45 protein-coding genes and 2 pseudogenes are annotated in these 50525 nt (G+C 60.0%); 14 read left to right on the forward strand and 33 right to left on the reverse strand.

Annotated elements, in window-relative coordinates:
• Positions 1-680 precede the first annotated feature (680 nt).
• Positions 681-995: a DUF6124 family protein gene (locus AC3ZVB_RS26845; RefSeq protein WP_490148226.1), complete on the forward strand. Its 315-nt coding sequence runs from the start codon at positions 681-683 to the stop codon at positions 993-995.
• Positions 996-1146: 151 nt separating this feature from the next.
• On the opposite strand, the gene AC3ZVB_RS26850 is transcribed toward AC3ZVB_RS26845, so the two are convergent.
• The 8 genes from AC3ZVB_RS26850 to cpaB form a co-directional block, all read right to left on the reverse strand.
• The gene (locus AC3ZVB_RS26850; protein ID WP_162440641.1) at positions 1147-1407 is read right to left on the reverse strand and encodes a DUF3613 domain-containing protein; all 261 of its coding nucleotides are present in this window, start codon (positions 1405-1407) and stop codon (positions 1147-1149) included.
• Positions 1408-1423: 16 nt separating this feature from the next.
• Positions 1424-2131 carry a tetratricopeptide repeat protein gene (locus tag AC3ZVB_RS26855; RefSeq protein ID WP_162440642.1) on the reverse strand — a complete coding sequence of 236 codons (708 nt, stop codon included), beginning with the start codon at positions 2129-2131 and terminating at the stop codon, positions 1424-1426.
• Positions 2132-2142: 11 nt separating this feature from the next.
• A complete protein-coding gene (locus AC3ZVB_RS26860) occupies positions 2143-3033 on the reverse strand; it encodes a type II secretion system F family protein (protein ID WP_162440643.1) in 891 nt (296 codons plus the stop codon).
• A gap of 1 nt (position 3034) precedes the next feature.
• Positions 3035-3919 carry a type II secretion system F family protein gene (locus tag AC3ZVB_RS26865; RefSeq protein ID WP_490148227.1) on the reverse strand — a complete coding sequence of 295 codons (885 nt, stop codon included), beginning with the start codon at positions 3917-3919 and terminating at the stop codon, positions 3035-3037.
• A 17-nt stretch (positions 3920-3936) separates the two neighbouring features.
• Positions 3937-5211 (reverse strand): TadA family conjugal transfer-associated ATPase, encoded by a 1275-nt coding sequence (locus tag AC3ZVB_RS26870; RefSeq protein ID WP_490148228.1) that lies wholly within the window; start codon positions 5209-5211, stop codon positions 3937-3939.
• On the reverse strand, positions 5208-6398 hold the full coding sequence (locus AC3ZVB_RS26875) for a CpaE/TadZ family protein (protein ID WP_490148229.1): 1191 nt from the start codon (positions 6396-6398) through the stop codon (positions 5208-5210). Before AC3ZVB_RS26875 ends, AC3ZVB_RS26870 begins: the two co-directional genes overlap by 4 nt.
• Positions 6395-7567: a type II and III secretion system protein family protein gene (locus tag AC3ZVB_RS26880; RefSeq protein ID WP_490148250.1), complete on the reverse strand. Its 1173-nt coding sequence runs from the start codon at positions 7565-7567 to the stop codon at positions 6395-6397. The genes AC3ZVB_RS26875 and AC3ZVB_RS26880 overlap by 4 nt, the downstream gene beginning before the upstream one ends.
• A gap of 66 nt (positions 7568-7633) precedes the next feature.
• A complete protein-coding gene (gene cpaB / locus AC3ZVB_RS26885; protein WP_490148230.1) occupies positions 7634-8578 on the reverse strand; it encodes a Flp pilus assembly protein CpaB in 945 nt (314 codons plus the stop codon).
• A gap of 329 nt (positions 8579-8907) precedes the next feature.
• On the opposite strand from cpaB, the gene AC3ZVB_RS26890 reads away from it, so the two are divergent.
• Together AC3ZVB_RS26890 and AC3ZVB_RS26895 are read left to right on the forward strand one after the other, a co-directional pair.
• Positions 8908-9111, forward strand: a complete 204-nt coding sequence (locus AC3ZVB_RS26890) for a Flp family type IVb pilin (RefSeq protein WP_490148231.1) — start codon at positions 8908-8910, stop codon at positions 9109-9111.
• A gap of 64 nt (positions 9112-9175) precedes the next feature.
• Positions 9176-9589, forward strand: coding sequence for a response regulator (locus AC3ZVB_RS26895; RefSeq protein WP_490148232.1), 414 nt, complete (start codon positions 9176-9178; stop codon positions 9587-9589).
• A gap of 112 nt (positions 9590-9701) precedes the next feature.
• Here the strand turns inward: AC3ZVB_RS26895 and AC3ZVB_RS26900 are convergent, their stop codons facing one another.
• From AC3ZVB_RS26900 to AC3ZVB_RS26915, 4 genes are all read right to left on the reverse strand, one after another.
• Complete coding sequence (locus AC3ZVB_RS26900; RefSeq protein ID WP_490148233.1) at positions 9702-11372, reverse strand: ShlB/FhaC/HecB family hemolysin secretion/activation protein; 1671 nt, start codon at positions 11370-11372, stop codon at positions 9702-9704.
• Between the two features lie 138 nt (positions 11373-11510).
• On the reverse strand, positions 11511-13112 hold the full coding sequence (locus AC3ZVB_RS26905) for a collagen-like triple helix repeat-containing protein (RefSeq protein WP_490148234.1): 1602 nt from the start codon (positions 13110-13112) through the stop codon (positions 11511-11513).
• 956 nt (positions 13113-14068) lie between these two features.
• Positions 14069-14923 (reverse strand): MaoC family dehydratase, encoded by an 855-nt coding sequence (locus AC3ZVB_RS26910; protein WP_490148235.1) that lies wholly within the window; start codon positions 14921-14923, stop codon positions 14069-14071.
• Between the two features lie 2 nt (positions 14924-14925).
• On the reverse strand, positions 14926-16278 hold the full coding sequence (locus AC3ZVB_RS26915; protein ID WP_162440088.1) for a 3-oxoacyl-ACP reductase: 1353 nt from the start codon (positions 16276-16278) through the stop codon (positions 14926-14928).
• Between the two features lie 353 nt (positions 16279-16631).
• Between AC3ZVB_RS26915 and AC3ZVB_RS26920 the strand changes: the two genes are divergently transcribed.
• Positions 16632-17909 carry an acetyl-CoA C-acetyltransferase gene (locus tag AC3ZVB_RS26920; protein WP_162440089.1) on the forward strand — a complete coding sequence of 426 codons (1278 nt, stop codon included), beginning with the start codon at positions 16632-16634 and terminating at the stop codon, positions 17907-17909.
• Positions 17910-18029: 120 nt separating this feature from the next.
• On the opposite strand, the gene AC3ZVB_RS26925 is transcribed toward AC3ZVB_RS26920, so the two are convergent.
• Together AC3ZVB_RS26925 and AC3ZVB_RS26930 are read right to left on the reverse strand one after the other, a co-directional pair.
• Positions 18030-18797, reverse strand: a complete 768-nt coding sequence (locus AC3ZVB_RS26925) for a methyl-accepting chemotaxis protein (RefSeq protein ID WP_490148251.1) — start codon at positions 18795-18797, stop codon at positions 18030-18032.
• Between the two features lie 90 nt (positions 18798-18887).
• Positions 18888-19976, reverse strand: a pseudogene (locus AC3ZVB_RS26930) (cache domain-containing protein); the annotation flags it as partial.
• A gap of 370 nt (positions 19977-20346) precedes the next feature.
• Between AC3ZVB_RS26930 and AC3ZVB_RS26935 the strand changes: the two are divergent.
• Together AC3ZVB_RS26935 and AC3ZVB_RS26940 are read left to right on the forward strand one after the other, a co-directional pair.
• Entirely contained in the window at positions 20347-21240 is an 894-nt protein-coding gene (locus AC3ZVB_RS26935) for a PA4780 family RIO1-like protein kinase (protein WP_162440091.1), read from the forward strand.
• A 142-nt stretch (positions 21241-21382) separates the two neighbouring features.
• A complete protein-coding gene (locus AC3ZVB_RS26940) occupies positions 21383-22600 on the forward strand; it encodes an MFS transporter (RefSeq protein WP_490148236.1) in 1218 nt (405 codons plus the stop codon).
• Here the strand turns inward: AC3ZVB_RS26940 and cueR are convergent.
• The 3 genes from cueR to AC3ZVB_RS26955 all read right to left on the reverse strand — a co-directional run bounded on the left by cueR (position 22554) and on the right by AC3ZVB_RS26955 (position 25932).
• On the reverse strand, positions 22554-22967 hold the full coding sequence (gene cueR, locus AC3ZVB_RS26945) for a Cu(I)-responsive transcriptional regulator (protein WP_490148237.1): 414 nt from the start codon (positions 22965-22967) through the stop codon (positions 22554-22556). The two genes, AC3ZVB_RS26940 and cueR, sit on opposite strands and share 47 nt — an antisense overlap.
• Complete coding sequence (locus tag AC3ZVB_RS26950) at positions 22967-25357, reverse strand: heavy metal translocating P-type ATPase (RefSeq protein WP_490148238.1); 2391 nt, start codon at positions 25355-25357, stop codon at positions 22967-22969. The genes cueR and AC3ZVB_RS26950 overlap by 1 nt, the downstream gene beginning before the upstream one ends.
• A 191-nt stretch (positions 25358-25548) precedes the next feature.
• Positions 25549-25932 carry a hypothetical protein gene (locus AC3ZVB_RS26955; RefSeq protein WP_162440095.1) on the reverse strand — a complete coding sequence of 128 codons (384 nt, stop codon included), beginning with the start codon at positions 25930-25932 and terminating at the stop codon, positions 25549-25551.
• Positions 25933-26082: 150 nt separating this feature from the next.
• Here AC3ZVB_RS26955 and AC3ZVB_RS26960 point away from each other — a divergent pair, with 150 nt between their 5' ends.
• Positions 26083-26280: a heavy-metal-associated domain-containing protein gene (locus AC3ZVB_RS26960; protein ID WP_194691500.1), complete on the forward strand. Its 198-nt coding sequence runs from the start codon at positions 26083-26085 to the stop codon at positions 26278-26280.
• Positions 26281-26375: 95 nt separating this feature from the next.
• Positions 26376-27572 (forward strand): multidrug effflux MFS transporter, encoded by a 1197-nt coding sequence (locus AC3ZVB_RS26965; protein WP_162440097.1) that lies wholly within the window; start codon positions 26376-26378, stop codon positions 27570-27572.
• 22 nt (positions 27573-27594) lie between these two features.
• Here AC3ZVB_RS26965 and AC3ZVB_RS26970 read toward each other — a convergent pair whose 3' ends face one another.
• The 3 genes from AC3ZVB_RS26970 to AC3ZVB_RS26980 all read right to left on the reverse strand — a co-directional run bounded on the left by AC3ZVB_RS26970 (position 27595) and on the right by AC3ZVB_RS26980 (position 29278).
• Positions 27595-27768 carry a hypothetical protein gene (locus AC3ZVB_RS26970; RefSeq protein WP_194691499.1) on the reverse strand — a complete coding sequence of 58 codons (174 nt, stop codon included), beginning with the start codon at positions 27766-27768 and terminating at the stop codon, positions 27595-27597.
• A 168-nt stretch (positions 27769-27936) separates the two neighbouring features.
• Positions 27937-28950 (reverse strand): zinc-binding alcohol dehydrogenase family protein, encoded by a 1014-nt coding sequence (locus AC3ZVB_RS26975; RefSeq protein ID WP_490148239.1) that lies wholly within the window; start codon positions 28948-28950, stop codon positions 27937-27939.
• 34 nt (positions 28951-28984) lie between these two features.
• A complete protein-coding gene (locus AC3ZVB_RS26980) occupies positions 28985-29278 on the reverse strand; it encodes a putative quinol monooxygenase (RefSeq protein ID WP_490148240.1) in 294 nt (97 codons plus the stop codon).
• 116 nt (positions 29279-29394) lie between these two features.
• Between AC3ZVB_RS26980 and AC3ZVB_RS26985 the strand changes: the two genes are divergently transcribed.
• Entirely contained in the window at positions 29395-30324 is a 930-nt protein-coding gene (locus AC3ZVB_RS26985) for a LysR family transcriptional regulator (RefSeq protein WP_490148241.1), read from the forward strand.
• A 233-nt stretch (positions 30325-30557) separates the two neighbouring features.
• A pseudogene (locus AC3ZVB_RS26990) lies at positions 30558-31292 on the forward strand (ArsR/SmtB family transcription factor).
• A gap of 228 nt (positions 31293-31520) precedes the next feature.
• Here the strand turns inward: AC3ZVB_RS26990 and AC3ZVB_RS26995 are convergent.
• The 3 genes from AC3ZVB_RS26995 to AC3ZVB_RS27005 all read right to left on the reverse strand — a co-directional run bounded on the left by AC3ZVB_RS26995 (position 31521) and on the right by AC3ZVB_RS27005 (position 34732).
• Positions 31521-32474, reverse strand: coding sequence for an adenosine deaminase (locus AC3ZVB_RS26995; protein WP_162440102.1), 954 nt, complete (start codon positions 32472-32474; stop codon positions 31521-31523).
• Between the two features lie 82 nt (positions 32475-32556).
• A complete protein-coding gene (locus AC3ZVB_RS27000; protein ID WP_490148242.1) occupies positions 32557-33522 on the reverse strand; it encodes a 2-oxoglutarate and iron-dependent oxygenase domain-containing protein in 966 nt (321 codons plus the stop codon).
• A gap of 127 nt (positions 33523-33649) precedes the next feature.
• Complete coding sequence (locus tag AC3ZVB_RS27005) at positions 33650-34732, reverse strand: BMP family ABC transporter substrate-binding protein (RefSeq protein ID WP_194691494.1); 1083 nt, start codon at positions 34730-34732, stop codon at positions 33650-33652.
• Positions 34733-35018: 286 nt separating this feature from the next.
• Here AC3ZVB_RS27005 and AC3ZVB_RS27010 point away from each other — a divergent pair, with 286 nt between their 5' ends.
• Positions 35019-36110, forward strand: a complete 1092-nt coding sequence (locus tag AC3ZVB_RS27010; RefSeq protein WP_162440105.1) for a calcium:cation antiporter — start codon at positions 35019-35021, stop codon at positions 36108-36110.
• Positions 36111-36207: 97 nt separating this feature from the next.
• Here the strand turns inward: AC3ZVB_RS27010 and AC3ZVB_RS27015 are convergent, their stop codons facing one another.
• From AC3ZVB_RS27015 to AC3ZVB_RS27025, 3 genes are all read right to left on the reverse strand, one after another.
• Positions 36208-37566: an 8-oxoguanine deaminase gene (locus AC3ZVB_RS27015; RefSeq protein ID WP_162440106.1), complete on the reverse strand. Its 1359-nt coding sequence runs from the start codon at positions 37564-37566 to the stop codon at positions 36208-36210.
• Between the two features lie 262 nt (positions 37567-37828).
• Positions 37829-38515: an SDR family oxidoreductase gene (locus AC3ZVB_RS27020; RefSeq protein ID WP_490148243.1), complete on the reverse strand. Its 687-nt coding sequence runs from the start codon at positions 38513-38515 to the stop codon at positions 37829-37831.
• Positions 38516-38537: 22 nt separating this feature from the next.
• Positions 38538-38903: a MerR family transcriptional regulator gene (locus AC3ZVB_RS27025; protein WP_490148252.1), complete on the reverse strand. Its 366-nt coding sequence runs from the start codon at positions 38901-38903 to the stop codon at positions 38538-38540.
• A gap of 83 nt (positions 38904-38986) precedes the next feature.
• Between AC3ZVB_RS27025 and AC3ZVB_RS27030 the strand changes: the two genes are divergently transcribed.
• Positions 38987-39403: a hypothetical protein gene (locus AC3ZVB_RS27030; RefSeq protein WP_490148244.1), complete on the forward strand. Its 417-nt coding sequence runs from the start codon at positions 38987-38989 to the stop codon at positions 39401-39403.
• Here the strand turns inward: AC3ZVB_RS27030 and AC3ZVB_RS27035 are convergent.
• The 7 genes from AC3ZVB_RS27035 to AC3ZVB_RS27065 all read right to left on the reverse strand — a co-directional run bounded on the left by AC3ZVB_RS27035 (position 39400) and on the right by AC3ZVB_RS27065 (position 47329).
• The gene (locus tag AC3ZVB_RS27035) at positions 39400-40326 is read right to left on the reverse strand and encodes an ABC transporter permease (RefSeq protein ID WP_162440109.1); all 927 of its coding nucleotides are present in this window, start codon (positions 40324-40326) and stop codon (positions 39400-39402) included. The genes AC3ZVB_RS27030 and AC3ZVB_RS27035 overlap by 4 nt on opposite strands.
• Positions 40326-41432 (reverse strand): ABC transporter permease, encoded by a 1107-nt coding sequence (locus AC3ZVB_RS27040; protein ID WP_490148245.1) that lies wholly within the window; start codon positions 41430-41432, stop codon positions 40326-40328. Before AC3ZVB_RS27040 ends, AC3ZVB_RS27035 begins: the two co-directional genes overlap by 1 nt.
• 11 nt (positions 41433-41443) lie before the next feature.
• The gene (locus AC3ZVB_RS27045) at positions 41444-43009 is read right to left on the reverse strand and encodes an ABC transporter ATP-binding protein (protein ID WP_490148246.1); all 1566 of its coding nucleotides are present in this window, start codon (positions 43007-43009) and stop codon (positions 41444-41446) included.
• 553 nt (positions 43010-43562) lie between these two features.
• Complete coding sequence (locus AC3ZVB_RS27050; RefSeq protein WP_490148247.1) at positions 43563-44144, reverse strand: IMPACT family protein; 582 nt, start codon at positions 44142-44144, stop codon at positions 43563-43565.
• 7 nt (positions 44145-44151) lie between these two features.
• Positions 44152-44802 (reverse strand): TetR/AcrR family transcriptional regulator, encoded by a 651-nt coding sequence (locus AC3ZVB_RS27055; protein WP_162440113.1) that lies wholly within the window; start codon positions 44800-44802, stop codon positions 44152-44154.
• Positions 44803-44889: 87 nt separating this feature from the next.
• The gene (locus AC3ZVB_RS27060; RefSeq protein ID WP_490148248.1) at positions 44890-46284 is read right to left on the reverse strand and encodes a uracil-xanthine permease family protein; all 1395 of its coding nucleotides are present in this window, start codon (positions 46282-46284) and stop codon (positions 44890-44892) included.
• Between the two features lie 124 nt (positions 46285-46408).
• Complete coding sequence (locus tag AC3ZVB_RS27065; RefSeq protein WP_162440115.1) at positions 46409-47329, reverse strand: LysR family transcriptional regulator; 921 nt, start codon at positions 47327-47329, stop codon at positions 46409-46411.
• A 141-nt stretch (positions 47330-47470) separates the two neighbouring features.
• Between AC3ZVB_RS27065 and aptA the strand changes: the two genes are divergently transcribed.
• Positions 47471-48820 carry an omega-aminotransferase AptA gene (gene aptA, locus AC3ZVB_RS27070; protein ID WP_162440116.1) on the forward strand — a complete coding sequence of 450 codons (1350 nt, stop codon included), beginning with the start codon at positions 47471-47473 and terminating at the stop codon, positions 48818-48820.
• A 70-nt stretch (positions 48821-48890) separates the two neighbouring features.
• Entirely contained in the window at positions 48891-50384 is a 1494-nt protein-coding gene (locus tag AC3ZVB_RS27075; RefSeq protein ID WP_490148249.1) for a CoA-acylating methylmalonate-semialdehyde dehydrogenase, read from the forward strand.
• Positions 50385-50525 lie beyond the last annotated feature (141 nt).

The raw sequence follows: 50525 nt of genomic DNA on the forward strand, positions 1-50525 counted from the left end.
GGGAGCTGGCCTGCCGGCGATGGCGGCCTGACAGCCGACCTGATTCATGCAGATGTACTCGATCTATTGTAGGAGTGAGCCTGCTCGCGATAGCGGCCGATTGACCGACCAGATTCATGCGGATGTACCCGATCCCTGTGGGAGCTGGCCTGCCGGCGATGGCGGCCTGACAGCCGACCTGATTCATGCAGATGCACTCGATCCATTGTAGGAGTGAGCCTGCTTGCGATGGCGTCATGAAAACCAGCCAATTACTTTAGATAAAACACCGGTAGGAGCTGCCGCAGGCTGCGATCTTTTGATCTTTCTGCATCGCGCCACTAAAAGATCAAAAGATCGCAGCCTGCGGCAGCTCCTACACAAAGCGCCTACGAGTGTTTCGTTTTTCGCGGTTTTTCCCACAGGTGTTTAAGCTTGGCCTTCGGAAGCTCCATGTCTAGTCTCTGGCCGTCGCTGCTTATTCAGCGGTCAGGACTGGAAACCCTGATGTGTAAACGAAATAGCCTCTTATGACGTATGCTTGCGCACTTCTAAAGTGTGCACTGCGTGTTATGGCGGCTGTGCGCGGGAGACTTCGAGTCTGTCGGGTTACCGTTTGCCCGGGTTTCCAGCCTGCGTACAGCTGCCACCCTTCGTATGGAAACCGAAAGGAGCAGCTTCACCCTAGACGGAGAACTGCCATGCCAAAACCAACCCCCAATCCCCCTGAATCAACCACTACCACCGCATCCCACCGCGACCTCAAAGCCGCCATTCTGAAAAACTCAAAACCCCATAGCCCCAGCAAAATGTACGCAATCGTCGCGGACATGGACACCGAAAGCCTGCTGGCAAATGCCTGCGAATCCCTGGCATCGGCAAGCATCATGGCCAGTGATTTCGCGACCTTTCTGGATGGGCCGCAACGCAGCATGCTGTTGGGTTTTCAACAGGTGGTGATGCTGGCCGATCTGGCGGTGAATCAGGCTCTGGACAACCTTGATCCCCGAGACTGAACGATGAGTTTTTGTGGTGAGGAGGATTGTCGAATCGTCGCACCGTCCCGCTGGAGTGCGCAGCAGTCGCTATCATTTTGGGGCGGCTTCGCCACCCAGCGCGAGCGAGCTCCCTCGCCACAGGAATTGGGGTGGCCAGCAACTGCGCGCATCAATTCCCCTCCACCGTCCCCGCCGTGTCCTGTCCATAAAAATCCGGTATCTCGTGCTCGAAGCTTTTCAGGAACCGCGCCATGGCTTTTTCCCGTTCGGCCGCCGAGGCGGTTTGTGGCGTGTGGGAGGCGGCCTGGTTTCGGCTTTGCAGTGTCAGCCAGCCTTCGGTTTCCTGTTGTTGAGGTGATGAGGGGCCGGGGTCGAGGGCATGGGCTGGGAGGCTTAGCAGGCCCAGGCTGCACAGAAGGATCAGCTTCATTTTGTTCTCCTGGCCACTACTTCGTGACGTCGGTAACGATCGCCACCTGGCCGCTGCTGGACGGACGCGGGGTGGTGGGGGTTTTGAGTTTTTCGGCGCGGGCCTGGGCGTCGCTGAACTGTTCGGGGCTCAGGCCGGCACGGCTGACCACTTCGCCGGCTTGCTGCCAGTTGTCCTGGTAAATCAGCAACGCCACCAGATTGACGGCCGCCAGTTGATCGCTCTGTTTAAGCTCGATGGCGGTGAGGAATTCGAAGCGGGCGTCGTCCAGGCGTAGCTGGTTGAGATAGACCACGCCCAGGTCGTTGCGGATTTTTTCGTCGGTCGGCGACAGTCGCGCCGCTCGCTGCAGATGTGCCTGGGCCAGGCCGTTGTCGCCACGTGCTGCCGCCAGTTGCCCCAAGCCGTGCTCGGCTTCGGCAGCACGGCAACTGCCGAGCAGGCTGCGGTACAACGGCTCCGCTTCGCTGCGTCCCAGCAAGCGGTAGACCCGGGCTTTGCGCAGTCGCACATCGGCCAGGTTGTCCGGCAGGTTTTGCAGGTTGGCGAGGCTGGCGTGCAGCTTGCCGTCCTTGGCCATGTCATCGGCCAGGTTCAGTGCCAGCTCCTGATCGGCGCTGGGTTTAGCGCAGCTCGAGGTGGTCAGGGCCGACCAGGGCGCTTGGCCGTTGGTGGCGCACCCGCTCAGCATCAGCAGGCTCAGGGCAGCGAACAGTATTTTCATCAAGAACCTCTTCAGGACGCGAACGCGCGGGCGATGGCGGTAAATCCCGGGCCTGCCAGCACAATCAACAAAGCGGGGAACAGGAATATCATCATCACCACCGACATCTTGGCCGACATTTTCGAGATGTATTCCTGCAGGTTGGTCAGGCGTCGATCGTCGAGCAACTGCTTGAGCGAGAGCAGGGATTTCATCGCACCGCCGCCTTGCTGGATCAGTTGCTGAAGGATGATGCAGGTGTCGGTGAATTCATCGATGGCCAACACATTGGCTGCCTTGTTCAATTCCTGCCCGAGCTCCAGACCCGAGTCCACCCGGGCCAGAATCAGGCTCAGTTCCTGAGTCACCTGCGGCAACAGTTTCCGGGCTTCGGTGCTCAAGACGCGCAGGGCCTGCTCCACGGCCATCCCCGATTCGAACAAGATCCGTAGCAGTGGAATGAGTGTGGAAATCTCCACGGCGATCTGTTTCTGGCGTCGTTTGGCCGCATAGGCCAGCAAGCGTTTTGGCAGCAGGTAACCGATGCCCAGCCCGAAGAATGGCGCGATCCAGTGCGTCTTCACCTGGGGATAAAACAACTCTTGCGCCAGGAAGACCAGCCCGGCCACCAACAGCGGCGTGCCGACCTGCAAGGCCGCAAAGATCGAGCGCTGCCGGGCGCGGCGCCATCCAACGCGGTTGAGCAGCACTTGGGTTTCATTGTCGAGGCTGACGCTGCGCTGTCCCAGCTTGCTGTCGCCGAGCACGCGTAGCCAACTGCCTAAGCGATTGTCGCGCACCATCTGGCCATGCAAGCGCTGGTTGATCTGGCGTTCCCGACGGTGACGCGCAAACAGATCGCCCACAACCAGCAGCATGGCGGCGAGCAGTAGCAGCGAACTGATGATCAGTGCCGTGGCCATATCAAATGCTCCTTAACATACGCCAGAGCACCAGGCAGCCCATGATTTGCAGGCTGGCGGCGATCATGAGCATTTGCCGGCCCCCTGCGTCGTTCCACATGCCAAGCATGTAGCCAGGATTGACCAGCATGAAGTAGCTCACCAGGATTACCGGTAACGACCCCAGCACCCAGGCCGTCATGCGGGTTTCGCCGGTGAGTGCGCGCAGTTGCCGGGCGCCCTGTTCGCGTTCGCGGATCAGTTTGATGAGGTTTTCCAGCAGCTCACTCGCGTTGCCACCGTAGCGGTGATTGACCTTCAGCCCGAGGGCGAACATGCGCAGTTCGTCCTGCTCATACAATTCGGCAAAATCGCTCACCGCTTCCGGCAGGCTCACGCCCAGTTGCACGTTGCGCTGGACCCGTCCCATGGCAGCTTTCAGTGGATCTTCGCTGACGTCGATGGCGCCCATGACCGCATCTGCGAGGGTGCGACCGGATTTGAGACTGCGCACGGTGTGGTCCAGAAGCTGTGGCAGTTGTTCTACGATTCGGCGAATTCGCCGGCGATAGCACCAGGAGACGTACACCCGTAAAGCCAATGGCGGCAGTACCAGCAAGAGGAAGAATCCGCTCCAGCTCGCCACCGCAAAACCCAGCAACATCGACATGGCCCACAGCGCCAGCCAGAGGCCCAGTTTCTCTGTCGGGCGGCCAAGCCCCGCACGCAAAAAGGCCCGCTCCAGCCCGGTCCAGGATCTTTTGGCCGGCTCCAGTTCCGGCTGACCCTGAGCCAGCCGATTGAGTACCCGTTCTGTGCCTGTCTTGCGCAGGCCCTGGTAAAACAGGCGAATCGAAAACGTCAGCAGCAACACGCACATCAGGCACAGCATCAGAGGGCCGATCATGGGCAGGCGCCTCGCGGTCAGTTGTGCGGCAAGGCCGACTCGCGGCGCAGCTTGTCGCCAGCGGGATTGACCGCCTCGCGCAGGAAGCCGAAACCGGTGCGTCGATCAAGCCGGAAAAGGGTGTTGGTGACGTACACGTCTTCGCGAATACCCACCACTTCGACGACTTCGCTGGCGCAGCGGCGACCATCGGGCATGCGCGTCAGCTGGATCACCACGTCCAGTGCTGCGCAGATCATTTGCCGCAGCGTGCGTTCGGCAATCGTGCGCCCGGTCAGGCCCACCAGCGTCTCCAGGCGCAACAGTGCATCTTGTGCGTTGTTGGCGTGCACGGTGCTCATGGAACCGTCGTGGCCGGTGTTCATGGCGGTGAGGACGTCGACCACTTCGACGCCCCGAATCTCGCCGAGGATGATCCGGTCCGGGCGCATCCGCAGTGCGTTGCGGATCAAATCGCTGGCTTTCACTTCACCGTGTCCTTCGGCGTTTGGCGGTCGCGTTTCGAGGCGCACAACGTGTGGATGGCCCAGCTGCAATTCGGCAACGTCTTCGATGGTGACCAGACGCTCGTGAGGGTTGATCAGTTGGCTGAGAATGTTCAGCAGCGTGGTCTTGCCGGTACCGGTGCCGCCGCTGATCAAAATATTGCAGCGCCTGCCCACGGCTTCCTGGATGAAATCGAAGATCGCCTGATCGATGGTTTGCATCGCCATCAGGTCCGAGCTTTTGAGCATGTCTTTGCGGAATTTCCGAATCGACAAACACGGACCGTCGAGGGCAATCGGCGGAATGATCGCATTGACCCGACTGCCGTCAGGCAGCCGTGCATCGACCATGGGCGAGGACTCGTCGAGGCGTCGACCGAGGGGCGCGAGGATGCGTTGCATGACGCGCTCGACGTGATGTGCATCGATAAACCGCAGATCGCTCTGGTGCAACACGCCGTCGCGTTCAATGAACACCCGGTGCGGGCCGTTGACCAGAATCTCGGTCACCGCCGGATCGCGCAGCAGCACTTCGAGCGGGCCGAAGCCGGTGAGTTCGTCGACGATTTCTTCGGCCAGACGCTCCATCTCATAACGGGAAATCGCCAGGTGCAGTCGGGCAATGTATTCAGCGATCTTGTCGATCACGAACTGCGACAGCACCTGACGGGAACCTTCCAGCAGGTTTTTGCCGGACTCTTCGATGGCATCGATGATGTACCGGTGCAGCACCAGCTTCAGGCCTTCGTGGTCGGTGTTGCCGACCGGTCCGCGCGTTGGCGCACCGAAGAGTTTTTCACTGCTCATTGAGCACCCCTCAGTCGGTTGAACCAGCCTGTTTTAGGTTTGGCCAGGCCTTCGGAGCGTTTGGCCAGGCGTTCACCCAGGGTGCGCAGGCTTTGGGTCAGGGCTTCGCGTGGGGCCAGTTCGAACAGGGTCATGCCCTGGTTTTTGGCGTTGAGCCGCACCTCAGGGCTGTAGGCGAGGGTGGCAATGGTCTCCATCGCGAAACTCTTGCTCAGGGTCTCGGCGTCCGGTGCGACGTTGCGCAGGTAGCGGTCCACCAGCAATTTCGAGTGGTCGAGCTTCATGCCTTTTTCGCGCCAGAGATTGAGTACTGCGAGGTTGCGACGGCAGTCGAGCACGTTCTGATCGGTGTACCACAGCAGCTTGTCGCAGTGGCTGACAAAGGTGCGCAGCGCTTCACTGTCCGGTTGTCCGGTGAGGTTCACCACGATGTGCTGGAAGTGTTGGCGCAGGGCGCTGAGCAGCATGTACAACTCAGCGGCGCTGGTGTGCTCCAGCGGTTCATCGTTACCGGCGTACGCGAGGATCCGCAGCCCGACGTCACACCGGGTGAAGGCGCTGTCGATCAGCGTCGTGTCCAGGCGTCGCAGATGCCGCAAGGCATCGCCGAAGTGAAACGAGCTCTCCAGCCCGAGCAGCGCCAGGCTGTCACCCCGGGGCAATCCCAGGTCCAGCAACAGCGTCTGCTGACCGCTTTTTTGTACGACTTGCGCCAGGTGGGTGGTCAGCAGCGCGCCGTCCGCATTGCTTTGAATCCCGTAAAGCACTGTCAGGCCACCCAGTTGAGTGTTGGGCGCCACGGGTGGCAGGCGTTTGCTCAAGCGCCGCACCAGCCCTGCGACTTCGCTGGAGCGCGAGCCATACGCGACAAAATCCCGTGCACCGGCACGCATGGCGTTGAGCACCAACTGGTTGTCCATGCCGTCGCCCAACGCCACGATAGCCAGCATCGGTTTGGCTTCCAGTGCGCCTTCTATCAACGCGCTTTGGGCCACCACGTGTTCGCGGTCGAGGCCGACGAAGACGAGGCTGGCAAAGGTGACGTCGACCAGCGCCAACAGCTCGTCGAGGCTGCCCCCGCCTGCACTGACCACCTGCCCCAACGGGGCGAGGGCGCCTTGCAGCCACTCAAGATCGGTGCTGTTGCGCGTGATCGCCAGGAAGGTCTGACTCAGGTTCTGGCTCATTGCGATAACCCGCTGCGTTTATCGAAGTTGCCGTTTTCGAGAAAGTACATGCGATAGAAATTCGGGTCGTAGTTGCGCAGTTTCTCGCCCGGCAGCGAGGGCAATTGCGCGTTCGCCGCCAACGGCTGAACGAGGTGCGGGGTGACGATCATCAGCAGCTCGCGTTCTTCGCGGTTGATGTTCTGATCACGGAAAAAAGCCCCGAGGATCGGGATATCGCCCAGGCCCGGAAATTTATTCACCTGGGAACTGTTGCGAGTGCTGATCAAGCCGCTGATCACGAAGCTTTCGCCATCGGCCAGGGCGATGCTGGTGTCGGTGCGACGCACGGTCAGCGCCGGCACAACCGTGCCCGCGATGTTCACGCCGTTGCTGTAATCCAGCTCGCTAACTTCAGGCGCGACTTTCAGGGCAATGCGATTGCGCCCGACAATCGTTGGGGTCAGCGTCAGGCGGATGCCGAACTCCTTGTACTCGATCGAGACGTTGTCACTGCCGGAGCTGGGCACCGGGATCGGAATTTCGCCACCGGCCAGGAAGCTCGCACTCTGGCCACTCAGCGCTACAAGGCTTGGGCGCGCCAGGGTGTAGGCAAAGCCGCTGCCTTCCAGGGCGTTGATCATCACCATGGTTTTGCCACCGATCCATGAAATGTTGAACTGGCCGTTGTCCACTGGCAGTCGGGGCTGGACCACACCGTCAATCGTCGGCAAGGTTCTGGGCGCGCCGAACAGGAAGTTGCCGCGGGTGCCGAAAATCGAGGTCGACGCTTCCTTGAGTTTGGTCCGACTGACTTCTACAAAGCGGATGTCGGTCTGCACTTGAGAGGGCAGCTGTTCGTCTTCGGAGGGCAATGTGGCGGCGGTGAGCGCGGCGGTCGCTTTGCCCTGAACGAACACCATGGTCTGGCGGGGCGACGTGGAACAGGCGGTCCAGACCATCAAACTGGTCGCGCCGGGTGCGACACCTGTCAGCAGAAAACCACTGTTGCCCGTGGTGCGCACGTCAGCGATTTTCGGATCGCCTACCGCCAGTCGCGTGATCGCCACTGGCGATTGCAGCTCCTGTTGCAAGCCTTCGCCCACCTCCAGAACGGCGGGTAACGGATTCAGTGCGGTGCAATTGCTGGCAGCCGCGAAGCTGTTTTCGACAGGCGCCGTCGACAACATCAAGCAACCGAGCAACGGGTAGAACGGCAGCATGGAACGACTGGGCATGTAGCTATCCTTGCTCGATCATGGGGTTTGTTGCGTAACCTGATTACCGCGAATGATTTCCACCGCAGGGCGGGTTGCAGCGGTGCGAACAGGGTTGCCGACGGGTGTCTTAGGCGCGCCACCCAATGCCAGTTGGGTGAACTGAAACAGGCTGCTGTTCGCCGCATCGAGATGCCCTGACGCGTCGTTTTCTCCAGCCCAGTATTTGGCCAGGCGCTGCTCTTCTGCGCTGCGCACTGCGAGACGCAAGGTGCCGACTTGTGTCGCCAGCATCAATCGGCTCACCAGCGGTTCCGGGACCGCCAGCAGCACGGTTCGCGCGGCAATCTTGCGTTGTTCCTGTTTGATTTTTTCTTCGGCGGTCAGGGCGGGGGATGCCGGCTTGCCGTCATTGGTCAGGCCCAGTTGATCGCCAACGCCGAGCACGCGCATGGCCGGGACGACGATCTGTGCCGACTGTTGCAGGTTGCTCGCACCCTGGGGCAAGAACAGCAGCACATCGACGTAGTCCCCCGGTGCCAACTGACCGGCAGCACCGATCACTTCGTCGACCGCCACCGCGAGCGCACGCTCGTTGCTGTGGATCATGCGCGCCAGTGTTCCACCGGCTTCGAAGCTGTCTTCGCTCAGCCAGGTGCCGGCACTGAGTGAACGCCAAGGCGTGCGGCCGACGGCTTGCTCGATGCTGCTCAGGCTGCCCGCCGGGGCGCTGCGAAGTTTTTCCACGGCCAGATCGGCGGCGGTCAATGGCGTGAAGGGCGCAACGTCGTGCACCAGGTCGACCACCGGTTGGCGGGTCTGGTCTTCGGCGGTGGCGACGGTTTTTTCGAGGGTGATGCCAGCACTTGGCGTGGCGACGGGTTCGGCAACGGGGGTACGGCTGAGCATCAAACCCCAGTATCCGGCAACGCCGGCGCCTATAAGCAGTAGCCCGGCCAGGCCCATGGTGAAGCGACTGTTCATGACGGCTCTCCCTTTCCTGCTGCAAGAATTGACCGTTATCCAGACGGTGTAATCCGTGCTCAGGCAGCTATGAACATTCCAACTATTTCGCTATTTGACGGTAGCGCAGCTAGGGCGAAACGCCATTAGCCTCGGTGAAAATATCTGGCAAAGTTTGCGAAGTGGCCGAAATGACGGGTTTTTCCTGGCGCCAGAAACAGAACTAATACTTAGTGATTAATCCGTTCTTACAGTTGCTGGGGTCGGGTTTGTTGACAATGCTCTGGTGGCACGGAGCAATCATGTCATCGCCCGTGATACCGGCGCCCGAGGGCCCAAGGAGTTGTCAGATGTTCCTCAAACTGTATGTGAAAGTTCGCGTGTTTTTTGAAAGCACTGAAGGGGCTTCGGCGATCGAGTATGCGATTGTGGCGGCGATGGTTGCGGCCGTGATTGTGGTGTTCATTACCCCGATATCAAAAGAGGTGACTGATATTTTTACCGGTCTCAAGGACGCGCTTGTTAAGGCTCGTCCTGCAACACCAGCAACTTGACCTGTCGATCTAATGTTTATGAGCTACCGTGGTTCAACCTGGTCCATTGGTTTCGGAACACCCTATGACAGTCATTTCAATGCCACGCCAGCAGTTGCTTTTGGTCGACGACGAAGAGGATGCACTGCTGGAGCTGGCTGAACTATTGGAGGGCGAGGGCTTCTGTTGCTTTACGGCAACGTCAGTCAAACTCGCCCTGCATCACCTGACCCGCCATCCTGATATTGCCTTGGTAATTACTGATCTGCGCATGCCGGAGGAAAGCGGCATGTCGCTGATCAAGCGCCTGCGCGAGCACACTTCACGCCAGCATCTGCCGGTGATCGTCACGTCCGGGCACGCGGACATGGAGGATGTCAGCGACATGCTGCGCCTTCAGGTACTCGACCTGTTTCGCAAGCCGATCTATCACGTACGGTTGCTGGAGACGCTCAATAACCTGTTTCCACAGCCTCAGTTGTACCAGGTCACCAACTGAACACAAATCCACTGTAGGAGCTGCCGAAGGCTGCGATCTTTTGATCTTGCATTAGAAACAAGATCAAAAGATCGCAGCCTGCGGCAGCTCCTACGCGAGTACGCATTCAACCTCACAATTGATAACTGAAACTGATGCTGTACCTCGGTTTGCGGTTGAACGTGTCCAACGCTTCGTCCGACATCGGCTTGGCTGCTTCCAGGGCAATGTTGTAGTACTTGGCGTCGCCAAATCGCAGTCCCACTGCCGCCGATGACAGATTGCTGCCTTTGACAGGCAGCTCATTGAACCAGGTTTTCGAACGGTCCAGCACCACGTACGGTTGCACTGTCCGCACCCAATTCCAATCGCGATTAAAGCTGTAGTTCACTTCATAGGCCACGCCCCAACCCTTGTCTCCGGAAGCCTGATCATCGGGGTAGCCACGGCCGAAGTTTTGCCCGCCGAACACGGCGCGTTCGCTGTCGGGCAGGGTGTCGTCGCTCCAGTACAACGCGCCGGAAAGAACACCCTGCCAGTTCTCGAAAAACCTGTCGCTCTGCACACCGGATAACCGCAGTCGAAAGAAGTCCAGGTCGAGATCGCTGTTGTTGGTTTTCGCCCCCATGCCGTCGATGCCCTGGTACACGCCACCGCTGATGATGCGCAGTTGTTTGGCATCGGCTTTGCGCCAGTCGCTTTCGAAAGCCAGGGCGCGGATGTCGCTGTTGATGTCGACGCTCAGCGGAAAACCGACGACCTGATAGCGGGTCTTGTCGTTGACCGCGTACAACCTCGCGCCGGCGCTGAGCAGTTCGTTGGGCGAGGCAATGAGCGGGTGGCTGAAACCGATGGAATAGCGATCGTTTTCGCGGTGTGGTTTGAGTTCCAGTCCGTTGTCGGTCAATACGTTGGTGCCGGGATCGGCGCGGTAACGCGAGGCTGACAGCGCCAGTTGCGTGCCCTCGGCATTGAGGAGCTGGTTGTAGTCCAGGCGGTAGTAACGCTCGTGATCGTCCCCCGGTGGAAACAGTCCGCTGAGGCTCAATTGTTCGCCCATGGCCGTCTGGGAATTGCTGCTGACACCGAGCAGCGCCTGGAGACTGTTGCGATTGTTCTCGGTGGTGCTCAGGGTACTGGTGAACGGTTTGCGACTGGCCTGGGCGACGAGGTAAGCCGCGCCATCGGTGGTGCCCGGCGGCGGCACCTGCGCCTGCAATGTCACGCCGGGGATGCGGCTCATCAGCGTGGTGTAGCGTTCGAAGGTCTTGCGCGTCAGCGGACGTTCGCCCTGCAGTTTGGCCACCAGTTTGTCGAGCAGGCCTTTGACCCGTCCGATGTCACCCTGCAATTGGTAGTCCTTGATATAGCCCTCTACCAACACCACTCGGGCCACCCCATTGCTGAACGTTTGCTGCGGCAGGAATGCGTAGGACAGCAGGTAGCCATCCTGTTGATAACGACGGGTGATGCTGCGGGTCGCTTCGATGAGATCGGCGAGGCTGGTTTCATGGCCTAGCGAAGGCTGGTAGAGCGTGGCGAGCTCGCTGAGCGGATAAATCGTTCCGCCTTCGATCTGCACGGTCTTGAGGTTGACGCGGGTGTTCATCATCAACGGCTGATTTTGGGCTGCACCGGGTTCGGGCACCGAGGGCGCTGCCGTGGTAGGGCGGTATGCGTCGGCCGGGAGGTTCGGCACGGGAAGGTTGCGGTTGGTTTCGTTGCTGTTGAGGAAGCTGGGAAGGGTGTCGGCGAGAACGCATGAACTGACGGTCAAAAACAGCAGGCTAGCCAAGACGCGCATAGGACACTCCATGTTCAATTTACTACTTCGCCTGGATCTTCATGTTCCAAAGAAAAAGCGGAAGACTCCTTCGAATCTTCCGCCTTCAACCAAGCGTAGGCGCTGTAGATAAGGCCGTCGAATCGGCCGGGTGCAATATCAACGATTCTTGCCGCTCACTTTTCCGGTCAGGCCACCCAGCAAGCCGCCAAGGCCCCCGGTTGTGCCAGTGTCGCCAGCGCCGCCAGTGACCAGTGTGCCCACGGCACCGACGGTGCTGCCCACGGTGGTCACGGTGTTGCCGACGGACGTTATGACGGGGTTCGGTGTGCTGGTTGCGATGGTGCTGCCGAGGTTGGCCACCGCGCCGCCGACCTGGGTCGTCAGCCCGTTGACCGGGGCGCCCAGGCCCGTCGCTGTGCCGATGTTTTGGGTCAGGCCAGTGACGGCAGTCGTGACCGGATTCAAGCCGCTGCCCACCGCGTTGCCGAGGTTGGCCAAGGGGGCGGTGGCGGCGGTGTTGGGTGCGCCGGAACCGCCGAGCGCGGTGTTGACGGAGGCGACGAGACTGCCTGCAGACGCGGCCGTGACACCGCCTGCACTGACCAGGCCATTGGTGTTGCCAGCGTTCAATCCGCTGCCGACATTGACTACTGCGCCGCCGACGGTTTGCAGCAATCCGGTGCCACCCAGGCCGCCTCCGGTGCCTGAACCGGTGCCGTTGGCAACCAGTCCGCCGGCCTTGCCGACCGCTGTGCCGGTGTTGCTCAAGGCGCCGCCGACGGTGTTGGTCAATGCGTTGCCGTTGCCGGCCAGGGTGACTTTGTTGCCAACGCCGTCGACGGTGTCGCCGACTTTCTTGACGATGCCGTTGAGGGGGTCACCCAGTCCGGTGGCGCTGCCCACCTTGTCGGTGGTGCTCTCGACCAGGGCGATCACGGGCACCAGTTTGTTGCCGGCTTCTTTGGTGACTGAACCCAATGGGCCGGTCGTGGTGGCTGTGCTCAAGGTGTCGCCGAGCATGGTGACTTTTTCACCGACGCCATCGAGTACCGGGGTGACTTTTGTCACGACGCCGCCGACTACCGGGATGCTGTTGGTGGCGGTGGCGAGTTTGCCGCTGACGTCGGATACGCCGTTGCCGACGTCCTGTACCACTCCACCGACTGATGACGCTGTGACGCCCAGGCCGTTGGGATCGGTGCCCAGTTTGCCGACACCGTTGGCCACGCCATCGCCCAGGGTGGTGACGACGTTGCCGGTGGTGTTGGCGACGCTTTGGACGATGCCGCCTGCAACGGGGACGGTGCTCAGGGAGTCGCCGATCTGGCCGACGCCGTCACCTGCGCCACTGACGGTTTTGCCGACGTCCTGGAGCAGTGTGGTGGTGACCAGTGGGGTTGTGCCGGGGTTGGTCGGGTTGGTGGGGTCTGTGGGGTTGGTTGGATTGGTGGGGGCGGTGGTGCCGCCGCCCGTGCCGCCAGTACCGCCTGTGCCTCCGGTTCCGCCAGTGCCGCCTGTGCCCGCTGTGCCTCCGTCGGTGTTTCCGGTGCCGCCTGTGCCTGCGGTGTCGCCGCTGGATCCACCTGATCCGCCAGTGCCGGCTGAGTCGCCGGAGCCTCCTGCGCCTGCTGCGCTGTCAGGGGATGAGCTGTCGGAGCTGCTGTGGTGGCCGCCACCGCCGCTGCTGCAGGCGCTTAGGCCTACGGTGAGGGAGAGGGCTATTGCGATTGCTGATGTGCGCCAGATGTTTGTGGTCATGGGGGTATTCCTTGCACCAACGTTTGTTGTTTTCGATGGCCTGTCGGTTTCTGTTGCCGACGGTGTCTTCGTCCGTTGTTTGCATGACAGCTGGGGGGGCTTTGGAATGCCATTCTGCAGTTGGTATTAATGCCTTTTTCCGGGGGGTGGGGGAGGTGGGTTTTTCTTTTTAAATCAGAGGGGTGGGGTGGGGGTTTTTGGTTCAAACACCTTAGTGATAGTTGTAATTTGGGCGTGGCGGCCTGTGGGCCGACCATGGGGTGTTGGGTGGGGGGTATATCCGTTTCTGCGGTAACGGCGGCTTGGGGTTTCGCCCTTACGGCGAGGCACTTTTTTCAAACGCCAAAAAAGTACCCAAAAAGGCTCGCCCCGGCGTACGGCACCTCGCTAAAGCTCGGTGTTCCCTCGCTCCGGTGTCCATCTGGGGGCATCGCCTACGGTCTGCTTCGCGACGACCTCCTCTCGATGTGTGCGGCTTCGCCGCACGGCGCTTCGCGCCTGCCCCCCAGATGAACACCTCCACTCGGCCTCCCGAAGGGGCGGGTAGATCAAAAGCCAGATCAAGATCAAAAGCTTTCAGGCGAGCTAACGCTCGGCCTTGAGTGGTGAAGGGCGACGGCGAGCTAACGCTCGGCCTTGAGTGGTGAGAGGCAACGGCGAGTTGCGGGCGGTGTTTCGATGATGGGGGACTGAGAGGCAAACTGATCCCGCTGATGCACCAGATCCACTGTGGGAGCTGGCTTGCCAGCGATGGCGGCCTGACAGCCGACCTGATTTCGCGAATGTACTCAACCCAATATGGGAGCAAGGCTTGCCCGCGATGGCGCCCGAACAACCGACCTGATTTCGCGAATGTACTCAATCCCCTGTAGGAGTGAGCCTGCTCGCGATGGCGATTGATCAGGCTCGAATGACTTCCGGAAAAAACTCCACCTCTCACTGCATCGATTTGATCTTCATGCAACCGGTCGCCAATGCCCAACCATGTGCTCAAGATCCCCCGTGCCCAGTAACTGAAAATCTCCACTGGAACCCGCCGGGCTCGCCAGGAGTGTCACTTCGCTGGGCAGTCGCACCGGTTTCCTGAATTGCACGGCGATTTCGACGTTCGCTGTGGGTAGGTGATCGGCGAGTGCTGCGAGGGTGCGTGCCTTGTTCCACAAGCCGTGGGCGATGGCGGTCGGGAAGCCGAAGAGTTTGGCGCTGACGGCGCTGAGGTGGATGGGGTTGTAGTCGCCGGAGACTTTGGCGTATTGCCGGCCGATGTCGGCGGGGGCTTTCCATTGGGCGACTTGGGTCATGGTCAATGACGGTGTCAGTACGTCTTCAACCGGTTCGCCCTCGAGCTTGACGCCGCGACACAGCATTTGGCTTTCGGCTTCCCACAACGGCCCCAGTTGATCGTCCAGGGTTGTAACGACGTCAAAGGTTGCGCCTTTGGCGTGAGGTTGCAGGTTCTGCACTTGTACGCTGACTCGCACGCGGCCTACGCCGCCCATTGGGCGCAACACGCGGATGCGGTTGCTCAGGTGGATCAAGCCGAGCAGCGGGAACGGGAATTCCTTGGCGGTGAGGAGTTGCATCTGCAAGGCGAACGCGAGGATGTGCGGGTAGGTCGGCGGTAATAGAGCGTTGTCGGTGAATCCGCAGACGTTGCGATAAGCCGCCAACCGTTTCTGATCGACATCGACCCAGCAGCGCAGTCCCGAGTCGGGGAGGGTGGTGCCGGTAATTTTGCGTCGTGTCGCCGCCCGTACATACAGCTCGGACAGACCAGGTTCGCTGTTGAGTGTGTGCCAATCGGTGATCATGACTATGCCCCCAAAACGCTTTGCCCGCAGACGCGCAATGCTTGTCCGGTGAACGCGCCTGTGCCGGGTTGCGCCAGCCAGGCGACCGCTTCGGCGACGTCTTGCGGCAGACCGCCCTGGCCCAGCGAGCTCATGCGCCGTCCGGCTTCGCGCAGGGCGAAGGGGATGTGGGCGGTCATCTGGGTTTCGATAAAGCCCGGTGCCACGGCGTTGATGCTGATGCCGCGTTCACTGAGCAGCGGCGCCCAGGCTTCGGCAAGTCCGATCAATCCGGCCTTGCTGGCCGCGTAGTTGGTTTGCCCGCGATTGCCGGCGATGCCGCTGATGGACGCAAGCAGGATCACGCGTGCGTTGTCGCGCAGGGTGCCGCTGTCGAGCAATGCTTTGGTCAGGACTTGTGGCGCGTTGAGGTTGACCGCGAGCACCGCGTCCCAGAATTCTGGCGTCATGTTGGCCAGGGTTTTATCCCGGGTGATGCCCGCGTTGTGCACCACGATGTCGATGCCATCGGGCAGTTGTTCGATTAACTGTGCGGCGGCATCTTCGGCGCAGATATCCAGGGTGATGCTGCGTCCACCGAGACGTGCGGCGAGGGCTTCGAGATCGGTTTTTGCCGGGGGGACGTCGAGCAACACGACGTCGGCACCGTCACGGGCCAGGGTTTCGGCAATGGAGGCGCCGATCCCGCGCGCCGCGCCGGTCACCAGTGCTTTGCGTCCTGCCAGCGGGCGGGTCCAGTCTGTCACGGGGGTGTCGCAGGCGTTCAAGCGTATGACCTGGCCGGACACGAAGGCACTTTTAGGCGAGAGGAAAAACCGCAGCGGCCCTTCGAGCTGATCCTCGGCGCCTTCGCCCACGTAGATAAGTTGCAGAGTGCCGCCGCTGCGCAGTTCCTTGGCCAGGGATCGACTGAAACCCTCCAGGGCACGTTGGGCACTGGCGGCGAACGGGTCGCTCAGGCTCTGGGGGGCACGACCGAGGATAACCAGGTGGGCGCTGTGGTCGAGGTTTTTCATCAGTGGCTGGAAAAACTCGCGCAGCTGTTTTAGCTCATCGGTGTGCACCAGATCACTGGCGTCGAACACCACGGCCTTGAGTTTTGGGCCGTGGCCGGGAATCCACGCGGTGGCCGTTGAAGGCTCGGTGCCGTAGCTATAGATCGCGTCGGTCAGACGGTTGGCGAAGGCGTTGATTTTCGCTGTCAGCGGGCCGCCGCCAATCAACAGTGCCCCTTCCACAGGCCGCAGCCGGCCCGCTTGCCAGCGCTCAAGGCGGACGGGAGCCGGCAGACCCATGGCACCGACCAGACGATGGCCGATGGACGAATTGGCGAAGTCGATATAGCGGTCAGACATGGAACGCTCTCCAGTAGCTGGGGTTCAAAGTGTGGACCACGAATGGCGATCAGTCGTTCGATCCACGAGATAAGGCCTACGCTTGATCACAGCAGATTAGTTTGTTGCAGGACTTTCAGGAGAAAGCACGTCGCCAATTGAAATGCATCCCCTGTGGGAGTGAGCCTTTGTGGCGAGGGGATTTATCCCCGTTGGGTTGCGAAGCGACCCGATTTTGAGTCTGTTGTACCTGACACGCCAGGCGTTAAAGTTCGGGACTGCTGCGCAGTCCAACGGGGACAAGTCCCCTCGCCACAAGCCCGCCGCCACATGGGCAACGGTTTGGTTTCAAACAATTTCATCAGGAGCTTTTCATGACTCAGCTGCGCCGCGTCGCGATCATCGGCGGTAACCGAATTCCCTTCGCCCGCTCCAACGGGCCATACGCCACGGCCAGCAATCAGGCCATGCTCACGGCAGCGCTTGAGGGGCTGATCGAGCGTTACAACCTGCATGGGCTGCGCATTGGCGAGGTGGTTGCGGGCGCTGTACTGAAATTGTCACGAGATATGAACCTGACGCGCGAATGTGTGCTCGGTTCGCGACTGTCGCCCCTCACCCCGGCCTATGACATCCAGCAAGCATGCGGCACGGGACTGGAAGCGGCGCTGCTGGTCGCTAACAAGATTGCCTTGGGCCAGATCGATTGCGGCATTGCCGGTGGCGTCGACACCACATCCGATGCGCCGATCAGCGTCAGTGAGGGGTTGCGCAAAATTCTGCTGCAGGCCAATCGCGCCAAGACCACTGGCGACAAGCTGAAAACCTTTCTGCAACTGCGTCCCAAACACCTGATCCCCGAGTTTCCTCGCAACGGCGAACCGCGCACCGGGTTGTCCATGGGGCAACATTGCGAGTTGATGGCGCAGACCTGGAACATCCCTCGGGAAGAACAGGATCAGTTGGCGCTGGAGAGTCATCACAAACTGGCCGCGTCCTACACCGAAGGCTGGCACAACGACCTGATGACGCCGTTTCTTGGACTGACGCGCGATAACAATTTACGCCCGGACCTGACCCTGGAAAAACTCGCCGCGTTGAAGCCTGCGTTCGAGAAAAGCGCCAAGGGCACGCTGACGGCGGGCAACTCCACGCCCCTCACCGATGGCGCATCGCTGGTGCTGCTGGGCAGTGAAGAATGGGCGAAGGAACGTGGCTTGCCGATTCTTGCGTATCTACGGGACGGCGAAGCGGCGGCGGTGGATTTCGTCAATGGCGCGGAAGGTTTGCTGATGGCACCGGTGTATGCCGTGCCGCGCTTGCTGGCGCGCAATGGCCTGACGCTGCAGGATTTCGATTACTACGAAATCCACGAAGCATTCGCCGCGCAGGTGCTCTGCACATTGAAGGCCTGGGAAGATCCGGAGTACTGCAAAACCCGCCTCGGCCTCGACGCGCCGCTGGGCGCTATCGACCGTAGCCGACTCAACGTCAAAGGCAGCTCATTGGCCGCCGGGCATCCGTTTGCTGCGACTGGCGGGCGTATTGTTGCCAACCTGGCGAAGTTGCTGGATGCAGCGGGCAAGGGGCGTGGGTTGGTGTCGATTTGTGCGGCGGGTGGGCAGGGGGTGACGGCGATCATCGAGCGTTGAGAATGGGGCTGCCTCGTTAAAAGATCGCAGCCTCGTTTCACTCGACAGCTCCTACAGGAAATCGCATTTCAATGCAGGAGCTGCCGCAGGCTCGGGCCGCGTTCAGACGATCTTTTGATCTTACGTCCTGAACCGCCGAACCAACCCGTCCAGCTCATTCGACAAGCCCGCCAGGCTCTGCGAATCGACCCGCGCCGAGTTCGCAAGATCGGCCACCAGCTGCGCATCGCCATGAATCTGGCTGATGTGCCGGTTGATGTCTTCAGCCACCTGATGCTGTTCTTCCGCCGCGGTTGCAATCTGCGTGTTCATGTCGCGAATCACGTCGACCGATTCGCGAATCAACCCGAAGCTGCTGCGGGCTTCACCGATACGGCTGACCGATTGTTGAGATACCTCCAGGCTCGCATGCATCTGCTGGGTGACCTGGCTGGTGCGTTTGGCAAGGTTACCTAGCAAACCGTCGATTTCTGCGGTGGAGTCGGCGGTGCGTTTGGCCAGCGCCCGGACTTCATCCGCCACCACCGCGAAGCCGCGTCCTTGTTCGCCTGCCCGCGCCGCTTCGATGGCCGCGTTCAGAGCCAGAAGGTTGGTCTGTTCAGCAATTGAACGAATGGTGCCGAGGATCGACTGAATGTCGTTGCTGTCGCGCTCAAGCTGTTGCATCGATTGGGCGGACTGTTCGATTTCCTGGCTCAGGCGATCAACGCTGGTGACCGCTGCATCGATTTGTTGCTGACCTTCGCGGGCCTGACGCTGGCCACTGTCCGCCGACTCTGCGGCCTGGCTGCAAGAGCGGGCCACTTCGTTGGCGGTGGCGACCATTTCGTGGAAGGCGGTGGACACCATGTCCACGGCTTCACGCTGACGTCCGGCGGCTTCGGCCATGTCACTGGAGACCCGGGTCGAGCTCTGGGACGTGGCGAGGATCTTGGTGGCGGCGCCGCCGATGCTTTGGATGAGGGTGCGAATGGCCGCCAGGAACTGGTTGAACCAGCTGGCCAGTTGCGCGGTTTCGTCCTTGCCACGGACGTCGAGATTTTTGGTCAGGTCGCCTTCACCTTGGGCAATGCCTTCCAGGCCGCTGGCGACGCTGCGGATCGGACGCACGATAAGGCTGGCGAAACTGGCGCCGACGACGGCGAAGAATACAGCCAGTACGGCAGCGATGATCGCGATCAGCCAGGTCAGTTGGGTAGCCGCGCTCATCACGTCGGCTTGTTTGATCAGGCCGACAAACGTCCAGCCCAGTTGCTCCGACGGCCAGACGTTGGCCATGTAGCGCTCGCCGTTCAGCTCGACTTCCACCAGGCCTTTGCCGGCCTTGGCCAATTGCGCGTAGCCATCGCCGAGGCTGTTCAGTGCCTTGAAGTTGTGTTCCGGCTGCTTCGGATCGACCAGTACGGTGCCGTTGTTCTCCATCAGCATCAGGTAGCCGGTTTCACCGAGTTTGATCTGCTTGACGATTTCGGTGAGCTGCTTGAGCGAGACGTCGATGTTCACCACGCCGCCCTGCGCACCAAGCTGATTGGCGACTGCACGCACGGTGCTGACCAGCACGGCGTCATCGCCGGCCCAGTAATAGGCCTCGGTGCGCAGGGTCTTGCCGGGGTTGGCCATGGCGGTTTTGTACCAGGGACGAACACGCGGGTCGTAGTTGGACATTTTCGGATCGCCCGGCCAGAACGCGTAGGCGCCGTTGCTCATGCCGTACGACACATAGGCGTACGCCGGGTGGCTGGCGGCCAGGCTGGCGAACAGGTCGAACAGTTGCTTGTCGAGCTCGCTGTCCGGCAAGTCCCCGGCATTGGCGCCGACCCGACTTTTCACGCTGGCGTCCGCCGCTTTGACCAGCGGTTGGGCGGCCAGGTAATCAACGTTCTGGCTGATGCCTTCGAAAAACAGCTGCATGGCGTTGCTGACCTGGCGGATTTCGCGACCGCTGCCGTCAATGAATTCGTTTTTCGCATCGCTGCGCAGGTTCAGCACCACCAGTGTGGCGACCACGATCACCGGTACGCAGGCAATGACTGCAAACGCCCAGGTCAATTTTTGTTTTATGTTCATCCGCGCTCCGGATTGTCAGTGGCGTTGTTGATCCGATTGTCGGACAAAATGTTTGTCTCTAAAGAGATCGGCCATGAGCGGCGGAAATTGAGGGGAAGGGGGAAATATCCTGTGAAGGAACGAGCGCTCGAACTTAACGTCTGTGCTAAAGGCCCTTGCTTGCACTTGAGCTATGATCTTCGGCGGCCGATAACCGTAGGGTTGTCAGATTTATCCGGCACATTGTGTGCTTCTTGCGGTACAGCCTGCGGTACGTCTTGCGGTAAATAGGAACGTTCATAGGTCGGCAACCCCTCCCACCGGCGAGTGGATTGCCGTATAACGAATGACTTTCGCGTGTTTGGTAATAAAGGACCCACAATAAAAGCTGATGAAGACTCCAAAACGCATTGAACCCCTGATCGAGGACGGTCTGGTCGACGAGGTGCTGCGCCCACTCATGAGTGGTAAAGAAGCAGCTGTTTATGTGGTGCGCTGCGGCAACGAGTTACGTTGCGCGAAGGTCTACAAGGAGGCGAATAAACGAAGTTTCCGCCAGGCGGCCGAGTATCAGGAAGGCCGCAAGGTACGCAACAGCCGTCAGGCCCGGGCGATGGCCAAGGGTTCCAAGTTCGGCAAGAAAGAAACCGAAGACGCCTGGCAGAACGCCGAAGTGGCGGCGCTGTTTCGTCTGGCCGGTGCCGGCGTCCGGGTGCCCAAGCCCTACGACTTCCTGGAAGGCGTGCTGTTGATGGAACTGGTTGCCGATGAGTACGGCGATGCCGCACCCCGTTTGAACGACGTGGTGTTGGAGCCGGACCAGGCGCGCGAGTATCACGCGTTTCTGATTTCGCAGATCGTGCTGATGTTGTGTACCGGTCTGGTGCACGGTGACCTGTCCGAGTTCAACGTACTGCTGACCCCGACCGGCCCGGTGATCATCGATTTGCCTCAAGCAGTAGACGCAGCGGGTAATAACCACGCGTTCAACATGCTGGAGCGGGACGTGGGCAACATGGCTTCTTACTTCGGGCGGTTTGCGCCGGAGTTGAAGAAGACCAAGTTCGCCAAGGAAATGTGGGCGTTGTATGAAGCCGGCACCTTGCACCCGGCCAGTATCCTGACCGGTGAGTTTGATGAGCCGGAAGAGTTGGCCGACGTGGGCGGGGTCATTCGCGAGATCGAGGCGGCTCGCCTGGATGAAGAGCGCAAGCAAGCGGTGCGCGCGGCGGATGATGCACCACCCAGCAAAACCGAAGAACCGCCTCCACCCTGGATGCAGTGATCGGTTGACGAAAACCCGGCGCAAGTCGGGTTTTTTGTGGGTGCGTATTGTCTTGTAGAAATTGCCGAAGCCTGTGATCTTTTGTTGGATCCAAAGCGAAATCAAAAGATCGCAGCCTCCGGCAGCTCCTACAGGACTGAATGTGAACACCTCCACCCGCAATGCCCGGCTCATTGTCAGTGCCCGTCTGGTCTCGGACTTCGGGGCCTTTCTCAACATGGTCGCCCTGGCCACCTACGTTTATCTGCTCAGCAACAGCCCCATGAGCGTTGGCATTTTTCTCGCCAGCCGAGTGGCCGGGGGTGTGTTCGCCAGCCTGATCGGCACTGCGTTTTATCGCCGTTGGGCCGGGCGGATGCCGTTGATTGTTTTTGATCTGTTGCGGGCAGGATTGCTGGGTCTGTTGCTGGTACTGCCGGTTGCCCAGCAAGTGCTGCTGTTGCCGGTCATTGCCTTCGGTCTGGGGTTTGGCAACTCGATGTTCGCCATAGGCCTTAACAGCCAGCTACCCAACCTGATCAAAAGCGAACAGTTGCTCAAGACCAACGCCTGGATTACGTCTGCCTCGTCAGCGGCCATGGTTGCAGGCAGTCTGGTGGCCGGCTTGTTAGTGGCAGCGTTTGGTTTTGAAACGGTCTTTGCGTTGAACGTCGTCACGTATCTGCTGGCGGCGCTGTTTATCGTGCCGCTGCGGTTTTCCACGCAAGCCCCTGACGCCGGGACAACTCACGGAGAGGGTGAATGGCCAGCCTTGCGCCAGGGCCTGCGCGGTACGCCTGTGGTGGCGGCCATGCTCGCCGTCACCATGGCCGATACCTTGGGCAGTGCCGCACACAACGTAGGCTTTCCAATCATTTCAAAACTGCTGACCCCTGAGTCGGCCAGCACCACCTTGGGCCTGATGCTGGCGGTCTGGGCCAGCGGCAAGTTCATCGGTGCGCGCATCGCCAGCCGCCTGAAGGGCTCGGACAACATCAACCTGGAGCGCCGGTTTTTCTTCGGCGTGTTGCTCATGTCCTGCGGTTTCATTCTGATGTTCCAGCAGCAGACCCTGTATGGCCTGCTGCTGTTCTCGCTGCCGGCGGGGTTGGGGGATGGTTTCTCGGAAGTCGGACTGATGTCGCGCCTGCAGCGGGAGCCGGAGCATCTGCGCCTGCCGATTTTCAGCTTTCTGACGCTGCTGCAAATGACCGGTTTCGGCATCGGCATGCTGATCGCCGCGCCGTTTTATTCGTGGTGGACACCCGGTGCGGTGGTGTTGCTGTTCCACGGCATTCCCCTCACCACTTTGTTGGTGGTGAAGGGGCTGTCGATCAGGAATGGGCAGGCTCGGCGCAGCAACCTGACGCCAGGCTCTTGAGAATCGGACAGTCGGGGCGTTGGTCGCCCTGACAGTGCTCGACCAGATCCTGCAGGGTGTCGCGTAACTGGCCCAGTTCGAGGATCTTCTGGTTCAACTCTTCGATGTGCTGGCGAGCCAGGGCCTTCACATCGGCGCTGGCGCGTTGGCGGTCTTGCCAGAGGGTCAGCAGCTTGCCGACCTCTTCCAGTGAAAATCCAAGGTCCCGTGAGCGCTTGATGAATGCCAGCGTGTGCAGGTCGTCATCGCCGTAGACGCGGTAGCCGCTGTCGGTACGATGGGCGGCCTTGAGCAAGCCGATGGACTCGTAGTAACGGATCATCTTTGCGCTCAGCCCGCTGCGGCGGGCTGCTTGGCCGATGTTCATCAATTGTCCTCCAGGTCCTTGGGTTTCCAGGTCTTCAACAGTAGCGCATTGCTCACCACGCTGACGCTCGACAGTGCCATGGCCGCACCCGCCAATACCGGATTGAGAAAGCCGAACGCCGCCAGGGGAATGCCGATCAGGTTGTAGACAAAGGCCCAGAACAGATTCTGCCGGATTTTCGCGTAGGTTTTTCGGCTGATCTCAAGTGCCGCCGGTATCAGTCGCGGATCACCGCGCATCAAGGTGATTCCCGCTGCGTGCATGGCCACGTCGGTGCCACCGCCCATGGCAATGCCGATGTCGGCTGCCGCCAAGGCCGGTGCGTCGTTGATGCCGTCGCCGACCATCGCCACCACGCCGGTTTTTTTGAGTTCGGCGACAGTGGCCGCTTTGTCCGCTGGCAGGACTTCGGCGTACACATCGGTGATGCCCAGCGCGTCGGCGACCACTTTGGCGCTGCCGCGGTTGTCGCCGGTCAGCAGGTGGCTGCTGATGTTCCGTGCGCTGAGTTGTTGCACAGCTTGCAGCGCACCGGATTTGAGCGTGTCACCGAAGGCGAACAGGCCGAGCACCTTGGGTTCGGGGCTTTGTTCGATCAGCCATGACAGCGTCCGGCCTTCGGTTTCCCAGGCACTTGCCGACCCGGCCAGCGAACCTGTGGTCAAACCGCTTTCTTCGAGCAGGCGACGATTGCCCAGCGCCAACCGACGCCCGTCGAGCGTGCCGGCAATGCCGCGCCCGGTCAGGGACTGGCTGTCAGTAACGTCGGCGACCGTCAGGTCGCGCTCGGTGCAGGCATCCAGCACGGCTTTGGCCAGTGGATGCTCACTGCCTCGTTGCAGGGCGCCAGCGTTTTGCAGCAAGGCATTCTCGTCTCCCTCGACGGCGCTCAGGTGAGCGATACGCGGTGTACCTGAGGTCAACGTGCCGGTCTTGTCGAACACCACGGCGCTGACTTCATGGGCACGCTCCAGCGCTTCGGCATCCTTGATCAGGATCCCGTAGCGCGCCGCGACGCCAGTGCCTGCCATGATTGCAGTCGGTGTCGCCAGGCCAAGGGCACAGGGGCAAGCGATGACCATGACGGCGACGGCATTGATCAGCGCCGTTTCAATCGGTGCGCCGTAAAGCCACCAACCGATCAGCGTTGCCAACGCAATCAGCAGGACCGTGGGCACGAATACCTGACTGACTTTATCCACCAGTTTCTGGATCGGCGCTTTCGCGGCTTGCGCGTCCTCGACCAGGCGGATGATGCGCGCCAATACGGTTTCGGCTCCCAATGCCAGAGTGCGAACCAACAACCGACCTTCGCCATTGATCGCGCCGCCGGTAACCTTGTCGCCGGGTTGCTTGGGGACGGGCAGGCTTTCGCCGCTGATCAACGCTTCGTCCGCGTGGCTCTGGCCTTCAACCACTTCACCGTCCACGGGGAAGCGTTCACCGGGTTTGACCATCACCAGATCATTGAGGCGCAGGGCGCTGATGGCGACGTCGAGCTCGCGGCCATCGATCACCTGAATCGCTCGTTCCGGACGCAGGGCTTCGAGGGCGCGGATGGCGGAGGCGGTCTGGCGCTTGGCGCGGCTTTCCAGGTACTTGCCCAGCAGGACCAAGGCGATCACCACCGCCGAGGCCTCGAAGTACAGGTGCGGCATGCGCCCGGCGGCAGTGGCCCATTCATAAATACTCAGGCCATAACCGGCGCTGGTGCCCAGGGCGACCAACAGGTCCATGTTGCCCGCGCCGGCGCGCACGGCTTTCCAGGCGGCGACATAAAACCGAGCGCCGAAAATGAATTGCACCGGGGTGGCCAGCATGAATTGCGCCCAGGCCGGGAGCATCCAGTGCACACCGAAGGGTTGCAGCAGCATCGGCAAGACCAGCGGCAGGGCAAGGATGAGGGCCATGATCAATATCCAGCGCTCACGGTGCAGGCGCTGTTGTTGATTGTCGGCAGTCGGGTGTTCGACTTCCCAGACGCTGGCGGAATAACCGGCCTTGTCCACCGCCGCGATCAAGGTTTGCGGATCAACCTGGCCGAGTAATTCGAGGTGGGCGCGTTCGTTGGCCAGGTTGACGCTGACGCTGTTCACGCCGGGCACCTTGGCCAGCGCACGCTCGACCCGGCCGACGCACGATGCGCAGGTCATGCCGTCAATGCTCAGTTCAATGCTCTGTTGCGGCACGCTGTAACCGGCTTTGTGCACGGCGTCCATCAGGGCCGGCAGGCTGTCACTGGGTGCCTGGATCCGGGCCTGTTCCGTGGCGAGATTGACACTGACAGCCGTGGCGCCGACGACTTTGCTCAAAGCGCGCTCGACGCGCCCGGCGCAACTGGCGCAGGTCATGCCGGCAATCGGCAGATCGAACGTAGTGGATTCGGACATGGGTAACGCTCCCTGTAGTGGATGACTACAGGATCAACCTTGACATGCTGGCAAGGTCAAGCGCCAATTAGCCTCGACCCGTAATCCATAACCTGTGGGAGCACGGCGTGCTCGCGATGAACGATGACGCGGTCTTCTGGATGACCGTGGCGACTGCATCGCGAGCAAGTTTTGCTCCTGCAGGGGGGCCGTCAATACCCTAGCGCGGCGGGTTTGAGGTACATCCCTTCCTGCGTCATCGCAATGCGGAACTTCAACACATCACCGGCCTTCAGCGTGATGGTCTGCGATCCCGGTGCGAGCATGCCCGGATTGCACCCCGGTGCCTGGCCTGGCAGCAGTTTGAGGCGCAAGGACACATCGCCCGGTGGCAGGTTGAATGAAGTGCTTTGTTCCTGAAACAGTCGCGCGGACAGCTGATCCTGGAGATAAACGCCGATTTCGCAGTTGGTCGACACTTCCAGGCGCTCGCGGGAAATGATCAGCACTCCGTAGTCCTCCCCAGCGGCGTAGACCGAAGGCGCGGCGGCGAAGAGGCTGAGAAAGCCAAACAGGCTGAGAGCTGACCAGCGCATGGCTGAATCTCCTGATGTCGAAGTCATTGATGTACGCAGCTTGGCCGAGCGCGGCAGCGAATGCCAGCCCGGCCGATGATTTCAGAACTTGACCTTATCATGGTGGCAAGCTTGAGACTGCCGTCAAACCTCATCTACAGGAGTCATCCCATGCAAGTATTCAACGTTCAAGGCATGTCCTGCGGTCACTGCGTCAAAACCATCACCCAGGCCTTGCAAGCGAAGGATCCGGCAGCGAGCGTGCGCATTGATCTTGCGGCAAAAGAAGTCGGGGTTGAGAGCGCCTTGTCAGTCGAGCAGGTGATCGCCGCGATCACTGAAGAGGGCTATGAGGTGAAAGTCGCCTGAGGCTTTTTATTAGTTAGCGACCTATCGGAATGTTCAAGGCGTCCATGCGCAGCTAGACTGTGGGGCTGTTGCTTTCTTGTCCCACTGGATGCCTGATGAATTTCCGTAGCATTTTGATACTTGGCGCCCTGAGCGCTTTCGGGCCACTGGCGATCGATTTTTACTTGCCTGCTTTCCCGGCGATGGCTTTGGCTTTCGGCACCGATGAGCAGCATGTGCAGTTGACGCTGGCGGCCTACTTCCTTGGCTTGTCTATTGGTCAACTGGTCTACGGTCCGATAGCGGATCGGTTTGGGCGCCGCATTCCTTTGTTGAGCGGTGTCGTCCTGTTTACCCTTGCCTCGCTGGCTTGTGCCTTCGCACCGAATCTTGAATGGCTGATGGGCGCGCGCTTCATCCAGGCCTTGGGTGGGTGCGCGGGGATGGTGATTTCGCGGGCGATCGTCAGCGACAAATGCGATGCGGTGGGCTCGGCAAAAGTCTTTTCACAGCTGATGCTGGTGATGGGCCTGGCACCGATTCTCGCGCCGATGCTGGGCGGATTGCTGGTTAATACCACAGGCTGGCAGTCGATATTCCTGGTGCTCACCGGTTTCAGTGCGCTGGCGGCATTGGCTGTGGCGCTTGGCTTGCCGGAGAGCATGCCCGCTCACCTGCCGCGGCAACCGTTGTCGGGTGCATTACGCCAGTACGGTCGTTTGTTGATGGCCCCGGTGTTCCTCGGCCACGCCTTGACCGGCGGTATCGCGATCGCCGGGATGTTTGCCTACATCGCCGGTTCTCCGTTTGTGTTCATCAAGCTCTATGGCGTGCCGCCCGAACATTTCGGCTGGCTGTTCGGTACCAATGCGGCGGGGTTCATTCTGGTCGCGCAGGTAAATGCCCGGTTGTTGGCCAAGCGTGGTCCGGCGTTCCTGCTGGTACGAGCCGTGTGGGTGTACCTGGCTGCCGGACTGGCGCTGTTGGCCGTCAGCTCGCTGCACACCGAGCACTTGTGGCCGCTACTGATTCCGCTGTTTATCTGCATCGCCAGCCTTGGCTGCATTCTCCCGAACGCGTCGGCGTGTGCGATGAATGGACAGGGCGCTCGCGCTGGCAGTGCGTCAGCGTTGCTCGGTTGCCTGCAATTCAGTGTCGCCGCGGGGGCTGCAGCGCTGGTGGGGATTTTGTACGACGGCACCGCCGTGCCGATGGCCATGGTCATCAGCTTGTGCGGGATTCTGGTGGTGAGTGCAGCAATGCTCACCCGACGTCTGCAAAATGCCCGGGCGCTGGCGCAAGCCCAGGCCTGAGGCCTGAGGCCTGAGGCCGGACTCAACCAGCAGCGCGCTGCTGCTGGTTCTGGGGAAATTGATGAGGGGCGTGCAGACGCGCTTCAAGTGTGCGCGTGAAGGCCAGCGCTTCAGCTTCGCTGCGGAATGTCACGGCGTGCTGGTCCAGACGAACTTGCCATTGGGACTTGGCCACTTCTTTTATCAGGATATTCATTGCTGACCTCCTATCGGTAAAAGACTGCATCGCAGAGGACTCGATTGTAGTCCTCAATACGATCGCAATTGTGACGAAGGTCAAGCTTCGGACTGACGGTTTGAACGTTCAGAACAGAGCAGCCTGTGGCCGTATCCACACATGGCTGCAATGTTTTGAATTATATTTTTAGAACCCTTCCAGCACGATCTTGCCTTTGGACTTGCCGCTTTCCAGCAGTTCATGAGCGCGGCGCAAGTTGGCCGCGTTGATGGTGCCGAAGTGCTCGCCGACCGTGGTTTTCAGCGTCCCGGCGTCGATCAGCTCTGCGATGCGGTTGAGCAATTTGTGTTGCTCGATCATGTCCGCGGTTTCGAACAGCGAGCGGGTGTACATGAACTCCCAGTGCAGTGACAGGCTCTTGCGCTTGAGCTTGGTCACATCCAGCGCCTTTGGATCATCGATCAACGCCAGTTTCCCCTGTGGCGCCAGTGCTTCGACCAGTTGATCCAAGTGAGCATCGGTCTGGGTCAGGCTGGCGACGTGGGTAACGTGCTCGACACCTGCACGCTTGAGCTCTTCGCTCAGCGGCTTGCTGTGATCAATAACCAGGTCAGCCCCCAGCTCGCGCACCCAGCTTTGAGTTTCCGGGCGCGAGGCGGTGCCGATCACTTTCAAGCCGGTCAGTTGGCTGGCCAGTTGCGTGAGGATCGAACCGACACCGCCGGCAGCGCCGACGATCAGCAGGCTCTGGCCTTCGTCGGTTTTGCCTTCGCGTACCTGCAGGCGTTCAAAAAGCAACTCCCAGGCAGTGATGGCGGTCAGCGGCAGGGCAGCTGATTCGGCGAAGCTCAACGTGGTCGGCATATGGCCGACGATCCGTTCGTCCACGACGTGCAGCTCGCTATTGCCGCCAGCGCGGGCGATGGAACCGGCATAGAACACGTTGTCGCCGGCCTTGAACAAGGTCACTTCGCTGCCGACGGCCTTGACCACGCCCGCCACGTCCCAGCCCAGCACTTTCGCCGCGCCTTCTTCTGGCTGGACGTTCTGGCGGACCTTGGTGTCCACCGGGTTGACCGAAATGGCCTTGACCTCTACCAACAGATCTCGCGGCCCGGCGACCGGCTCTGGCAGTTCGATGTCTTGCAGGGACTTGGCGTCGGTGATCGGCAATGAGGCGTAGTAGGCGATGGCTTTCATGGGTAACTCCAAAAAGTAGGTAATAAAAGATGGTTCAGGCCACGAATCGCAGGCGCTTGAGTTCGAAGTGTTCGATCAGGTCGCCGGCGGTTGCGCGGAAATTCTGGATATGGTCGCTGGCGTCGTGGGCCTGCAGCGCTTCGTCGCTGCTCCACTTTTCGATCATGTAGAAGGCCTGCGGATTGGCGAGGTCCACGTGCAGATCGTATTGACCGCAACCCGCCTCGGCACGGGTCGGTTCCAGCAGCGCACGCAGATGCTTTTCGAGGGCGTCCTGCTGTCCAGCTTTGGCGACGAGGGTGGCGATGGCGGTAAAGGGCTGGGACATGGTCGACTCCGGAACGGGCTGTTTTCGATGGGGCAGATGATTGGCTATTTCTACACAAGATAAAACCCGCTAAAAGAGCAGTCTCTTTCAATATTTTTTTGATAATCGGTGGAGAAATGCTGCGTTTCGATGACTTGCAGTTGTTCGTCCGGGCGGCGGATCTGGGCAGCCTTTCGGCGGCGGCGCGTGTAATGGACATGTCGGCGGCGGTGGCCAGTGCGGCCTTGAAGCGGATCGAACAGCAGCTGGGTGCCCGCTTGCTGGCTCGTTCGACGCGCAGCCTGCGCCTGACGGCCGAAGGTGAAGGTTTTCTCGAGTACGCCCGTGCCGCCCTGAGCAATCTCGATGAGGGGCGGCGTTTGTTGGCCAGCGGCCAGGATCAGGTCAGCGGCATTTTGCAGCTGTCGGCACCGTCGGACTTCGGCCGCAACCTGTTGCTGCCCTGGCTGGACGAGTTCCAGCGCGAACATCCGAAGCTCACGGTGCGCTTGTTGTTGGGAGACCGTATCGCCGACCTGTTCCGCCAGCCGGTGGACATCGCCCTGCGTTACGGCGAGCCGGAAGACTCCAGTCTGGTGGCGCTGCCCATCGCCCCCCATAACCGCCGTGTACTGTGCGCCGCGCCGGATTACCTCGCCCGACATGGCGAGCCTCGTCAACTCGAGCAACTGGCTCAGCACAATTGCCTGCTTTTCATGCTTGGCAGCCGGGTTCACGATCACTGGAGTTTTCATGACGGCAGACGCGAAGTCGGGCTGACGGTCAGTGGTGATCGTTTCAGCGATGATGCCGATGTCGTGCGCCTGTGGGCAGTGGCGGGAGCGGGAATCGCCTATAAATCCTGGCTCGATGTGGCGGCGGATGTATTGGCCGGTCGTCTGAAGCTGCTGATGCCGGAGCTGACCTGTGAGCGTGCGCCGCTGAACCTGTTGTGCGCTCATCGCGCACAACTGAGTAAGCCCGTGAACCTTTTGCGAGAAATGCTTGCCAGTCGATGCGCCACGTTGAGCGGGCAATTTCCGACTTTTGCCGCAGGTGAACATTAGTCGCAGTTAAATAGAGAAATTTCCCACAGGAACTATCACCACCCAGGGTTTCCGGGACGACAGGAAGTGGCGTCCCACCTGCTTATACTTGCATCCCCCTTTTGTCGGACATGGCGTACGCGGGTGGCCGAAGTTGCCCCGGAGCAGGGTGTTTTCGACGCCTTGGCCGAGAAAACAATAAGGGTCAAGATGTCTGCGAGCAGTCGACAAACGATTCAACAGGGAGTGAATAAATGGAACATGCACCTTGCATCAGCCAGATTGCCACGTTGCTGGCTGACCCCAAGCGCAGCGCAATGATGTGGGCCTTGATGGACGGTTCCGCACGCCAGGCCGAAGACCTGGCGCTTCTGGCCGGCCTGTCGCCCTCTTCAGCCAATGCCCATTTGGGGCGGTTGTCTGCCGGAGGTCTGTTGAAAGTCGAGGTTCGTGGACGCAAGCGGTTTTTCCGTCTTGCCGCGCCGGAAGTCGGCGCCGCGGTCCAGGCTTTGGCCAGCGCCACGCTGGCCAGCACTCCTCAGCCCATTCCAGATGTTTTCAAACGCTAGGTACCTGTGGCCAAACCCCAGGCAGTGCCTTCGCCATTGTTGCGCGCAAGGCTTTGCGAGGAACATTTGGGCGGTACCCTGGCCGCCGATTTGTATCAGCGCCTCGTGGATGCCGGCTGGATCGAGCAACACGATCAGCGAGTGTCCATCACGCACAAGGGCGCGACACAGCTGGCCTTGCGCGGTGTGTACATTCAGGCACTGACTCATCACAACGGTAAAGTCGCCTGCGCATGCCCTGACTGGAGCGAGCGACGTCCGCACATGGGCGGTCCACTGGGTGCGGCGTTGTTGCAGCTGTTCATGCAGTCCGGATGGCTGAGCCTGCCGAACGATTCACCCGCGTTGCTGGTGACGGTAACGGGACAGCGTGAAATCCATCGTTTTGCGAGGGAAACCGAGCTGGAAATGGCTGTTTGAACCGCGATCACGGCGATGTTCGGGGCGGTGAAAACCAGTGTGGGTGTTCGGGATGGAGACTTGAGGGAAGACACTGGAGGCGTTGAGTGAGGCTGTTGTCCTCGACTGACCTACATACCCTATAGGAGCGAGCCTGCTCGCGATGGTGGATTATCAGTCAACTGACAGGTTGAATGTAATGGCCTCATCGCGAGCAGGCTCACGCCTACAAAGGGAGTGTAGTGAGGCTTATGGCTTTACCAACCGCGCATCCAGGCTGTTCTGAGCCAGGCGTTTGGCCTGATCCTGAGTCATGCCCAGATCGGTGTACAGCGCGTGGAAGTTCTCGGTGACATAGCCGCCAAAGTACGCCGGGTCATCGGAATTCACGGTGACTTTCACCCCACGTTCCAGCATGTCCAGAATGTTGTGCTGAGACATGTGATCGAACACGCAAAGCTTGGTATTCGACAATGGGCAAACCGTCAGCGGAATCTGCTCGTCAATGATCCGCTGCATCAGGCGTTCATCTTCAATGGCGCGAACGCCATGGTCGATGCGCTGGATTTTCAGCAAGTCGAGGGCTTCCCAAATGTACTCGGGCGGGCCTTCTTCACCGGCGTGGGCCACGGTCAGGAAGCCCTCGTGACGGGCGCGGTCGAATACCCGCTGGAACTTGCTTGGCGGGTGACCCATTTCCGAGCTGTCCAGGCCGACCGCCACAAACGCATCCCGGAACGGCAGTGCCTGGTCGAGGGTCTTTTCGGCTTCTTCTTCGCTCAGGTGGCGCAGGAAACTCAGTATCAAACCGCTGGTAATACCGAGCTGTTGCTCGCCGTCTTTCAGTGCGCTGGCGATGCCGTTGAGCACCACTTCGAATGGCACGCCACGGTCGGTGTGGGTCTGTGGATCGAAGAACGGTTCGGTGTGGATCACGTTCTGCGCCTTGCAGCGCAATAGGTACGCCCAGGTCAGGTCGTAGAAATCCTGGGAGGTGCGCAGCACGTCAGCGCCCTGGTAATACAGGTCGAGAAACTCTTGAAGGTTGTTGAAGGCGTACGCCTTGCGCAGGGTTTCAACGTCGCTCCACGGCAGCGCGATCTTGTTGCGCTCGGCCAGGGCGAACAACAGCTCAGGTTCCAGCGAACCCTCGAGGTGCAGGTGCAGTTCTGCCTTGGGCAGGGCGTTCAACCAGTCGTACATAGTCTTTTCTCATCAGGTGCAGATGCCGGGCATTCTACAGATGCCCGCGGCAACAATTGGTAAAACCTGACCAGCCGGTTCATCACACCTCTTCCGGCTCCCGGCGATAGGCGTAGGTGTCAGCGAAGCGTGACAGCAGAAACTCGGCGCACGTGGTGATCGGATATTTAGCGGGATGCTGTGCATCCTGGCAGCCGGGCAAGCATTCAATCACGGTGTCCGGGTGCGGTTCAGCGAAGAACGGCATCGAGTAACGGTCCACACCCAGCGGGCTGATCACCCGATGTGGCGTCGACAGATAACGGTCGTTGCTCCAGCGCGCCATCATGTCGCCGAGATTGACCACGAACGTGCCGTCGATAGGCGGTGCGTCGATCCACTGGCCTTTGACGTTGCGCACTTGCAGCCCGCCGGCGGCATCCTGATACAGCAAGGTGATGCAGCCGTAATCGGTGTGTGCGCCGGCGCCTTGTTGCTCCTCGGAACTGGCGGTGTGGCGGGGCGGATAGTGGATCATTCGCAGTACGCTGACGGGTTGATTGAAGCGGGTGTCGAAGAAGTCGGGCTCGATGTTCAGCGCCAGGGTCATGGCCCGCAGCAGGGTTTGGGCGAGCGCCTGCATGTCGAGGTAATGTTGCTCCAGCAGAGGTTCCCAACCGGGTATCGAGGGGTGACGGTTGGGGCCGCGCAAGGGTTTTTCTGCCAGTACGTCAGGGTGGTCATCTGTCAGGTGCAGGCCCATGTCGAAGGTTTCTTTGAGGTCGCTGGGTCTGCCTGGATCGAGTTGCTCGGTGGCGATGGCGCCGTAGCCGCGGTGGTGGCGGGTCTGGGTGATGTCGATCTGCAGTTTTTCGGTATTGGGGAGGGCGAAGAACTGTTTGGCGCTATCGAGCACGGCTTCTATTCGCGATGGGCTGATCGGGTGGCCCTTGATGTAGAAAAAGCCCCATTCGCGGCAGGCGTGGTCGATTTGGCTGGCGACGGATTGCCAGGCGGATTGATCGTCGGTGTAGAGCGGGGCGATGTCGATGATGGGAAGCTGATTCATGCGCAGTCCTTGAAACCGTTGCGAGTCCTTGTAGGAGCTGCCGCAGGCTGCGATCTTTTGATCTTGATCTTAAAAAACAAAATCAAAAGATCGCAGCCTGCGGCAGCTCCTATAGGGTGGCGTTCTTTTACTTCGGAATGTCGGCCTTCATGCCTTCGACGTAGTAGTTCATTGAAGCCAGCTCGGCATTGGTCGCTGTCACGCCGGACGGGATTTTCTCCGCGCCAGCCTGGTCTTTGATCGGCCCGGTGAAGGGGTGGAAGGCGCCGCTCTTGATGTCGGCAATGATCTGCTCGGCTTCGGCCTTCACCGCTGCAGGCACCAGGTCGCTGATTGGTAGCTCAACCGTGCCTTCCTTCAAGCCGCCCCAGTAATCCTGCGATTTCCATGAATGATCGAGCACGCTTTGGGTCGCCTGGATGTAGTGCGGTCCCCAGTCATTGACGATGGAAGTCAGCACCGCTTTCGGTCCGAAGTGCGCCATGTCCGAAGCGTAGCCGACGGCATATACACCGCGTCGCTCAGCGGCCTGGATCGGCGCCGGGCTGTCGGTGTGCTGGAACACCACGTCGACGCCCTGATCGATCAGGGCGTTGGCGGCGTCGGCTTCCTTGCCCGGATCGAACCAGGAGTTGACCCATACCACCTTGATTTCGGTGCCGGGGTTGTACTTGTTCAGGGCCAGCTGGATGGCGTTGATGTCGCGGATCACTTCCGGGATCGGGAAGGACGCGACGTAGCCGATTTTTTTGCTTTTGGTCATCTTGGCGGCGAGGAAGCCGCCGACGTATCGACCTTCATAGGTACGCGCCAGGTAGGTGCCGAGGTTCTTGTCCTGCTTGTACCCCGTGGCGTGTTCGAAGGTCACCTTGGGAAATTGCTTCGCGACTTTCAGGGTCGGGTTCATGTAGCCGAAAGAGGTACTGAAGATCAGGTCGTACTTGTCCTTGGCCATGTTGCGGATCACCCGCTCGGCGTCGGCGCCTTCGGGGACGTTTTCCACGTAGTTGGTGGTGATCTGGTTACCGAACTTTTCGGCCAGCGCCTTGCGCCCCTGTTCATGCTGATACGTCCAGCCGTGGTCACCGATCGGACCGATATAGACGAAACCGACTTTAAGTGGCTCGACGGCAGCGGCGGTCAGGCTGGTGCTCAGACCGATGGCTGCGGCAACGGCGCACATCAGTTTCTTCAACGGACGTTTATGCATGAATCCCACTCCCTATTGTTTTTGAGGTTGGAAGGGGTAATGCAAATTGCTGACCAACAGGACAACAAATCAAAAGATCGCAGCCTGCGGCAGCTCCGACAGGGTTTTGCGTTGTCCAGTAGGAGCTGCCGCAGGCTGCGATCTTTTGATCCTCCAGAACCAACCCGGTGCGACTCGCTGGCACCCTGCCATCCACTGGTGCGCTAAGGTGTAACGAAACGTTAGCGCCGTGCCGCAGTCAGTAGCTCATCACTCTGGTTTCGCTTCACTCGGTAAAAGGCCCGCAATGCTCACACTCCTCAAGCAAGAAAAGTTTCTGCTGCTGGCCCTGATCGCCGCGTTCATCGCTTATCCGCTGGAGCACTGGTTACTGCACAGCGGCCAGGTCGTGGCGTTGATCGGTGGTCTGGTGCTGATTGCGTTCATCGTCGCTGCTTCCATGCGCGTCGCCCATCACGCCGAACTGCTCGCGGAAAAGGTGGGCGACCCTTACGGCACGATGATCCTCACGCTGGCCGCAGTGCTGGTGGAAGTGGTGATCCTGGCCATCATGATGAGAAACGAAGCCTCGGCGACTTTGGTGCGCGATACGATTTATTCGGCGGTGATGCTCGACATCAACGGCATCCTCGGCCTGGCGGCGCTGATGGGTGGCCTCAAGCATGGTGAGCAGTCCTACAACGACGATTCGGCGCGCAGCTATAGCGTGATGATTCTTACCGCCATGGGCGTGTCGATGGTGGTGCCGGAGTTCATTCCCGAGGCGAACTGGAAAATTTATTCGGGTTTCACCATCGGTGCGATGGTCGTGCTGTATGCGCTGTTCCTGCGCATGCAGGTCGGGCCGCACAGTTATTTTTTCAGCTACAGCTACCCGGAAAAACGTCGCCGCAAAGAGCCGGTAGAGACTGAACCGGCACCGGTCAGCCTGACCACTTCCATCGGCACATTGGTATTCGGCGTGGTGGTGATTGGCGCGCTGGCGGAGGTGATGTCCAAGACGCTCGATCTGGGGCTGGAAGGGACGGGAGCACCGCCGGTGATCACGGCGATTCTGGTGGCGGCGATTTCCGCGGCGCCGGAGATTTTGACGGCGTTGCGCGCGGCCTTGGCCAATCGCATGCAGTCAGTGGTCAACATCGCCATGGGCGCGTCGCTGTCGACAGTCATCCTGACCGTTCCGGTGATGGAAGCGATGGCACTCTATACCGGGCAGCCCTTTCAGATGGCGATGACACCGGTGCAGACCGTGATGATTTTCCTGACCTTGATCGTCAGCGCGATCAACCTCAACGATGGCGAAACCAATGCCATCGAAGGGATGACGCACTTTGTGCTGTTTGCGACGTTCATCATGTTGTCGTTGTTGGGGCTTTAAAAGTATCGCGGGCAAGCCCAGCTCCCACAGGTCAAACGCCGTTCTCAGGACCTGTGCAAAGCCTGTGGGAGCAAGGCTTGCCCGCGATGGCTTCAGGTCAGGTGCCAGCAATCAGCTGGCGGGCCGCCTGGCTGTGATCGGCGATCAAGCCTTTCAGATCCAGCCCCTCGACCTGCCCGTCTATCACGCGCCACTTGCCGGCGATCATCACCCGATCCGCACGGTCCGCGCCGCACAGCAGCAACGCTGAAACCGGGTCATGGCTGCCGGAGAAGCGCAGCTCATCGAGCTTGAACAGCGCCAGATCGGCCTGTTTTCCGACTGCCAGCTCACCGATGTCGGTGCGGCCCAGCAAACTGGCCGACCCTTTGGTTGCCCAGCCCAGAACCAGTTCCGGCGTGATCTTCTCAGCGCCATAACGCAGCCGCTGAATGTACAGCGCCTGACGGGTTTCGAGCATCATGTTCGAGGCATCGTTTGACGCAGAACCATCCACACCCAAACCGAGCAATGCGCCGGCTGCGGTCAGGTCCAGGGTCGGGCAAATGCCGGAAGCCAGGCGCATGTTCGAGCTTGGGCAATGGCAGATACCGGTGCCGGCAGCGCCGAGGCGGGCGATTTCATCGGGGTTGAAGTGAATGCCGTGGGCCAGCCAGGTGCGCGGGCCGAGCCAGCCGACGCTGTCCAGGTAATCCACGGTGCGCAGGCCGAAGCGCTGCAGGCAGAAATCTTCTTCGTCGAGGGTTTCGGCCAGGTGAGTGTGCAAGCGCACATCGAGCTTGTTCGCCAGTTCAGCGCTGGCGGACATGATTTCCGGGGTTACCGAAAACGGCGAGCAGGGTGCCAGGGCGATCTGGATTTGCGCGCCGTTGCCACGTTCGTGGTAGGCGGCGATCAGGCGCTGGCTGTCGTCGAGAATGACTTCGCCTTGCTGCACGGTCTGCTGCGGCGGCAGGCCACCGTCCTTTTCACCGAGGCTCATGGAACCGCGGGTCAGCATGGCGCGCATGCCCAGTTCGCGAACACTCTCGACTTGCACGTCGATCGCGTTTTCCAGCCCTTCCGGAAACAGGTAATGGTGATCGGCTGCGGTCGTGCAGCCAGACAGCAGCAGTTCGGCCAGCGCGACTTTGCTGGCGAGGGCGAGCTTTTCCGGCGTGAGGCGAGCCCAGACCGGGTAGAGGGTTTTCAACCACGGAAACAGCGGCTGATTAACCACCGGTGCCCAGGCACGGGTCAGGGTTTGATAGAAGTGGTGGTGGGTGTTGATCAGGCCCGGCAGGATCACATGCTCGCGAGCATCGAAGACCTGCTCACAGGGCGCGGAAGGTTGCTGGCCAGCGCCGAGCACTTCGACGATGACGCCGTCTTGCACCACCAGACCGCCACGGGCATCGAGGTCGTTGGCTGTGAAAATGGCAAGGGGGTTTTTTAACCAGGTACGGGTCGCAGGCATGTTGGCCGGCTCCTCTGAAAATTGGGTTCAGGGTTGCCAGCTCAGTGTTGCCCTGTCTGCTGATCCAGGTTCGCCGCGGGGGCGAGGTGCGGAGTTTCGGATAAAACGCTGTTGTGGGCAAGCCCGTCCCGACCAGACGTTGAACAACTGTGGGCGCCAAGCTTGTTCGCGATGCTGGCTCCTCGGTCTGTCGGTAATACCGAGGAGATGCCATCGCGAGCAAGCTCAGCTCCCACAGGGAGGTGGGGGTGAGCGCAGGGGGTTACCAGGGAATGGTTTCGCCTTTGTAATTGACGAAGTGATGCCCGCCTTTGCCGCTATAAGCGTTCACTTGATCGATCAGCCCGCGCGTACTGGTTTCTACATCGATATCAGCGCCTTCGCCGCCCATGTCGGTCTTGACCCAACCTGGATGCAGCGACAGCACCGTGAGTTTCTGATCGCCCAATTGCGTCACGAAGCTGTTGGTCATGGAGTTCAGTGCAGCCTTACTGGCTTTGTACAGCGCCAGGTCCGGCGAGTCAGGCATGGTCACGCTGCCCAGCACTGAGCTCATGAACGCCAGCACGCCACTGTCCGCACGAATCTGCCCGGCGAAACGCTGAGCCAGATTGATGGGTGCCACGGCATTGGTGAAGAACAACTGGCCGACTTCGGCCAATGTCGCGCCGCCCGGCGTCTGAACATTCGGACCCTTGACCCCGGCATTGACGAACAACAGATCAAACACATCGCCCTTGAGCTGTTGGCTGAGGGCGATGACGGCCTGCTGATCGTCCATGTCGAGTTTTTCGATGCGCACGTCACCCAAGGCTTGCAGTGCCTGGGCGTTCTGCGGATTGCGGACGGTGGCGATGACTTGCCAGCCATCGGCCAGCAAGGTTTTCACCAGGCCCAGTCCCAGGCCCCGTGAGGCGCCGATGATGAGTGCGGTTTTTGCCGAAGTCATGAAGATTTCCTTTGAATGGGAATCACGGATTTAACGGGGACAGTTGCAACGGACATTGTTGCCCGAGTCGTTGCTGTAACTCGTGACGCAACGCGCCGAGTTCGGTCATGCGGGATTCGATCAGCTTGAGCTTGTCTTGCAGCAGTTGTGTGACGGCGCTGTCCGGGTCGGGGGACTGCCACAACGCGGCGACGCTGTTGCCGATTTCGCCGAGGGTGAAGCCCAGCCGTTGGGCCGTCTTGATGTAGAGCACCAGTTGCACCATGTCCGCGGGGTAATCGCGGTAGCCGTTGGCGCTGCGTTGCGCGGCGATCAATCCACGCTGCTCGTAGAAGCGCAGCGTGTCACGACTGACCGCGCTGGCCTGGGCTAATTCACCGATGCGCATCATGACGTCTCGAGAGGGGCTTGACCCTGGAGCATACTCCAGGCTTTAGCCTTGTTGCTCCCTGAATTTATGGAGCAAGGCTGATGTGGACTTCATCGCAATACACTCGATTGGTGCGGGGCAGCGCCTGGTATGACCTGATCGTGACCGCCGCGTTTGCCACGCCGTGGAGTTTTGCTGCATTGCATGGGGTGTTGTCGGGTTTGAGTGCAGCGTTTGATCTGCCCGGGGAGCTGCCGGCGTTCGAGCCGATGCACATGCTGATGGCGAATCTGCTGGGGTCGATTGTCTGCGTGTGGGCGGTGCTGCGGATTCGTGATCCGCAGCAGGTGTATGGACGGTATGACGCTGTTGGCAGATTCCTGTTTGCTGCCTGGCAGGTGTATGCCTTGCTCCATGGCGCCACTGCGTTGTTAGTGGTTTTTCTGGTCTTTGAGTTGGCGTGGGGCGTGGCTCAGGTGTTGCCGGTTCGGACGATGAGTTCGACTCGGTCTCCCTAATGCCCGGCCTGCCACGGTTGCCCCAACGACATCGGCGCGTACAACCGAGTACGCACCGCATCCCGCGATAGCAGCACCAGCACCACGATGGTCGCGACGTAGGGCAGCATCGCCAGCAGGCTCGACGGGATCGCCAGCCCCAACCCCTGCGCCACCAGGTGCAGGATGCTGGCGAGCCCGAACAGGTAAGCCCCGAGCAGCAAACGCCAGACCCGCCAGCTGGCGAAAACCACGAGCGCCAAAGCAATCCAGCCACGTCCGGCGCTCATGTTTTCGGCCCACATCGGCGTGTAGGCCAGGGACAAGTAAGCCCCGGCCAATCCCGCCATTGCACCGCCGAACACTACCGCCAGGGTCCGCACACCCAGCACCGGCAACCCCATGGCGCTGGCGGCATCCGGATTTTCCCCAACGGCTTGAATGATCAACCCGACGCGGCTTTTCACGATCACCCACGCCACCAGCGCAAACAGCACGAACGACAGGTACACCAACAGATCCTGGGCAAACAGCATCCGCCCGATCAGCGGGATTTCACTCAGATAGGGAATCGCGATCGGTTCAAAGCCGGCCAGGGGCTTACCTACCCAGGCAGCACCGACGAAGGTCGACAGGCCCACGCCAAAGATCGTCAGCGCCAACCCGGTAGCCACCTGATTGGCGTTGAACACCAGCGCGACCACGGCAAACAGCGACGACAACAGCATCCCGGCAAGCATCGCCAGCAACACGCCGAGCCACAGGTTGCCGCTGTTCAGCGCGACAATAAAACCAATCACCGCGCCAAACAGCATCATGCCTTCCTGGCCCAGGTTGAGGACGCCGCTCTTCTCGCAGATGAGTTCGCCCAATGCCACCAACAGCAGCGGCGTACCGCAACGGACCATGGCGTAGAAAATATTGCTCAGCAGATCGATATCCATCACAGCGCTCCTGCTTGTACGACGGTAGTGGGTGCGCGGCGGGCCCAGCGCAGGTTCAAGCGCGGTCGGTAGAGGATCAGCACGTCACTGGCCAGCAGGAAAAACAGCATCATGCCCTGGAACAATTGGGTGATGGCTTGAGGCAGGTTCATGCTCATCTGCGCGCTCTCGCCGCCGATGTACAGCAAGGCCATGAGCAGGCTGGAAAACAGAATGCCGATCGGATTCAAGCGCCCGAGAAACGCCACGGTGATCGCGGCGTAGCCATAACCGGGGGAGACCTGCGGCACCAATTGGCCGATCGGGCCGGTGACTTCACAGACGCCGGCGAGCCCTGCCAAACCTCCGCTGATCAACAGCGCCAGCCAGATCAGCCGCTTCTCGCGGAAACCGACAAATCCGGCAGCACGCTTGTCCAGCCCGAGCACTTTGATCTGGAACCCGACGAAGCTTTTTTGCAGCAGCACCCACACCGCGACCAGTGCGAGCAACGCGAAATACACGCCGGCGTGGGCTCGCCCGTCCTCCATCAACAACGGCAAACGGCTGGCGTCGCCGAACATGGCCGACTCCGGGAAGTTGAACCCGGCGGGGTCTTTCAGCGGCCCATGTACGCAGAACAGCAGCAGGTTCAGGGCGATGTAGTTGAGCATGATGCTGGTGAGGATTTCGTTGGCGTTGAAACGCGTGCGCAGCCACGCGGTCAGCCCGGCCCACGCCGCGCCGGCCAGGGTCCCGGTAAGCAGGATAAACACCAATGCCCAGCGGCTTTGCAGGTCAATGATGTTCACCGCCAATGCGCTGCCCGCCAGCGCGCCGAGCAGCAGTTGGCCTTCGGCACCGATGTTCCAGATTCGCGCCTGATACGCCACCGCCAGGCCCAGGGCGCAGAGCAGAATTGGCAGCGCCTTGACCAACAGTTCGCTAATGCCATACAGATCGCTGATGGGCGCGATCAGCAAAGTGTGCAATGTCAGCAATGGGTCGTGCCCGAGCGCAACGAATAACAATGAGCCACAGCCCAGCGTCAGGATGGCCGCCAGTAAGGGCGAGCACCACAGCATCAGGCGTGATTGCTGACCGCGGGGTTCTAGAGAAAGCAGCATGTGTGACTCCGTTAAACCGTTGCGGGTACGGGTGATTGAGGGGCATCGAACTGACCGGCCATCCAGCGACCGACATCGATCAGTCGGGTGTCGGCGGTGGCCTTGAGCGTCGACATTTGGCCGCTGCACAAGGCACCCAGCCGGTCGCTGATCTGGAACAGTTCGTCGAGGTCTTCGGAGATCACCAGGATCGCCGCACCGCCATCGCGCAAGGCAATCAGCGCTCGATGAATGGTGGCGGCGGCGCCGACGTCCACGCCCCAGGTCGGGTGCGCGGCGATCAGCAATTTCGGTTGTTGAAGGATTTCCCGGCCGAGAATGAATTTCTGCAGGTTGCCGCCGGACAAGCTGCGCGCCGGTGCTTGGGTGTCGGAAGTTTTCACTCCGAAGCGGTGGATGATCTCTTCGGCCAAGGCTTCGACTTTGCTGCGTTGGATCAGGCCGTTGCTTACCAGACCGTGTTGGAAGGCGGTCAGCAGCGCGTTGTCGGCCAGGCTGAGTTCCGGCACCGCACCGTGGCCCAGACGCTCGGCGGGAACGAAGGCCAGACCGAGTTTGCGTCGCGCATCGGGTCGCAGATGGGCCACGGGTTGGCCGCCGAAACAGATCCTGTCGGCGTCGTTGTGGTGCAGCCGTTGCTCACCACTGAGCAAGGCGAGCAACTCATCCTGGCCATTGCCGGCGACACCGGCGATGCCGACGATTTCACCGCCGTGCACTTCAAGATTGATGGCCTTGAGCGAGCAACCAAACGGGTCCGGATTGTGCCAGGACACCCCCTTCACGTTGAGAAAGACATCACCGCCCATGGCCTTTGGGTAATCGGTGATCAGCTCGGCGGTTTCTCCGACCATTAACCGCGCCAGTTGCTGATCGGAGCATTCGGTCGGCACGCAATGCCCGGCCACGCGACCGCCGCGTAACACCGTGGCGCTGTGGCACAACGCGCGCACTTCACTGAGCTTGTGGCTGATAAACAGGATGCTGCAGCCTTCCGACGCCAGGCGCCGCAAAGTGACGAACAAATCGTCGGCCTCTTGAGGTGTCAGCACCGAAGTCGGTTCATCGAGAATCAGCAGGCGGATGTCCTGCATCAGGCAGCGAATGATCTCCACCCGTTGCCGTTCCCCGATGGACAGGCTGTGGACAAGTCGCTCGGGTTCCAGCGCCATGCCATAGCGCTGGGATACTTCACGGATTTTGGGTTCGAGCTGTTTCGGCGTACCGGCCGCGCCGCCCATGGCCAGGGCAATGTTTTGTGCCACGGTCAGGGTTTCAAACAACGAAAAATGCTGGAACACCATGCCGATTCCCAAACTCCGGGCCTGGCCAGGATTGCGCATGTTCACCCGCTGACCTTGCCAGATGATCTCTCCCGAATCGGCCTGGGTGACGCCATAAATAATCTTCATCAGAGTACTTTTGCCCGCGCCATTCTCGCCGAGCAGGGCGTGGATTTCGCCCGGATCGATGCTGAGGTCGATGGCGTCGTTGGCCAGGCAACCGGGATAACGCTTGGAGATTTTGCGCATCTGCAGGCGGTGTGTTGGGTCGGGGATCGGCACGGGGTTGGGCATGACAGGCTCGGGTCGATTGGAGTTATGCCTGTGGATAAAGCAATTTCCTGGCCATTGAGTCAGGAAAAGTCGAAAACACTCAGGGTAGAGGTCTTGAGGACGGTACTTCGAGCGAGATTGTGTATTGGTCCGGCACTACTTGAGGGCGGCACCATTGAGCAAGCCCTGTTTTTGCCCTGGTTTGGCTGGTCAAAAAACGAGCAACGCGCCGCAAGCCATGCAGGATATGGGGCAGCGACAGGCATGAACGGGTTATCCACAGAATGCTCCACAGTATTTGTGCGCAAGCTCCCGCGACGGGCATAAGCATTCACCGGCTTTCTTCTAACGGCGATATACGACGCTAACTGATTGTTTTTAAATTGATTTGTTTGTTTTCATGGCGGATTGGGCAAAAAATGTACAAAGCCCGCAAAGCCGCATGACAGAAGGGTTACAGCCGAGTGTGCTCAGGTTATCCACAGCCGGATGCACAGTAGATGTGGGCAAGTGTTGGGAGCATGAGAATTGGGCGATGCTCCAAAAGATCGCAGGCTGCGCTCCTCTGAGCGTCTTAGCGTTGCAACAAAATGCGCCCGCGACTGAGATCTGCCAGCAGCGTTTGAAGGGTATCAATCTGGGCTTCACCCACCGCCAATTGCAGCTCTACGCCATTAGCGGTGAATGTCTCCTCGGTCACCAGGCCTCCCAGCTCTGCCACACGAAGTTTCACCAATGGCAGCTCGGCGAACCCACAGGCACAACTCAGAGGTGCCCGGCTGATCAACTCGACTTTCGGTGCGTTTTGCAGGCATTTGTTTGCCCCGCCGCCATACGCCCGTGCGAGGCCGCCGGTGCCGAGTTGAATTCCGCCGTACCAGCGAATTACCAACACCACGACCTGATCACAGTCCTGTGCGTCGATGGCGGCCAAAATCGGACGACCCGCTGTGCCACCCGGTTCGCCGTCATCGGTGCTGCGGTATTGATCGCCAAGCTTCCACGCCCAGCAGTTATGCGTGGCATTCACGTCGCTATGCTGCTCGATGAATGCCTGGGCTTCAGCCGGGCTGCCGATCGGTGCGGCGAAGGTGATGAAGCGACTTTTGCGAATCTCTTCGCGGTATTCGCAAAAACCGCTGAGGGTAAAAGGCATAGGTGTCTTAAATAGTGGGCGTGAGGCCGCAGCCCTTGAGGATGATGCGGATCAGGTTGTTGCCGGCGTCTTCCATGTCCTGCTTGGTCAACTTGGAGCGCCCGCTAACGCGGCAGATCTGCGTGGCGAAGTCAGCGTAATGCTGGGTGCTGCCCCACAGGAGAAAGATCAGGTTGACCGGGTCGACGGGGTCCATTTTGCCTGCATCGATCCACGCCTGGAACACCGCGGCACGGCCCTGGAACCAGGCACGGTAGTCCTGATTGAAGTACTCGGTCAGGCATTCGCCACCACTGATGACTTCCATCGCGAAGATCCGCGAGGCCTGCGGCTGACGTCGTGAGAACTCCATCTTCGCGCGAATGTACCGCGTCAGCGCCTCGGCGGGATCATCCTCGGCTGTCAGGGTGTTGAAGGTGCTATCCCACAGTTCGATGATGTTGCTCAGCACCGCGACGTACAAACCAAGCTTATTGGTGAAGTAGTAATGCAGGTTCGCTTTTGGCAATCCGGCATTCAGGGCGATGGTGTTCATGCTGGTGCCTTTGAAACCGTGACGCGCGAATTCGTCTTCAGCGGCTTTGATGATGGTCTCTTCGTTCTTTTGACGAATGCGGCTGGCGGGTTTTCCGCCGTGGGCTGGGACTTCAAAGGTCATAGGCACTTCCGAACTGATAGGTGGGTGCAACCAGTGCGTTGATAGCGCACCCACGTGTATCAGACAAGTCCTGTCACGATAAAAGCGCTACACCTGCTCGATCGGCTCGGCGTTCAGTGCCTGATTGACTGCAGCCGGGCTTGTTTTGGTTTCAGGGAGCAGAAGGCACATCAGAATCGCGGTCAGACCTCCGCTGGTGATCGCCGAATCGAACAGGTTCTGTACGAGCTTGGGCATCAGGTGCAAAAGGTTGGGTTGCGCCGCGATGCCCAAGCCCACTCCGAAGGACGTGGCAATGATCAACATGCTGCGTCGGTCCAGCGGTGCCTGGGCAAGGATACGTACGCCGGCGGCCGCGACGCTGCCAAACATCACCAGCGTTGCACCGCCGAGCACCGGTTTGGGGATTTGCTGCAGCACCGCGCCTATCAGGGGAAACAACCCGAGACAGAACAGCACTGCACCGATGTATAACCCGACGTAACGGCTGGCCACGCCGGTGAGCTGAATCACACCGTTGTTCTGCGCGAACGTGGTGTTGGGGAACGCGCTGAACGTGGCAGCGATGACGCAACTGACGCCGTCACCGAGCACGCCTCCCTTCAACCGATTGATATAGGAAGGCCCCGTGATGGGCTGGCGCGCGAGCATGCAATTGGCTGTCAGGTCGCCGACGGTTTCGATGGTGCTGATCAGGTAGATAAGTGCGACTGGCAGGAACGCGCTCCAGTCGAAGTTGAAGCCGAACTTGAATGGGATTGGGAGACTGATCAGCGGCACGTCAGGCAATGGCTGCGGCACCAGTTTTCCGCTGAACCAGGCAGCCAGGCTGCCAAGTACCAGGCCGATGATAATGGCAGAGAGTCGGATCCAGGGGGTGTTCGAACGGTTGAGCAAAATGATCGTCAACAGCACGAATACGCCAAGGGCGAGATTGCCCGGCGCCCCGAAGTCCGCGGCGTTGAAACCGCCACCCAGATCGGTGATGCCGACCTTGATGAGGCTGATGCCGATCAGCGTAATCACGATCCCGGTCACCAATGGCGTGATTACCCGGCGCAATTGGCCGATGAAGCGGCTCAGGACTATCTGCACCACGGCGCCAAAGAAGCACACCCCGAAAATCATCGCCAGGATATCTTCCGGGCTGCCACCGCGCTGTTTGACCAGAAATCCTGCCGACAACACAGCGCCCAGGAACGCAAAGCTGGTGCCTTGCAAGCAGATCATGCCGGCCCCGATGCCAAACGGCCTGCGTGCCTGAATGAAGGTTCCTACCCCCGAAACCATCAACGCCATGCTGATCAGGTAGGGCAAGTGGGCGGTGAGTCCCAGCGTTGAACCGATGACCAGCGGCGGGGTAATGATGCCGACAAAACTGGCGAGCACGTGTTGCAGGGCGGCGAGGATAGCGGCGAGCGGCTTCGGACGGTCGTTGAGGCCATAGATCAATTCGCTGGGGCTTGAGGATTCTGGCTGCATGGGCGTTGGTCTTCTTTTTAGCGGGGATGACGGTTCTCATGCCCTGCAAAAAGCTGTCCAAGTGCTCAAGATATTTTGCGTTGTAAGGCCTGCAGGCCTTTGAATACGCAGCTTTGGTGATTTTTCATCTTGTTGCGGCCAGGCTTTCCAGAAAGCTTTCGAGCACTAAATGGGGGCGGCGGCCCTTGCGTGTGACCGATGCGAGACTCAGGTCATAGAAGCGTGCTTTGGGCTTCAATGCTCGCAACCGGCCCTGTTGCACCCACAGGGCAGCGTAGTGGTCTGGCAGATAGCCGATGTAGCGCCCGGTCAGGATCAGGAAGGCCATGCCTTCACGGTCGGATGCGCTGGCGGTGCAGTTAAGCGCCTGGTAATGGGCCTGGATGTCGGCGGGTAAACGGAAGGTGGGGGCGATGGCGTCCTGGCTATTGAGGCGTTCGTCGTCCAGTTGTTTGTCGTCGACGTAAAACAATGGGTGGCCGACCGCGCAATACAACAGGGAGCGCTCGCTGTAGAGCGGCTGATATTCCAGTCCCGACAGTGCGCTGGCTTGGGGCACCACGCCGACATGCAGACGACCGTCGAGTACACCTTGTTCGACTTCGTTGGGCGCGATCATGCGGATCTGGATCTGCACGTCGGGGCCACGTTCCTTCAGTTGTGCAAGGGCGTGGGTAATGCGCATGTGGGGGAGGGTGACGAGGTTGTCGGTCAGCCCGATGGTCAATTCGCCACGCAGGTGCTGATGCAGGCCGTTGACCTCGGTGCGAAAACTTTCAAGTGCACTTAATAGCTGCAACGCGGATTGATAGACCTCCCGACCTTCTTCGGTCAGGGAAAAGCCTGCACGACCGCGTTGGCACAGGCGCAGTCCGAGGCGCTGTTCCAGGTCGCTCATTTGCTGGCTGATGGCTGAACGGCCGATGCCCAGCACTGACTCCGCGGCAGAGAAGCCGCCGCACTCCACCACGCTACGAAAAATCCTCAGCAGTCGGATATCAAAGTCGCTGACTTGCGCCAGAGGATCGGGGCGGCGAGTGCTCATGCTGTTAATTACTCAAAGTTTAGTCTGGGTCAGACTGAAGGTTAGAAAAGTTGGATTTCACAGACTTTATCCTCGTGGCAATTTAGCTGCAAGAACGCTTTTTGATCTCTATGCCGCTTATTGCCCTGCGAGGTTTTGCTCATGAACATGCCTGAAAACGCTCAGTCTTCCCTGGCCAGCCAGTTGAAGCTCGATGCTCACTGGATGCCTTACACCGCCAACCGTAACTTCCAGCGTGATCCGCGACTGATCGTTGCCGCTGAGGGCAGTTGGCTGACTGACGACAAGGGCCGCAAGGTGTATGACTCATTGTCCGGTCTGTGGACATGCGGCGCAGGGCACACCCGCAAGGAGATCCAGGAAGCCGTCGCCAAGCAACTGGGCACCCTCGATTACTCGCCGGGCTTTCAGTACGGCCACCCGCTGTCGTTCCAGCTGGCTGAAAAGATCACTGATCTGACGCCGGGCAATCTGAATCACGTGTTCTTTACGGACTCGGGTTCCGAGTGTGCGGATACGGCCGTGAAGATGGTTCGCGCTTACTGGCGCCTGAAAGGCCAGGCCACCAAGACGAAGATGATCGGCCGTGCGCGTGGTTATCACGGTGTGAACATCGCCGGTACCAGCCTTGGCGGTGTGAACGGCAACCGCAAAATGTTTGGTCAGGCGATGATGGATGTCGATCATCTGCCGCACACGCTGCTGGCGAGCAATGCCTATTCCCGTGGTATGCCGAAAGAGGGCGGTATCGCTCTGGCGGATGAGCTGTTGAAGCTGATCGAACTGCATGACGCTTCTAACATCGCTGCAGTGTTTGTCGAGCCGATGGCCGGTTCCGCTGGTGTGCTGGTTCCGCCAGAGGGTTACCTCAAGCGCCTCCGCGAGATCTGCGATCAGCACAATATTCTTCTGGTGTTCGATGAAGTGATCACCGGTTTCGGTCGCACCGGTTCCATGTTTGGTGCTGACAGCTTCGGCGTGACCCCGGATCTGATGTGCATCGCCAAGCAAGTCACCAACGGCGCGATCCCGATGGGTGCGGTGATTGCCAGTTCCGAGATCTACCAGACCTTCATGAATCAGGCGACGCCTGAGTACGCGGTCGAGTTTCCGCACGGCTACACGTATTCCGCACACCCGGTGGCCTGTGCCGCTGGCCTGGCGGCACTCGATCTGCTGCAGAAAGAAAACCTGGTGCAGAGCGTGGCCGAAGTGGCGCCGCATTTCGAAAATGCGCTACACGGTCTGAAGGGGTCGAAGAACGTTATCGACATTCGCAACTACGGCCTGGCCGGTGCGATCCAGATCGCTCCGCGTGACGGAGATGCCATCGTGCGTCCGTTCGAAGCGGGCATGGCATTGTGGAAGGCAGGGTTCTACGTACGCTTTGGCGGCGACACTTTGCAGTTCGGCCCAACATTCAATAGCAAACCGCAGGACCTTGATCGTTTGTTCGATGCGGTCGGCGAAGTGCTGAACAAGATCGACTGATTCCAAACGCTATCTATATATAGAGGGCGCCCTGAGCAGGGCGCTTGTGGACAATTTTCAGGAGCCCCGCATGAGCCTTATCCCGCATTTGATCAATGGTGAGCTGGTGACCGACAACGGTCGCACTGCTGACGTGTTCAACCCGTCGACCGGTCAGCCCATTCATAAAGTGCCATTGGCCAGCCGCGAAACCATTCAACAGGCGATCGACGCTGCCAAGGCTGCATTCCCGGCCTGGCGCAATACGCCACCGGCGAAACGTGCCCAAGTGATGTTTCGCTTCAAGCAATTGCTGGAACAGAACGAAGCGCGTATTTCCCAGCTGATCAGCGAAGAGCACGGCAAGACACTTGAAGACGCGGCAGGTGAACTGAAGCGCGGTATCGAGAACGTCGAGTTCGCCTGTGCCGCTCCGGAAATCCTCAAGGGCGAGTACAGCCGTAACGTCGGCCCGAACATTGATGCGTGGTCGGATTTCCAACCGCTGGGTGTGGTCGCGGGTATCACGCCCTTCAACTTCCCGGCGATGGTGCCGCTCTGGATGTATCCGTTGGCGATCGTCTGCGGTAACTGCTTCATCCTCAAGCCGTCCGAGCGTGATCCGAGCTCCACATTGCTGATCGCGCAGTTGTTGCTGGAAGCCGGTCTGCCAAAAGGTGTGATGAGCGTGGTGCATGGCGACAAGTCGGCAGTGGACGCGCTGATCGAAGCGCCGGAAGTCAAGGCGCTGAGCTTTGTCGGTTCGACGCCGATTGCCGAGTACATCTATGCCGAGGGCACCAAGCGCGGCAAGCGCGTACAGGCCCTGGGCGGCGCGAAGAATCACGCGGTATTGATGCCGGATGCGGATCTGGATAACGCGGTCAGCGCGTTGATGGGCGCTGCCTACGGTTCCTGTGGCGAGCGTTGCATGGCGATCTCGGTGGCCGTGTGTGTGGGCGATCAGGTAGCAGATGCGCTGGTGGCCAAGTTGGTGCCGCAGATCAAGGCGCTGAAGATCGGTGCAGGTACTTCTTGCGGCCTGGACATGGGGCCGCTGGTCACAAGTCAGGCGCGGGACAAAGTGGGCGGTTATGTGGATGACGGCGTTGCTGCCGGCGCCACGCTGGTGGTCGATGGTCGCGGCCTGAGTGTGGCTGGCCATGAAGAAGGGTTCTTCCTGGGTGGCTGCCTGTTCGACAACGTCACGCCAGAGATGCGTATCTATAAAGAAGAGATCTTTGGGCCAGTGCTGTGTGTCGTCCGCGTCAACAGCCTGGAAGAGGCAATGCAGCTGATCAATGATCACGAGTATGGCAACGGCACCTGCATCTTCACCCGTGATGGGGAAGCGGCGCGGTTGTTCTGCGATGAGATCGAAGTCGGTATGGTCGGCGTCAACGTGCCGCTGCCAGTTCCGGTTGCGTATCACAGCTTTGGTGGCTGGAAGCGTTCGTTGTTTGGTGACCTGCACGCTTATGGTCCGGATGGGGTGCGCTTCTATACCCGTCGCAAGGCCATTACGCAGCGCTGGCCGCAACGTGCGAGTCATGAAGCTTCGCAGTTCGCATTTCCTAGCTTGTAAGTAGAAGGGAATAAGGCCGCCTTTAATAGGCGGCCTTCTTGTTTTCGGGGCTTTTTTGACCTTTGTGACAGATTTATGAAATTAGAGGTTGACGGCAGATTCAGGATGTCTATAATTCGCCCCACTTCCGGCGCAGTCGAA

This window comes from Pseudomonas sp. MDV22-iso1, assembly GCF_058145095.1.

What these genes read in the sequence shown, in the direction of transcription:
- AC3ZVB_RS26845 (WP_490148226.1), top strand. Translation starts at nt 681, where the DNA reads ATGCCAAAACCAACCCCCAATCCCCCTGAATCAACCACTACCACCGCA.
- AC3ZVB_RS26850 (WP_162440641.1), bottom strand. Translation starts at nt 1,407, where the DNA reads ATGAAGCTGATCCTTCTGTGCAGCCTGGGCCTGCTAAGCCTCCCAGCC.
- AC3ZVB_RS26855 (WP_162440642.1), bottom strand. Translation starts at nt 2,131, where the DNA reads ATGAAAATACTGTTCGCTGCCCTGAGCCTGCTGATGCTGAGCGGGTGC.
- AC3ZVB_RS26860 (WP_162440643.1), bottom strand. Translation starts at nt 3,033, where the DNA reads ATGGCCACGGCACTGATCATCAGTTCGCTGCTACTGCTCGCCGCCATG.
- AC3ZVB_RS26865 (WP_490148227.1), bottom strand. Translation starts at nt 3,919, where the DNA reads ATGATCGGCCCTCTGATGCTGTGCCTGATGTGCGTGTTGCTGCTGACG.
- AC3ZVB_RS26870 (WP_490148228.1), bottom strand. Translation starts at nt 5,211, where the DNA reads ATGAGCAGTGAAAAACTCTTCGGTGCGCCAACGCGCGGACCGGTCGGC.
- AC3ZVB_RS26875 (WP_490148229.1), bottom strand. Translation starts at nt 6,398, where the DNA reads ATGAGCCAGAACCTGAGTCAGACCTTCCTGGCGATCACGCGCAACAGC.
- AC3ZVB_RS26880 (WP_490148250.1), bottom strand. Translation starts at nt 7,567, where the DNA reads ATGTTGTCGACGGCGCCTGTCGAAAACAGCTTCGCGGCTGCCAGCAAT.
- cpaB (WP_490148230.1), bottom strand. Translation starts at nt 8,578, where the DNA reads ATGAACAGTCGCTTCACCATGGGCCTGGCCGGGCTACTGCTTATAGGC.
- AC3ZVB_RS26890 (WP_490148231.1), top strand. Translation starts at nt 8,908, where the DNA reads ATGTTCCTCAAACTGTATGTGAAAGTTCGCGTGTTTTTTGAAAGCACT.
- AC3ZVB_RS26895 (WP_490148232.1), top strand. Translation starts at nt 9,176, where the DNA reads ATGACAGTCATTTCAATGCCACGCCAGCAGTTGCTTTTGGTCGACGAC.
- AC3ZVB_RS26900 (WP_490148233.1), bottom strand. Translation starts at nt 11,372, where the DNA reads ATGCGCGTCTTGGCTAGCCTGCTGTTTTTGACCGTCAGTTCATGCGTT.
- AC3ZVB_RS26905 (WP_490148234.1), bottom strand. Translation starts at nt 13,112, where the DNA reads ATGACCACAAACATCTGGCGCACATCAGCAATCGCAATAGCCCTCTCC.
- AC3ZVB_RS26910 (WP_490148235.1), bottom strand. Translation starts at nt 14,923, where the DNA reads ATGATCACCGATTGGCACACACTCAACAGCGAACCTGGTCTGTCCGAG.
- AC3ZVB_RS26915 (WP_162440088.1), bottom strand. Translation starts at nt 16,278, where the DNA reads ATGTCTGACCGCTATATCGACTTCGCCAATTCGTCCATCGGCCATCGT.
- AC3ZVB_RS26920 (WP_162440089.1), top strand. Translation starts at nt 16,632, where the DNA reads ATGACTCAGCTGCGCCGCGTCGCGATCATCGGCGGTAACCGAATTCCC.
- AC3ZVB_RS26925 (WP_490148251.1), bottom strand. Translation starts at nt 18,797, where the DNA reads ATGGCCGAAGCCGCCGGACGTCAGCGTGAAGCCGTGGACATGGTGTCC.
- AC3ZVB_RS26935 (WP_162440091.1), top strand. Translation starts at nt 20,347, where the DNA reads ATGAAGACTCCAAAACGCATTGAACCCCTGATCGAGGACGGTCTGGTC.
- cueR (WP_490148237.1), bottom strand. Translation starts at nt 22,967, where the DNA reads ATGAACATCGGCCAAGCAGCCCGCCGCAGCGGGCTGAGCGCAAAGATG.
- AC3ZVB_RS26950 (WP_490148238.1), bottom strand. Translation starts at nt 25,357, where the DNA reads ATGTCCGAATCCACTACGTTCGATCTGCCGATTGCCGGCATGACCTGC.
- AC3ZVB_RS26955 (WP_162440095.1), bottom strand. Translation starts at nt 25,932, where the DNA reads ATGCGCTGGTCAGCTCTCAGCCTGTTTGGCTTTCTCAGCCTCTTCGCC.
- AC3ZVB_RS26960 (WP_194691500.1), top strand. Translation starts at nt 26,083, where the DNA reads ATGCAAGTATTCAACGTTCAAGGCATGTCCTGCGGTCACTGCGTCAAA.
- AC3ZVB_RS26965 (WP_162440097.1), top strand. Translation starts at nt 26,376, where the DNA reads ATGAATTTCCGTAGCATTTTGATACTTGGCGCCCTGAGCGCTTTCGGG.
- AC3ZVB_RS26970 (WP_194691499.1), bottom strand. Translation starts at nt 27,768, where the DNA reads ATGAATATCCTGATAAAAGAAGTGGCCAAGTCCCAATGGCAAGTTCGT.
- AC3ZVB_RS26975 (WP_490148239.1), bottom strand. Translation starts at nt 28,950, where the DNA reads ATGAAAGCCATCGCCTACTACGCCTCATTGCCGATCACCGACGCCAAG.
- AC3ZVB_RS26980 (WP_490148240.1), bottom strand. Translation starts at nt 29,278, where the DNA reads ATGTCCCAGCCCTTTACCGCCATCGCCACCCTCGTCGCCAAAGCTGGA.
- AC3ZVB_RS26985 (WP_490148241.1), top strand. Translation starts at nt 29,395, where the DNA reads ATGCTGCGTTTCGATGACTTGCAGTTGTTCGTCCGGGCGGCGGATCTG.
- AC3ZVB_RS26995 (WP_162440102.1), bottom strand. Translation starts at nt 32,474, where the DNA reads ATGTACGACTGGTTGAACGCCCTGCCCAAGGCAGAACTGCACCTGCAC.
- AC3ZVB_RS27000 (WP_490148242.1), bottom strand. Translation starts at nt 33,522, where the DNA reads ATGAATCAGCTTCCCATCATCGACATCGCCCCGCTCTACACCGACGAT.
- AC3ZVB_RS27005 (WP_194691494.1), bottom strand. Translation starts at nt 34,732, where the DNA reads ATGCATAAACGTCCGTTGAAGAAACTGATGTGCGCCGTTGCCGCAGCC.
- AC3ZVB_RS27010 (WP_162440105.1), top strand. Translation starts at nt 35,019, where the DNA reads ATGCTCACACTCCTCAAGCAAGAAAAGTTTCTGCTGCTGGCCCTGATC.
- AC3ZVB_RS27015 (WP_162440106.1), bottom strand. Translation starts at nt 37,566, where the DNA reads ATGCCTGCGACCCGTACCTGGTTAAAAAACCCCCTTGCCATTTTCACA.
- AC3ZVB_RS27020 (WP_490148243.1), bottom strand. Translation starts at nt 38,515, where the DNA reads ATGACTTCGGCAAAAACCGCACTCATCATCGGCGCCTCACGGGGCCTG.
- AC3ZVB_RS27025 (WP_490148252.1), bottom strand. Translation starts at nt 38,903, where the DNA reads ATGCGCATCGGTGAATTAGCCCAGGCCAGCGCGGTCAGTCGTGACACG.
- AC3ZVB_RS27030 (WP_490148244.1), top strand. Translation starts at nt 38,987, where the DNA reads ATGTGGACTTCATCGCAATACACTCGATTGGTGCGGGGCAGCGCCTGG.
- AC3ZVB_RS27035 (WP_162440109.1), bottom strand. Translation starts at nt 40,326, where the DNA reads ATGGATATCGATCTGCTGAGCAATATTTTCTACGCCATGGTCCGTTGC.
- AC3ZVB_RS27040 (WP_490148245.1), bottom strand. Translation starts at nt 41,432, where the DNA reads ATGCTGCTTTCTCTAGAACCCCGCGGTCAGCAATCACGCCTGATGCTG.
- AC3ZVB_RS27045 (WP_490148246.1), bottom strand. Translation starts at nt 43,009, where the DNA reads ATGCCCAACCCCGTGCCGATCCCCGACCCAACACACCGCCTGCAGATG.
- AC3ZVB_RS27050 (WP_490148247.1), bottom strand. Translation starts at nt 44,144, where the DNA reads ATGCCTTTTACCCTCAGCGGTTTTTGCGAATACCGCGAAGAGATTCGC.
- AC3ZVB_RS27055 (WP_162440113.1), bottom strand. Translation starts at nt 44,802, where the DNA reads ATGACCTTTGAAGTCCCAGCCCACGGCGGAAAACCCGCCAGCCGCATT.
- AC3ZVB_RS27060 (WP_490148248.1), bottom strand. Translation starts at nt 46,284, where the DNA reads ATGCAGCCAGAATCCTCAAGCCCCAGCGAATTGATCTATGGCCTCAAC.
- AC3ZVB_RS27065 (WP_162440115.1), bottom strand. Translation starts at nt 47,329, where the DNA reads ATGAGCACTCGCCGCCCCGATCCTCTGGCGCAAGTCAGCGACTTTGAT.
- aptA (WP_162440116.1), top strand. Translation starts at nt 47,471, where the DNA reads ATGAACATGCCTGAAAACGCTCAGTCTTCCCTGGCCAGCCAGTTGAAG.
- AC3ZVB_RS27075 (WP_490148249.1), top strand. Translation starts at nt 48,891, where the DNA reads ATGAGCCTTATCCCGCATTTGATCAATGGTGAGCTGGTGACCGACAAC.